This is a genomic window from Sulfurimonas sp. (genome assembly GCF_050296975.1).
Lineage (GTDB): Bacteria > Campylobacterota > Campylobacteria > Campylobacterales > Sulfurimonadaceae > Sulfurimonas.
Window position 1 is genome coordinate 115343 of record NZ_JBNKRX010000031.1, and the last position, 50604, is coordinate 165946.

Consider the following 50604-nt stretch of genomic DNA (forward strand, 5'->3'; position numbering starts at 1 on the left):
ATTTAAAAGTATCCAACAAGATCATACAAAACTTCATACAATTGCAAAAAAACTTAAAATTGCAAATAAAAAACTTGAAAATACATCCTATACAGACTCTTTGACAAATCTTTATAATCGCCGCTATTTTAATCATATCTATGAGCGAGAATTAAAGCGTGCAAAACGGGATAAAACTTATATCACATTTATGATGATCGATATTGATTATTTTAAACAATACAATGATACTTATGGACATATTGAAGGAGATTTTGCTCTAAAAACTGTATCAAAAGTGTTAAAAGATACGCTTAGACGTCCAAGTGATTATATCTTCCGTTTAGGTGGTGAAGAGTTTGGAGTACTTCTTAGTCAAACAAATGAGTCTGATAGTGCTTCACTAGCTAGAAAACTTATAGACGCTGTAAAATCAAGAGGACTCAAACATGAAAAATCTAAAGTAAGCGAGTTTGTTACTATCTCTGTAGGTGTTGTGAGTTGTATAGCTGATGATGCCCTTGAGGATGAGGTGCTCATTTCACGTGCAGATGAGATGTTATACAAAGCAAAAGAGGGTGGACGTAATAGGTATCAAATAACTACTAATGTCACCTATGCAAAAACAATTAATATGTAGGCAAAAATGTACAACTTTATTGAAGCTTTTAGTGGTTTAGGGATGTTCCTTTTTGGGATGACTTATATGGAGTTAGCCCTTAAAGAATTTGCAGGGATTAAGTTTAAGAAGTGGCTCAAACGCTCTACACAAACAAACTTTAAAGCCATAGTTACAGGTGGAGTTGCAACTGCGCTTTTACAAAGTTCCTCTGTTGTAACTTTGATGACACTCTCATTTGTTGGTGCTTCACTTATAACATTTGAAGGTGCTATAGGTGTCATCTTTGGTGCAAATATTGGTACAACTGTAACTGCGTGGCTTGTAGCTATTTTAGGTTTTAAAGTAAAAATAGAACTCTTTGCACTTCCAATGATTGGACTTGGTGGAATTGTTTTGATGTTTATTCAAAACAAAAAAATAAGTGCACTTGCTAAGATATTTGTTGGTTTTGGTTTGTTGTTTATGGGATTAGACATTTTAAAAACTGCTATAGAAGGGTTTGCAACTGGGATTGATCTAGCAAGTTATAAAAACTTTCCTCTTTTTATTTTTTTATTTCTTGGTATAGTTATTACAGCTCTTATTCAATCTAGTTCAGCAGCTACTGCTATTATTTTAAGTGCGCTTAGTTCTCATATCTTGACCTTTGATATGGCAGCTTCAATGGTAATAGGTACAAACATAGGTACAACTGTGACAGCAGTGTTGGGAGCTATTGGTGGGATTTCGTATAAAAAAAGAGTAGCCACTGCACATATTTTATTTAATGTTATTACAGCTATAGTTGCTTTTGTATTTCTATCGCAATTGAGTTATATTATCTTTCATCTACTTGGATTTCAAGATGATCTTGTTACTGCACTCGCAGTTTTTCATACCATTTTTAATGTAATGGGGGTAGTGATTTTAAGTCCATTTATCAAGTATATAGCAAAATTTTTAAGCAAGTTATTTGTTGGGAAAAAAGAGGTACCTACAAAATATATTCACTTAGTTGAACCAAGCCTTGCAGAGGGTTCACTAGTAGCAATTAGAAACGAGATAACCAATCTTTTTACAAACTGTGTTAAGTATGCTATTTTAATAGTGAATTTAAAACCTAGCGAAGTGTTAAAAGGGGAAAAATCCCCACATGATATTGTGCAAAGTTCTACAAATGAGTATGAATTTGATTACAACAAACGATACGAACATCTAAAAGATGTTGAGTTTGAAACAATTCGCTACTTAAACAAAATAGGTGAATTAGAACTCACACAAAAACAAACCGAAGCGCTTGATATTTTATATAGCTCATTACGTGAGTCTGTATATGTTGCGAGGATTGTGAAAGATATAAAACACAATATTGATGAGTTCTCACAAAGTGATGATTCTAAGATTACATACTATTTCAATCTAATTCGAGAAAACTTAGTCAAAGCGATACAAAATGCCCTTTTATTTGGAGATAAAGAGATAGACCGTGAGAGTATTTTGAAAAACCATGAAGATATTCTCAAAGAAAATAGAAACTTCATCCAAAAACTCACGAAAAACTTTGAAAAAGATGCACTTGATGAAAAAACTGTGGTTGCTTTTTTAAACTCTAACCGTTCTATCCTTTTAGCGATTAGTTCATTCATAGATGCTGCAAAAGTTTTAGACGTTGAATTTGAGATTGAAAAGAAAAATGGGGATAGTGAAGTACAAAACTAATGTTTTGGTTTAAAACAAAATCCCTCATCCACTAAAAGAGGTCGGAGTTTCTCTTTGAGTTCCCCTTGAAACTCCATAAAACCATCTTTAAAAGCACCACCACATCCAAGCTTTTTTTTGAGTTTTTTTAAGAGTTCTTCAGCGGAGTTTTTCTCTAAAGAAAACTCTCCAACAAGTGTGACAACTTTGCCACGGCGTTTTTCTTTAGAGAAAAAGAGTTGATGTTTTTGAGGAGTGAGCACCTCTTTTTTTATAGAAGTTTTTCGTGTACTCACTTCATTCCAGCCTTCATCGATTTGTGCACCGATGAAGAGGTCTAACTTTTTGCCTCGTGACATTTGCCTATTCTACACTCTGGGCTAAAATACTCATGATAGTTGAGTCATATGTGCTTTCTTGAACAGCTTTGAGTACTTTTGAAGCTGACGTTTTTGCATTATTGTAAACAACTACGATCACTTCATCACCGCTTTGTAAAAATGTACTTTCACCATATGGTGTATAACGAGTAGCACCAATGCTGATGAGGAGTTTTTCAGGTTTGCCACAAGCATTTATATATTCACTTACAGGTTCAAGTGGACCAAACTCTTTTTGAGAATTTACTTGGTTTTTAATCCATGCAGTGAGTTTTTCATAAAAGTAACTATACCCGCTTAACTCAACATCTTCACCATAAGCATGTACATCCCCGTCACGTCGTAAAAAACTAGCAATGTTGTAGTTATCCATAACACCACCATCGCTAAATTTATCAATTTTAAAAAGTTTTTTACTTACACCTTTAGAGTTTTTTCCCCAATTTTTTTTATCGCTGATTTTTGAAGCACCAGCTACACGGATTGAGCAGTCATTGTATGCTCCAAAGTGTGTAGGTGTAATATGTGCTATATGGTCTCCTGCATATGTGAGTTCACATACAAGTGCTACCTCTGGTTCAGCTTGTACATTTACATCCTCTTGTGGTAGTGTAATTGTATCGCTTGAGAGAGGGTAAGTATAAAGCATCTCTTTAGGTTTATATGTAAGTGAAGATGCACAAGAAGGATCACAAGGAAGATAAAAAGGAAATATCCCTTTAGGTGCTGCCTCATCCTCTGTGATAACATCTTTAAAATCTTCTAACTCACCAGCTTGTGCTAAATGAAGTGCAAAGTTTCCAGCTATCCCTAGCCCTAAAAACTCTTTATAGTCCATTATTTTTGCGCCTCTTTCATAGCTGCAAACTCTTCGTATGAGCCTTCAAAATCTGTATATGTTCCATCCTCATGAAGCTCGATGATACGAGTTGCAAAAGCATCAAGTAACTCACGGTCATGAGATACACAGATAACATTTCCTTTAAACTCATGTAAAGCTTCACCTAAAGCAACAATCGCTTCAAGATCAAGGTGGTTGGTAGGTTCATCTAAAAGTAAGAAGTTTCCACCCTCTAACATCATTTTTGAAAGCATCATACGGTGTTTTTCTCCACCTGAAATTGATACTACAGATTTTTCTTGTTGTTCACCTGAGAATAACATACGCCCAAGACAGTTTCTGATCTCTGCGATCTCACGTTTTGGATCAAATGCACGTAACCAGTCATAAAGAGTTCCATCACCTTTGATGATATCGGCAGTGTCTTGTGGAAAGTAAGAGTTTTCAATTGTAGCACCCCATTGTACTTCTCCGCCACAGCTAGGTTTCATCTCTTCCATAAGAATTTTCATAAGCGTTGTTTTACCAACACCATTTCCACCAATTAGTGCGATCTTCTCATCTGGATTTACTTTGAACGAAATACCTTTAAGAACTTCATTATCTCCATAAGAGTGGCAAATATCTATAACATTAAGTGCTTCATCACCCATTACGCGTTTTGCTTTGAAAACGATCGAAGGATCACGACGTGATGATGGTTTGATATCTTCGATCTCTAATTTGTCAAGTTGTCTTTGTCTTGACGTTGCTTGTTTTGCTTTTGATGCATTAGCAGAGAAACGGCGAACGAAAGCTTCAAGTTGTTCTTTTTCTTTTAGTTTTTTTGCATTGTCCAATTCCATCTGTTTTGCAATAACATTTGCAGCGATGTACCAGTCATCATAGTTACCAGTAAACTCACGAATTTTTTGAAAATCTACGTCTAAAATATTTGTTACAACAGCATTTAAAAAGTGTCTATCGTGTGAGATAACTACCATAGTACCTTCATGGCGCTGAAGCTCATGTTCTAGCCATGTAATAGTCTCAATGTCAAGGTTATTCGTAGGCTCATCGAGGAAAAGTACATCTGGTTTTGGGTAGAGAACTTGTGCAAGAAGCACTTTGAATTTGTCAGCATTGTCTAACGTAGACATAAGCTCATTATGTTGTTCAGCAGGGATACCAACATTCTCTAGGATTTTCGCGATATTTACATCGTATTCATAAGTTGGATCTTCTTCAACACAGATAGTCTCTAACTCTGCAAGACGGTTGTTGACAGCATCATCTTCAAAGTCGCCAGTCATATAAATCTCTTCTTTTTCTTTGATTGCATCGTAAAGTCTTTTGTTACCGTATAAAACAGCGTCCATGATTGTGTAATTTTCAAATGCGTATTGATTTTGACCCAAAACACCAACTTTATTTGCTTTAGGGATGATAACTTCTCCCTCATATTCGTTGATTTGTCCAGATAAAATTTTTAAAAATGTTGTTTTACCAGCACCATTTGCCCCGATAAGCCCATAGCGTTTATTGCGGTCTAGTTTGAGATTGATCTCTTGAAATAGCACTCTATTGCCATATCTCATTGTTAAGTTTTGTACAGTTACCATCGTCGTTTGCCTATTTAATTAAGTTTAGTTTGAATTGTCTTTTGAATTATTAAAAGCGTTGCTGATATCGTTTGTTACACTATCAACACCTTCATTGAACTCTTTTGCTGAACACCCTGTGAGTATAAAGAGTGAAAGAAGTGAAAAAATAAGGTATTTCATAAACCTGCCTTTAATTTTTTTGCAATTATAGCGAAATAGTGTAAAATACTCTAATGCAGATACGAGAACTTACACTAAAAGAATTAGATGTCGCTTGGGAGATTGTGGGTCAGTTTTATACTCACTTAAATTATGATGAGTTTGAAGACTTGATTTATGAGATGCGCGATATCAATTACACTATGATTGGAGTTTTTGAACAAGAAAAATTAGTAGCGTATGCAGGAGTGGCTATCTCTATAAACTTAGTAGATAAACGACACCTTTTTGTTTATGAGATTATTGTAAAACAAAAGATTGATGAGCAAGAGAAGTACAAAAACTTTTTGATTTCGTATTTGGAAGATTATGCAAAGATGGGTGCTTGTGAAAAAGTAGTTTTTTCAAAATAATGTTACAAATTGGTAACACTATTATTCATTTTATGAAAAATTAGTTAGAATAAATTAATGATTTAAAAGGGGTAAGGCATGAAAAGAAAAGCTTTTTATGGGACATTATTCGCTGTAGTTCTGATTTTGTCAGGATGTGGCAGTGATGATACAACATGTAGGATAGATGTCCAAAATGCAATGGACAAAGGTGATTTTGACACAGCAGTCTCAAAACTAGAGGGTGAGTGTGCTTCAACATTTAGTAGTAGTGATAAAAACTATAATCTTGCACTCGCATATATGGGTAAAGCAGGATATAGTGTAACTGATGTACTAGTGAGTTTACTTGATGCAAATAATGATTCAGGTGATGCCTTTGTCTCTTTTGCTTCTAGTATAAGCGCTACAAAACAGGAGAATTCAGCAGCATATCTTCAAACATCTCAAGAACATTTTTTACTCTCTGTAACAACAGATATTAATGATACTTTAGTTCAGTTGTGTGCAACAGCAAATAGTAGTGATAACCTAAGGTTACGGGATGCTTGTTACTATTATGGTTTCAATCAGGCAGTAACAACTGTGGATACTCTTTCGTATTTAACAAGTGATTTAGGAACTGCTTTAGATTCGATCAATAATGATTCAAATGCAACACCAGATGACTTACAAGCTTCACTCGATGCACTTGCATGGGCAGTTGGAGATGCTTCGATCACAAATGTAAGCGATTCTAATATTACAATCAATGGAAATGCTTTTAAACATTTAGATGTTAATGTTAGTGGAAAAAGTTTTTATCGTTTAGCAACTGATAATGCACCAGATTTAAGTGCTTCTACGGTTTTAACTGATGGATATTGTGACGAAAATGGGAGTAAAACAAACTGTGAAGGCATAGAACTAAGTGATGGCGATATAAATACAACGAACCCTTTAGCAACTGGATGTTATGCTTGTCCAGTTGGAGTTGATACAAACAGTTCGATCAATGTAGCATCTGTTCTTATTGATGCGTTAAACAATGGTACAGATACTATCGCAAGTTTAACTGATGATGCCGATACACAAGCAAGTATCGATGATCTAAAACTTGAGATAGATACCAATAGTGATGGAAATATCACTAGTGAAGAACTTATAAATTATCTCAACAAATAAGGGGAAGAGAATGAAAAAGATATTAACACTTTCACTCATAGCATTTAGTTCAGTTTTATATGCAGATTTTTCCCAGCAAGAGTTTGTTTATAAAGATCCAAGAGTGATGGGAATGGGGAGTGCAAACACAGCAGTTGGTGGATACTCAAGTGCTGTATTTTACAATCCAGCAGGACTTATCAATATTAAAAAGAGTCATGGGATAGAAGTAGAACTTTTAGGATTATCAGTTGCAGCATCACAAAAGATGCAAGATTTTGCAAATGATTTGAGTGATGCAGCCGATACGGAAAATTCAGAAGATATTTCTAAAGTACTACAAGATTACTCTGGCGAAGCTTTTAACATTACTGTAGCAAACTACTCTTCAGTCTCATACCATACAGAAGATGATCTTGCATGGTCAGTTGGTCTTTTAGCATCAGGGGATATAAATTTACTACCACATGCAAATAGTGGAAATGCAGGTCTTTTAGAAGCACATGGTCGAGCATATAGCGGCTTACAACTAGGCGTTGCACAAAATTTCGGTGAGGTTTTGCCAGGATTGCCAGGGGAACTTACTATAGGGGTTGGTGCAAAGTTCATTTCACAAAAATCGTACGATGCTAGTTTAGATGTAGCTGAGATAGATGCAAATAGTGATGATTTAGCACAATACCTTCAAGATACATATGAGGTTGATAATTCTGGTTTTGCAGTTGATCTGGGAGTTTTATATGCGCCATTTCCTAGTGATTATTGGAATCCTACCATTGGTTTAAGTGTTATGAATATTGGAACACTCAATTTTGATGATGCTTATGGTGCACAGCCTCTAAGTGTAAACCTGGGAGTATCAGTTTCACCAAAAACAGAGTATGCTGACTTTATAATTGCAGTTGATTATGTAGATGCTCTTGGCTCACAACAAGCATTAGTGTATGACTCACAATCTGCAAAATATATTAGCAGTGATATCTCTTATGAGGTATTACGTCATCTTCGTGCTGGTGTAAGTGCTCAAGTTTTAGATAACTCTTGGGCAACTTTAACACTTAATGGTGGATTGTATCAAGGTGCATATACAATGGGTGTTGATTTTCAATTGACAGTTTTAAAACTACAAGCTGCAACATATCAAGAGCAACTTGGTGGTGAAATGGGTCAACTTGAAGATAGACGTTATGTTGTTGGGCTAGGTATAGGTTGGTAACAACCTCTGCCTAAGCGCAACACTTTTTATATTTTTTCCCACTTCCACAAGGGCAAGTCTCATTACGCTCAATTTTTGAGTTATAAAGTTCTCCGTCTTTATATTTCCAGATTCCATCTTCTTGAACAAAGTTACTTTTTTCATGGAGAACTTGAATCCCGTTTGTATCGCGGTAGTATGCTTTAAACTCTACGGTTGTTTCTTGTACATCTAACACATCAAGTTTGAGCCATTCAACAGAGTTTGAAAACTCTTCGATAAGTGCTATATCTTCTTGGTATTGGTTCTCTTTTACAGAGGAATATACAAGGTACTCAGCATCTGCTTTAACGTAGGCAGAGTATCTGCTTCGCATAAGCTCTTCGGCGTTTTGAGGTTGCTTTTGTTTTGTGATTATCGGCTCACAACATGCACTAAAATCTTTTTCATTGCCACATATACACATAAGTTTCCATTTTTAGATAGAATTATAGTGTAATGTTTGAAAGAGCGTCTTTAAAGTAGTTTTCTTCGAAACTTCTTTAAAGACTTTCGAAACTTTTGTGGGTCGCGTGAGAAAGGATGTCAGGTATGCAAATAAAATCACTCTACATAGCTTCAAATGAAAAAAATGTTGGTTCACTGTTTGTCTCTATGGGGATGATGGAGGTGCTAAAACGAAAGTTGCACCGCGTTGCATTTTTTCGACCTATAACGTACGATAAAAATAAAAGAGACTATAACGTTGAGTTTTTACTTGGGCGCTATAAACTTGACATTAGCTATGATGAGTGTATAGGTTTTGATGTGGCTTATATAGAACAGATGTTATCGCAAAACAAAGAAAAAGAGTTACTCAATCAACTTATACAAAAATTCAAAAATTTAGAAAAAAACTACGATTTTGTTTTATGTGAAGGGATTAGTTTAGATAGTTTGAGTGCTACAATCTCTAAAAATTTTAACTTAGAGATTGCAAAAAACTTTGGTAGTGGGTATATCAATATTATTGGTGCAAAAGATAAAATGCGACAAGATATTTACGAAGATTTTTTGATAGAAAATAAAAAAATTACTTTAGAGGCTTCAAACCATTTTGCAACTTTTATAAATCGTGTAAGTAAAGAGAATTATACAGAGTTAAAAAGATTACTACAAAAGAGTGAATATACTCATTTTATAGTCCAAGAGAATGAAGAGTTGAGTTTTTCTACTATCCAAGATTTGTTTGAGGGATTGGGGGCAAAAGAGGTATATGTGGATGAGCATGATTATGCTCGAACGTTTAAAAATGTCCGTGTAGCTGCACTTACGTTAGATAATTTTTTAGAACATATCCAAGAGGATGACCTTATCATTGTTCCAGCAGATCGCTCAGATATTATTTTAGGACTTTTAGGAGCACTGCACTCTGCGAATTATCCAAATATTAGCGGGATTGTTTTTCCATTTGATATGTCGATACATCCAAATATAGAAAAACTTATAGACGGGCTGCAAAGTTTTAAAATCCCTATACTTTCAGTCACTACAGATACATACAATACAGCTAAAAATATCATGAATATACATCCACGTTTTCGAGTTTCATCTGAGCGTAAAATAGCTCTAGCTCTTGGGGAGTTTTACAATAGCATAGATTTGAGTGTGATTGAGCAAAAAATAGTAGATAACTTTAGTGACATTATGACACCACAAATGTTTGAGTACAAACTTTTTGCGATGGCAAGTAAAGATAAAAAGAAAATAGTCCTGCCTGAGAGTAAAGATGAACGGATTTTACGAGCTGCTGAGATTATACTGCGTCGTGATGTTGCAGACATTATTTTACTTGGAGATGAAAAAAAGATAGAGCAAAACTATCTTCGCTTGGGACTTGATCTCTCACGTGCACAGATTATAAACCCTCAAACTTCACAACTGATGGAGGAGTTTGTAGAAAAATTTTACAACATGAGAAAAGCAAAAGGGCTGACACTCCAAGGTGCACAAGATGCAATGATGCACTCGAACTACTTTGCAACTATGATGGTGGAGTGTGGTTATGCAGATGGGATGGTAAGTGGGGCAATCCACTCAACAGCAGACACGATGCGACCAGCCTTGCAAATCATAAAAACACCGTCAAGTATCTCTGTAGTTTCTTCAGTATTTTTGATGTGTTTTGAGACAAAAGTTTTAGTATATGGCGATTGTGCGATCAACCAAGACCCAGATGCTTCTACATTAGCTGACATTGCTATTGCTTCGGCGAGCACTGCAAAACTTTTCGATATTGAGCCAAAAGTTGCAATGCTTTCATACTCAACAGGGGAGAGTGGAAGCGGAACAGAGGTACAAAAGGTAAAAGAAGCAACTCAAATAGTAAAACAAAAAGCACCTGACTTACTAGTAGAAGGTCCTATACAATATGATGCAGCGATAAATAAAGAAGTAGCTCGTCAAAAACTTTCAGACTCAAAAGTAGCAGGAGAGGCGAGTGTATTTATATTCCCTGATTTAAACACTGGAAACAACACCTATAAAGCAGTACAGCGAAGTAGTGGAGCGGTTGCAATTGGACCTATCATTCAAGGACTTAAAAAACCAGTGAATGATCTTAGTCGTGGATGTTTGGTTGCAGATATTGTCAATACCATCGCTATAACAGCGATACAAGCGGGACAAAATGCAAATATTAGTTGTTAATGCTGGAAGCTCTTCATTAAAAGTTAAAGTGCTTGAACTAGCAAGTCAAAAAGTACTTTATTCAGAGTTGATTGAACATATAGGCGAGAGTGGTTCTATAGTACAAAACCATGAACAAGCACTAAATACTTTAGAGATGGATTTTAATACTATAGACATTGTAGGACACCGCGTTGTTCATGGTGGGGAAAAGTTTAGCAATGCAGTTTTGATAGATGAAGATGTGATGCAAACTATACGCTCACTTATCCCACTTGCAGCACTGCACAACCCCGCAAATTTACAAGGGATAGAGTTGATGCAAAAACTTCTGCCCCATACTCCACAATACGCAGTTTTTGATACTGCCTTTCATACAACTTTGCAAAAAGAAGCATATCTATATGCACTGCCATATGAACTTTATGAAAAGCATCATATAAGACGTTATGGGTTTCATGGAACTTCGCATAAGTATCTTTTACAAGAGGCTGCAAAACATTTAGAAAAAAAGTTAGAAAGTACAAATCTTATAACATTACACCTTGGAAATGGTGAAAGTATTTGTGCTATAAAAAATGGGAAAAGTATAGATATCTCTATGGGATTTACTCCACTTGAAGGGCTGATAATGGGAAGCCGAAGCGGAGATATAGATGCTGAGATAGTACTTTTTATGCAAAATTCATTAGGACTCAGTGCAAATGAGGTTGATATAATTTTAAATAAAAAGTCAGGACTTATCGGCATCTGTGGTGAAAATGATGTGCGTGAAATATTAATAAGAGATGATGAGAGAGCAAAACTTGCTATAGATATAATGGTACGACGTATTCAAAAATATATAGGATCGTATTTGGTTTTACTTGGTGGAAACGTTGATGCTTTAGTGTTTAGTGGTGGCATAGGGGAACATTCACAAATAATACGTGAAAAAATCTTAGATAATGCAATGTTTAAAGATATAAAAACTTTTGTGATTGAAACAGATGAGGAGTTGGAAATTGCAAAAGAGTGTTTTGCACTCATAAAGAGCGCAAAATAAGTTAGATAGCTGTTACGTTTTCAGCTTGAGGACCTTTTTGTCCCTCACCAACTTCAAAAGTAACTTTTTGTCCCTCAGCAAGAGAAACTCTCCCACCATTTGGGTTGTTTACTTGACGAAAGTGAACAAATAAATCTTTGCCACCATTTTCTTGCTGGATAAATCCATAACCTTTTTCATCATTGAACCATTTTACTGATCCGCTTAGGAGTTCTGCCATTGAGTAACCTTGTTGTTTTTGTTTTCGTAAAATATTTGGAGATTCTTTAGAGAGTTTAACACAGATAGAGCAAATTACACTAAAGATGATATATCCTCATCTTTCACTATGAGAAGAAGTATATCTAAAAATTGTAGAATTAAGTGTTAATTTGTCATTTTTAATCGTATACCATAAGTTCTTTCGGTTTCAATCATGTCATCTTTAAGCTCTTTTCGGAGTCTATAGATAAGAGTTCGTAACGAAGATTCACTTGGTGGAGTGTCTGGATAGAGTTCACGTTCTAGTTCATTAAATGGTATGTAGTTTCCATTTGCTTCAATCAATAACTTTAAAAGTTTTAGTTTTTTCCCAGAGATGTTTATATGGTTTGTTCCATAAAAAAGTGTGTTATTTTTCATATCAAATGAAAAATTATTTGGAAGTGTATATAAACAATTTTTAGAGTTATAAGTAAACTCAGCAAGTTTGAGTAGGGCAAGGAGCTCTTTTTCATTGAATGGTTTGACTAAATAACCAAGAGGTTGTGTAGTGACTGCTCTATTTAATGTTTTCTCATCTGTATATGCTGAGATATAGATGAGCATAGGTGAAACAGCTAAGGTTTTATAAAACTCGATGCCATCTATAGTATTGTTGAGATTAATATCCATAATGAGTAGATCGATAGTATTATTTTGAAGAATGAGACTAGCACTGTTTACATCGGTAACATAATCTACAACATTAAAGTTATATTGCCCAATTTTTGTAGCTAATTCTAGAGCGAGTAAACTTTCATCTTCAACTATAAGCACATTTAATTTATGCATAATTATCCCTTTTCTTCCCATTTTAAAGTGACTTTTGTCCCATTGTCAATCTCTTTATTTATTGATGCATGAAGTTGTTTCGTACTTAATGTTTCTATAATTGTTAAACCTAAAGAGTTTTTTGTTTTACTCTCATCATAGCCTGAGCCATTGTCAGCAACTGACATAATGATATGGTTGTTTTCTTTATAGACACTGATGGAAATAGTCCCATTCTTATCAAATGCATATTTAAATGAATTGGTAACAAGCTCATTTAAAATCAAGCCACAATAGATAGAATCTTTTGGAGAGATATTGTATTTTATATCATAAATGGTTTTTACAGTTTTTTTAAAATTCATTTGAATATTTTGAATGATATTTGTAAAGTATACCTCTGTAAATAACTCTTGTGAGTTATCTTTTAAATGAAGTAGTTCGTACAGTTTTGCAAAAGAGTTGATTCTATTTGAAGCTATGATAAGTTCTGTTTTTACTTCACTTTGAGAGATTTGATTAATTTGAAGTTGAAGTAAAGAGATAACCATAGCAAGATTATTTTTCACCCTATGTTGCAACTCTTGATAGAGCAACTCTTTTTCTTCTAAGGATGCTTGGAGGTCTTTAGTTTGTTGTTGTACAAGTTGTTGTAATCTTTGTTGTTCGTTTTTTTGGAGTTCTATCAGTTTTTGGTTGAGGGTATTTTTTTGAGCATTTAAACGTTTTATACGATAAGCGAGAGCTATAGAAAAGGTGAAAGCTTCTAACGTAAAAGCGAGTTCATTGATATGCCGAAAATGTTCAAATACATTGTACCAGCCTAGCGATTGGATAACTGATAAGACTAAAGAGATTATTAAGAATGTCCAACCAATTAAGTAAACTATAGCCTCTTTCGTTCCTGCTTTATATGCATGAAAACCAACATACACCATAACGATTGCTAGAGGAAAAAAGATAGGCATAATGTTGAGTGTAAACAAGAAATTATCAAAACTTAAAAGCGCAATAACAGGAAGAATATAAAGATAAAATTTTAAAAATTTGTGAATTTTTGGAAATCGTATAGTTTTTAAAAACTCTATTGCAAATAAAATCATAGGTATAACAAGTATGATGATGTAAAAAACGGTTGCTTTTGTGACAAATTCAGAAATCTCATTTGTAAAAAGGTATAGTTGTGCTACACCAAGATAGATCGATTCAAATAATATAACCCCCACAAGATATAAAAGATAATAAAGATAAACAACATCTTTAGTAAAAAGTAGAAGCATAAAGTTATAAACTAAAAGAGTAACTAAGATTGTAAAAAAGATGAGTAGATAGATTTTTTCTTGATAATTATGATGAAAAAAATCTGCTTCATTCCATAAAACTAGTTTCATAACAAATGTTGAAATTTTACAATGCCCTTTAATGAAATACGTTTTTTCTTCAAAAGGTTGGAGTGTTATTTTAAAAGCTGGATTGAGTGAATCTCGAGAGGTTCTGTGATGAAACATACCATCTATAATTGTGTTATTGCCATCATAAAATAAGATATCTTCTGTTTCAGAATTTTCATATTCTAAAACTTTTGTAATTTGCTTATTTGTAGTGTTTTTTAAAGTAAACTTTGTCCATAAAGCAGTATCTGGTGCTATTCCTAAATTTATAACTTTTTGTGTGTTTTTTGAAAACTGTTGTGAAAATATCTGCTCTTTTGTAAGCGAGTTTGTATGATCTAAAAAGATTTCACTTTTATCTAACAAATATACATTTGAAGTTGATTGATCTATCTTGTAGGCATGGAGTGAAACACTCAAAAAAAGCATGAAAAAAATTTGAATAGCTACTTTCATAAACAAATTCTAACCTACAAAACTTAATTTTTATAATGTGACGAAATATGTGACGTTATGATAGTAAGATTAAAAAGAGATAAAAAAAGGAGTTCGTATGTTTTCAAAAACATTGGTGGTAATTGTAAGTGTTGTCTTTAGTATATTAATGACAGCATGTGGCGGAGGTGGAAGTAGTGATAGTAGTGGTACTCAAACATCAACAAGTTATTTGACAGGTACAGCAGCTGCAGGTTTACCTATAATTGGGACAGTATATCTCAAGGATGTAAATGGGAATACTGCAAGTGGTTCTATCGCAGCAGATGGAACATATAATATTGATGTTGATGGTCTAACACCTCCAATAAGACTAAAGGCAGAGGGAAAAGTTGCAGGGAAAAATGTAAAATATTATTCTTATGCATCAGCTGATGATATCAACGGAACAATTAATATCACTCCATTTACTGATTTAATTATTGCGAATGTTGCACAAACCTTAGCAGAAGATTTTTTTGATGGTGCTGAAGGTTCTTTAGATGCTACTGAACTTCAAGTGCAAAAAGCTGAATTACAGACAAAATTACAAAATGTTTTCACAGAGTTAGGTGTAGATAGTTCTATCGATCTTCTGACAACATCATTTTCAACAGATCATTCAGGCTTAGATGGTGCACTTGATATTCTTAGATTTGAAACGGATGAAGCAGCAAATACAGTTACAATTAAAAATCTACTTAATAATGATGAGATCACAGATAATTTTTCTGATGATAACAACGACAGTACTGATCCTCTCACAACACCAGAAAATTCAGGGGATAGTTTGACTGATATGCAAAAAATATTTGCTCAGATTGATACACTCAATGGATACAATGGAAGTCCAACCGAAGCTCAGTTAAATGCACTTGTTGATGATGATTTTTTACAAGATGACTATAATAAAGTTCTATTCGTCTCAGAAATAGTAACAAATAATGAATTAAATGGAGTTACAATTCAATTAGAAGTTGAAGATATCAATACAACTTCAGGTTTAGCTAATGCAGTACTTTATCTATATAAAAATTCTCAACTTGCCGATACAATTCCAACAGCCTTTAAAAAGAATGGCACGACATGGCTTCTTTATGGAAACCAACAAATTGTTGAATTACAAGCAGACTTTGTATGTGATAAGACTGAAACAGAAAGTGGTAATTCTTGGGTTAGCTGTGGTGCATGGTTAATAGCTAATGATATTATTACTACAAACAATGATAGTACAGGTGCACTCCATTCTGCAAAAGTATATGTAGAGAGAAATGGAACTATAGTTTCTGATACAACTGTTTACTTACAAGATAATGATTCTGGAGAGCTATGGCCATATGATGCTCAACTTGTTGACAATAGTATCGCGGATGATTATATAGCTTTTGATGATAGATTTTCACTCAACCCTGCTAATTTGCAAGTAGGAGATCAGTTCGTATTTGAACTTTATAACAATGAACTCAATACAACTGATCCAGAAAATCCTACAGTATCGGGTAGTGTTGTGAAAACATATAAAGTTTCTATTACGCAGACTCCTGCTACTGGTCTTAGTTCTACATCAGCTCTTTTCCCTGTTTTTTCAGATGCAACAAAAACACAACTAAACACTTTTATTGGGGGTGCATTAAATATAAATGTTACAAACACGGATGATCTTAGTTATAACGAGGTTCTTTATTATGCAGATGATACGTCAAATCAAATTGAAGAATCAAAATGGGGTGAAGTAAGTGCTACAGAGACTTTTAATATCGATTTAACAAGCTTGGATTTGAATAATGCAAACTTTACTCAATGGATTAGTGCATACTCAAAGGTTAGTGATATGCAAACATACATGAGTACATATCAAGCAGATTTAACTGATGACAACACGACTGCTGTAGAAACTTTAGAGTTTACAAATGAGATGGTATCTGGTAATACTGTTTATGAAGTTTATTATGATGATATAACAGGGTGGACGATCAGTAGTTTATCTTTCAATGCTAATGGTACAGGTACATATGCAGGAATCTCTGGTGAAACACAAGGAATGTCTTTAACTGCCAATTGGGAAATTGTAAGTGGAAATATGATCACATCTGGAACATTTGAAAATGAACCTTTTGTTAATAAACATATTATGACTGCCCAAAGCACAACATATATTACAACAGATTGTTACGAGTCAACTGATGGTATATCATATAGTGAATGTGGTGTAGATTATTATTTTTATTCTCTAGCAGAGGCACAAAACTTTACTCAACAATAATAATCTTAATAGGGTATACTCTAGACTTATCTAGTATTTGCTAGATAAGTCCACCATTATAACTACCAAATCTTCCTGAAATTTCACAAAATTTTGTAACTTTCATGTAATATTCATGTAATCAATATATAATACTATTCTAACAATTTTAAAAAGGTCTTGTTTATGAAAAGAAATGCGTTCTCTTTGATAGAACTGATGATAGTTATCGTTATACTTGGACTCTTAGCAGCGATGGTTATGCCAAGTTTAACAGGTAGAGGTGAAGAAGCAAAGCGTGATCTTGTATGTGTACAGATGAAAAGTATTTATGATGGTGCGTTAGATATGTACAAGATAAAAAATAGTGTATACCCCTCAACTGCTGAGGGTTTAAAGATTCTTACACAAGATGATAAATATTTTAAAGATGGCAAAATGCCAAAAGATTCTTGGGGACAAGAGTTCATCTATATAAACACTGATGGAAAAGTAGAGCTTATTTCACTGGGTGCTGATAAAAAAGAGGGTGGAAAAGATGAGGCTGCTGATATTAAACTAAGTGAGTGTAAATAAGTTTTGAGAAAAGCTTTTTCACTTATAGAGTTGATGATAGTGATTGTTATCATTGGGGTTGTTTATACTCTTGTGATAACAAAACTCCATAGTGTAGGTGATGAGCAAGAAAAACTTAATTTAAAAACACTCAAAAGTTTTATGATTAAGCAGATGCAAGATGGACAAACTGCGAAACTAATCTGTAAAGATGATTGTAGTACATGTAAATTGTATGTAGATGATGAAGAGGTAGCGACTATCGAAGATATCATAGATGATTCTATTGAGGTTTATAGATATAGTTATTCACAAGGTTTAGTGCCACAAGAGTTGTCAGAGTGTTTTGTTTTTAATGTAGGTCGTGACAAAGTATCCGATCAGTATATCGTAGCATTTCAAGAAAAAGTGTATGATTTTACTGAGTACTTTGAGAGTGTAAAAGTGTATGATTCTTTAGAAGAGTGCACAAGTGAAAAAGAGAAGTTAATCCAAGAAGTTAAATAATGATTTTTAAGTATAAAGGTATAGATAAAACTGGTAAAAATGTTTCTGAACGACTTGAAGCTGCAAACCTTGATGAGGTAAAAGCTAAACTCAAAGCAAATGGGATCATTTACAGTTCTATAAAAGAGGATTCACTCCCTTTTTACGAGAAGTTTAAACTTAAAAAACGTTATAAAATCTCTGCAAAAGAGTTAGCACATCTCTCTCGCGAACTCGCTATGTATATACGCTCTGGGATGAGTATAGTATCTGCACTCAAAATTGTACAAACCCATTATGCACAAAACAAAAAACTCAAACTTTTTATCACTACAGTAAATACCCATCTTGATGAGGGTGAAAATTTCTATACAGCCCTTAAATCACAAGATGTAGTTACTCTGCCAGATTTTTATGTAGAATCTATCCGTGTAAGTGAAGATGGTGGAATGCTCGATGAAGTATTGATAGAGTTATCTCGCTTTTTAAAAGAGCAAGAGCGTATAGCAAGAGAGATCAAAGGTGCTTTTGCTTATCCATCTTTTATGATTATTATCTCTTTAGTGATGATTGCATTTATGCTTACTTATGTTGTACCGCAAATCACTGGGATTTTTGAAAGTATGGATCAGGAGTTACCTCGACCTACCAAGATTGTTATAGCACTTGGAGATTTTTTTAGTAATAATTTTCAAGTTATCTTAGCAGCCATTTTTGCATTTGTAGCACTGTTTGTAACACTCAAGAAAAAAGTATATAGTTTTGCTTATTTTGTTGATGCAATGATGCTCAAAGTTCCACTCTTTGGTACAATTATCCTCAAAAGTGAACTTGCACGTTTTTCATACATAGCTTCACTGTTAACACGATCAGGTGTTGTATTTGTACAAACGATCAATATGAGTGCAAATATTTTAACAAACAAAGTGATCAAAAAACTCTTTTTAGATGCAAGTAAAAAGGTGGTAGAAGGGAAACTACTCTCCCATGCACTTTACAATGCAGATACAAAACTTGATGATGCTTTTATCCAAGCAATTGCTCTTGGAGAAGAGACATCGGAAGTTCAAAATGTTTTGAGTAATATATCTGAACTCTATTTTGAAGAAAACAGGGATAAAATCTCTTTACTTTTAACTTTGCTTGAACCAGCTCTTATGTTGTTTGTAGGTGGAAGTATAGGCTTTATAGTCGCAGCGATGCTGTTACCAATTTTTTCAATGAGTATACGTTGATGAAGAGTTCAAGAACAGGTATAGCACTTTTAATCACTGTAATGTTTGTCATTGTCATTACGGTAGCTATCGGCTATGCACTTAAGCAGATAAATAAAGCATCACAGTATGTTGAACAAGAAACGATGCTGTACCAAAACTTTGTGTTTGTAGATGATGTTTTAAATCTTTTAAATGGTGCAACTGAGTTACAAGATTTGATAAAAGATGAAGCACCAGAAGATTTATATACCTTTTTAAGTAGCAGTGGGTTTATCACATTTGAGCATCAAGGGGTGCGTTTGGTTCTACATATTACAAGTGCACGAAGAGAGTTTTGTATCAACCAAATGACAAAAGATCAAGAGGAATATCTTTATGATTATTTAGGTCGTTACAACGTAAGAGGGGAGTATATAGATATTTTAAAAGACTCTATTTCTGGGATCAAAGAGGACAATAGCTATTTTACAAGATTGTTTGAAGAGCAACCAGAGCTGTTTCGTGACTATATCGCCTCAAAAAAGCATTTGAAAAAACTGAATGATTTTTATAAAAAAGAGTATAGAGATGATACGCTTGATGTAATTGACTTTGATAATCTTTTTTCATATGCACATGATGACAATGTATCTATTGATCTAAACTATGCTACTCCACAAGTATGGGAGCTTTTAACTGGAATGGATGTTTCACAAGCAGAAGTTTTTGGTTCTGGAGAAAATATATACAAATCTGTAGATGATTTGCAATTAAATGAAGAACAAATCAAACGGTTAAACAAGTTTAGCTATAGTTTCTTCGAACCTTATTTACAGGTAAAAATGGATATAATAAAAGATAATTTTATTTCACATATAAGTTTTGAGTATAGCATCAAAGACAAAAAGGGGTATAACTTTGTTTACGAAATTTAAAAAGACAAACAGTATTGTTTTTTTAGACCCCCATTCTCAAACGAGACCAAGAGTGGCAGAGGGTGCAAAAATTGACATTATTCTCTCTCCATCATTATACTGGGTAAAAAAGCTCTCATTACCTGTAAAATATATAAGAGATGCAAGAAAGCTTTTGCCCTCAATTTTTGAAGATATTTTGCCCGATGGAAACTATAATTATGCAGTTTTTAAAGAGGGTGAAGAGTTTATAGCTTTTGCCTATGAAGATAAAAAAATATTAGATGAGTTAAATAAAAAAAATATTTCAGCTTCAAGTGTTGAAAATGTTTATTTTGCACAAACAGAGCTCCAAGGTTCAACACCATGTAAGATCAATGATAATGAAGCTTTAGTGGTCGATAATGGGATCATTTTTCTTGCTCCGATTGAGTGGTTAGAGGAAGTAAAATTTCTCTCACTTACTTCAATTCAACGTTCCAATAAAACAATCAAATTACAACAGTTTTCTCACATAATTGACAAAAGTAGTCTCAATAAAGTGGGTATATTACTTGGTGTATTTATCGTTGTTTTAATGATTGAGATGTTTATAACTTCACAAAAAATTAGTGCAGTTGAAGAAGAACAAGAGAAACTACTTTCAGAGTATAAACTTTATTCGACAATGATGCAAAATAAAGCAGTTTTATCAGAGTATGAAACTACATATCAAAAACAAACAAAACTCAGAAATATTTTAGAGGATATATTGAAGTTACAAATTCGACAAAAAATTACAAAAATAGAGTTGAAAAATAAAGTTTTACATATCACTTTACAAGAGATAGATGAAGTGACAAAGAAGCAGATACTTCAAGGTTTAGTTGCATATAAAGCGAACCTAAAATCTACTTTGAAAGATCATCTGCTCGAGATAGAGGTGACTTTATGAATCAAGTAAATCCATTACATATTGGTGCATTACTTTTTACAGTATTGGTATTTTTATTTTTTAAACTAGGTGTTTTAAAAGATGACTTACGTACTGCAAAAGTAGAATACCAAGAGAGTAAACAAGTCGCTACGAAATTGAGTGTTTTAGAACAAGTATATAACGATCAAAAAAAGACAAATAGTGCATTGCAAAGAATTTTAAAACAGCCCTCTTTAAAGTCTGCACAAATTGTTTCAACCCCTTCAAAAGAGTCTATAAAAATAAGTGCTTCATCATTAAATGCAAATGAACTTAACTCTTTAATGGGAAAAATTTTAAATGGAAACTACGATATATCCAAGCTAAACATTTCAAAATTAGATAGTAATAAAGCAAGTTTGGAAATGGAGATAAAATGGTAAAAAAACTTGGTTTATCTCTTGGATATTTTTTAGTGTTTGTACTAGCACTTATCATGTTTACCCCAAAACAAAGTGTATACTATTTTGCTGAAAAAAAATTACAACCATTTGATGTAATAATCTCTCATGAAAGTTTAGAGGATAATTTATTTTCTTTAGGGATTGAACATGCGCAAGTATATGGACAAAATATTGAAGCTGCAAATGTAGAAAAAGCAAATGTTATTATTTTAGGATTGTATAACTCTGTATCTATTGAGAATGTGAAACTAGCATCATTTTTAGAAAGTTTTGTACCACAAGATGTAGAACATATCTCTATAAACTACTCTATAATCAATCCATTGGCAGTCACTATCTCTGCTAATGGAGACTTTGGTGTAGTAGATGGAGAATTGTCTTTACTTGATCAAAATCTATCACTGGTATTGCAACCATCTAAACTGATGCACTCGAAATATCAAACAACACTCAGAGAGTTTAAAAAACAATCTAATGGGGAGTATACATATGCCAAAGCTCTCTAATTCAAAACTTTTAACTGTTGTAACGAAGATTTTAGTCCTTGTACTATTGGCAAAAATTGTGAGTTTAGGACTTTGGTGGTATTTGCCAAGTAATGGTGTTGAAAATGAGATAACAAACTCTTACGCACAAAGCTATAAACGAATTGATTTTAAAAACATGCTTGAGAAATCAAAAGTTGTTGTCGGTCACAAACAGCAAACGTCAACAACAAACATTAGTACAATCATACTCAGTGGGCTTTATGGAAAAGGTAAAAATGGGTTTGCAATTGTCGCAAAGAAAAATGCACCAGATAAAACTTCAGTTATCTCTGTAGGTGAAGTGTATGAGGGGTATACATTAAAATCTATACAAGCTTTTGATGTTATCTTTGAAAAAAATTCTAAAGAGTATGTAGTTTCTTTAAATACAAAAAAAACATTAGATACAAAAAACTATGTTACGCCAGAAAATTCTGATGAAAGTTCTCATGAAGTGCAAAAAAGTGATATTGCTTTTTATAGAAAAAATCCAGTAAAGATTTGGCAAGACATAGCGATCAATGAAGTGTTTGAAGGGGAAAAGATTACAGGGTTTAGAATAGATAAAATCAAAAAAGATTCAAAAATCGCTGAACTTGGACTTCAAAAAGGTGATGTTATCATCAAAGCAAACAATATAGAGATGAATTCATACAAAGCTGCTATGGATTTGTATCAAAATATTGATAAAATAGACACTTTAGAATTAGTAGTCTTACGTAATAATCAAGAAAAGGAAATCATATATGAACTTCATTAAAATTTTTATAATTACACTCTTACTTATTGTAAGTTTGGATGCAAGAGAAAAGGTCAATGTTAACTTTTCAAATCTAAAAATAGATGACTTCATAGAATTGGTTTCTAAGATAACGCATAAAAATATTCTTGTAACCAATAAGATAAATGGTACAGTTGATTTTATCAGTTCTACACCTATTTATGATGATGAGTTGATTGATCTTCTTATTGAAGTACTTGAATCTAAAGGGTATACACTTATTCAAAAAGGTTCAATGTATGAGGTTATTCGTTCAACTGATGCGGCAAACCAAAATGTACCAGTAATTGCAAAAAACAAAAAACTATATGGTTCTACAATGGTTACACAAGCTATTGAAGTTAAAAGTGAAAATGTTGATGTAATTGCAGCAAAAATAAGATATCTCATCTCTAAAACTGCAAAACTCATGACGATGAAAGAAACAAATACACTCCTAATCACTGACTATCCAAAAAATATTGAAACTATCAAACAAGTTATAGGTGATCTTGAGAATAATGTTACAAATATAGTCAAAATAGTTACTCTAAAAAATACAGAAGCACAAAAGATGCAAGGAAAGTTGGCTGAGCTTCAAAAATCTATTTTCAATCAAAAGATAGATGCACAGCAAGTAAACATTGTTGTAGATGAAAATCTCAATGGTTTAATTTTTGTTGGTGAAGAAAAAAATGTTAAAAAACTTACAGATATTATCACTAAACTTGATGTGGAATCAAATATAAATAACACAGTACAAATATTTGAGCTTAAAAACTCTGATTCAGAAGCAGTTTTAAAAACAATTACAGACATCATTGCTAAACAAACATTTAAAGACCCATCAATGAAACCAAATGTATCTTCAAGTGCAGAGATAAACTCTATTGTAGTGATCGGTGATCCATTGATTATTAAAGGGATTAAAAAAATTATTGATGAGCTTGATAAAGAGAAATATCAAGTATATGTACAAGCAAAAATAGTAGAGATCAATAAAAATGAAGCAGAATCTTTAGGAATCAAGTATGGGTTTGATGGGGGTACAGTTTCTAGTGGAGGGCTTTATACATTAGCAACAAATTTTGGTGGGGCATCTATCGCTTTAAGTGATGATATACTTAGTTATGTAGATATTCCTACAGTAAATTTTGCACTTGGAGCGACATTGGACTTTTTAGAGACAAATGGTGCTTCAAAGGCGATAAGTAGTCCATCTATTTTATGTGTAAATAACAAAGAATCATCAATCTATGTTGGTAAAACTATCTCTATCGCAACAGGAAGTGTAACAGGTACAACTACTTCTGGAACTACAACAAGTTATAAACGTGAAGATGTTGGTTTAACACTCAAAATAAAACCTCGTGTATCTTCAATAGATAAAGTTACACTTGATGTTGAAGCAGTTTTGGAAAATGTTACTGATACTGGACTTGATGCAAGTGGTGAGCCAGTAAGACAGCCAACAACATCAAAACAAGAGGTAAAAACACAAGCTATTTTACGTCATGGTGAGAGTATTATTATAGGTGGACTTGTAAAGGTATACGATACAACATCAGTGAACAAAGTGCCTTTACTTGGAGATATCCCTTTTATAGGTGAGTATCTTTTCTCTTCAACAACAACAGAAACTGAAGAGGATAATTTAGTTGTTATGTTAACTCCATATGTAATCAATAAAAGTGAACAGCTCTCTAAACTACAAGAGGAATTAGGAGTATTAGCAAAACTTCAAAGGGAGTATGATATAGAAGTTTTTAAAAGTTTAGAAGAACAAAAAAAACAAAAAGAAGAAGTAGAGAAAAATGCTCAACATTGAACCACTCCATAATCTTCATCTAGAACCTGTAGAAGTTGAAGACCTACAGACAAATATCTCTGTAAAAAACTATCTTCTTTTTAGTCAGTTAGATGATGAAGTGTATGCATTTACTTCCAAACGTTATCTTTCACAAGCAAGTAACTATTACTCAAAACTAGTAAATAAATATCCACTTTATCTTCTTGATGAAGACTCATTTGATAGACTCTATAATCGCTTTTTAGAACTGCGAACCGATAAAGAGATAGAGACTATGAAAGGGGATTCTACAAGTGAAGAATCAACTGAAGAGGAACTCTCTTTAACAGACTTTTTACGAACATCAGCAGATATTTTAACAAGTGAAGAATCAGCTCCAATTATCAAGTTTGTAAATGCTCTTTTTTATCAAGCAGTAAAAAAACGTGCATCAGATATTCACATTGAAGTGCATGAAAACAAAGGGGAAGTCCGTTTTCGTATAGATGGGATGCTTACAAAAAATGCTGATCTTGATAAAAAGATAGTAAACCTTATAGTAAGCCGTATCAAAGTTATCTCAAACTTAGATATTTCAGAAAAACGTATCCCTCAAGATGGACGTACACAGATTAAAATTGCAGGTGAAGTTTTAGATATTCGTGTCTCTATTCTTCCAACATTTTATGGTGAACGTGTTGTTATGAGGCTTTTGATGCAAAGCTCTCAAATCCCAGAGATAACTGAACTAGGATTTAACGATTCACTCATTAATGATGTAAAAAAATTGCTTCGATCATCACATGGAATCATCTTAGTAACAGGGCCTACTGGAAGTGGTAAAACAACTTCACTACACTCATTTTTACGTGAGGTTGAAGAGCCGCATAAAAATCTTATCACTGTTGAAGACCCAGTGGAATACAAAAGTGATAACATCTCACAAATTCAAGTAAATGAAAAAGTGGGGTTAACGTTTGCTTCTGCACTTCGCTCTATTTTACGTCAAGATCCGGATGTTGTTATGATTGGGGAGATTCGTGATGAAGAAACTGCTTCAATTGCAGTTCGTGCAGCACTGACAGGACACCTGGTTTTCTCAACTCTGCATACAAACTCAGCAGCAGCGACAATCTCAAGACTTGCCGATATGCATATTGAGCCGTTTTTGATCTCATCTTCTTTACTTGGAATTTTGGCACAGCGTTTAGTACGTGTACTCTGTGAGCATTGTAAAGAGGAAGATGAACTTGCTGAGAATTTTAGTGAGGATTATAATCTTCCAAGTGATGCAAAAATATATAAAGCGTGTGGGTGTAAAGAGTGTAACTACACAGGTTACGCTGGACGTCGCTCAATTGGTGAGCTTTTAATCATGAATGACCGTGTAAAAGACCTCTTAAAAACAACTACAGATGAACATACGATTAAAACAGAGTTGGAAAAAGATGGACTCAAAACAATTGCAAAACAACTCCACATTATGTTACTTGCAGGGGAGACTTCACTTGATGAAGCTATCCGTATTGGTATAGGACATGCGTAAAAAACGCAACGCTTTTACACTTTTAGAAGTAATGATCGCTGTACTTATAGTAAGTGTAGTGATTGCTGCAATGTTTCAAGTCAAAGGGGATGCAAATACAAAACTTTTTTGGTTGCAAGACTCCATAAATGAAACACAATACAATACTTTTTTACTTGGCAACTCTGCTAAATACGGTTTTGATAAAAGTAATATCTCTTTAAATGAATTGGTAAGTGAATTTGATTTGGAAAATGATCTACGACGTGAATTAAAAGATATAAAAGTAAGTGTAACTTATGAAGAAGAGAATGCGATAGAAACACCAACAGGAAGTGTTTTAGAGATAGGAAAAACAAAAATAGAGTCTAAAAACTTCTCATCTTCAATGCTACGAGTAAAAATCCAATGAGAAAAGCATTTACACTTATAGAGTTGATGATCTCTATTGTCATCCTTTCGATTATGATGGTTTTTTTGTACAAAAGTTATGCTGAGTTAAATATACAAAATAAACAGTATGATAAAGCAACTAATAAAATCAAAAAGATAGAACAGATAAAACAAACACTTTTTTTAGATGTTTCGTTGAGCCTAAGCAATACTACGGTTCTTCTCCCACAAGACAATCAACACGATATATTTTTTATCCAATCAACACACTCGATACATGATCGAATCAATCCATACGTAGGTTATATCATTAGAGATGATAAACTCTATAGAATCGAATCACTCAATCAGTTAAAAATCTATCCAATAGATTTGGGAATAGATTATGATATCGATTATTTGGGTAAGGTAGAAAACTTTCGAGTTTATTTTAGTAAAAGTGTAGCTGATCTTTATTTAGTTGATTTGACACTAAAAGATATGGGACGTATTTTAATTAAGATAAAATCTTTTTCATAGTAGAATAAAAAATAAATTTTAATAATTTGGAGAGTGTTTTGAGCATATATAGAGAGTACGATATTCGCGGTATTTACGAGCAAGAATTAAATGAAAAAAGTGTGACAAGAATTGGATATGCACTTGCTTCAAAAATAGAAGGGGAGTATGTATCTGTTGGATATGATGCAAGAAGTCACTCACCTATTTTATTTGAATACTTAGTTGCTGGACTCAATGCTGGTGGAAAAAAAGTACTAGATATGGGGCTTGTTCCAACACCTGTGAACTATTTTACAAACTATCAAGAGTGGGATGGGGTAACACCATCAGCATCTGTTATGATTACAGGTTCACACAATCCAAGTGAATACAACGGCTTTAAAATTACGATTGATAAAGCACCATTTTTCGGTAAAGATATCTATGCTTTAGGGCGTGAATGTGAAGCGATGGGTGAGATTGTAAAAGTTGATCGTAATGTTACAAAGATAGACGCAAAAAACAGATATATAGACTATATAGTTGAGCAGTTTTCTCACCTAAAAGGGATGAGTCAAAAAATAGTTTATGACTGTGGAAATGGTGTGGCTGGAGTTGTGTTACCTGAAATTTTTGAGCGTTTAGAACTAAGTACTAAAGGGCTTTACATCGATCCAGATGGAATGTTCCCAAACCATCATCCAGACCCCTCAGTTGAACATAACCTTGAAGATGTAAAAGTACTTTTAGAAAAAGAGGGCGACATCGCTTTTGCTTATGATGGCGATGCAGATAGAATAGCAGTCCTTACTCATAAGAACAATATAAAAGGGGATATGATGGCTCTTTTATATGCGATGAAGATGAAAAATCCTACAGTTGTTGGAGAAGTGAAGTGTTCACAAGTGATGTATGATGAACTCACTCGTCGCGGTGCAAATGCTGTAATGTATAAAACAGGACACTCAAATCTTAAAGTAAAAATGAAAGAGATAAATGCTGATCTTGCTTGTGAAGTAAGTGGGCATATCTTTTTCAAAAACAGATATTTTGGTTACGATGATGCAATTTATGCGACATTCAGAATGTTAGAATTAGTGCAAGACGGGATTGATCTAGATGAAGAGTTGGCGAAACTTCCACCTGTATTTTCAACTGAAGAGATTAAAGTAGAAACTACAGAAGAACAAAAATTTAAAATCATGGATAAGGTAAAAGAGCTACTTCAAAATCCTCCAGCATCTTTTCCGACAATCAAAGATATTATAGATGTTGATGGTGTAAGAATAAACTTTGAAAATGGTTGGGGATTAGTACGTGCATCAAATACAACACCAGTACTTGTAACTCGTTTTGAATCTACTTCAAAAGCAGATGCCGAGCTTTATGAGATGCAAGTAAATGCACTTATTCAACAAGCAAAAGACTCACTATAACTCTTTAAAATAATAAACATTATTTAAACCTATTTAGTTACAATTGCGAAAAAATTTCTTTCAGGATGTAACTTTATGGTTTATATACAACTGTTTTTACTCTTTTTCTATTTCAAAGTAGCTCGTGTACATACAAAACAGGAAAAAGTTTCAAAACTATTTTTGGTGCAACATGTTGTAGTTGCACTTAGTGCAATCTCTACAATCTTTTATGGATTTAGTACACAACCTTGGTATGTTTTTCTTCTTGCAATGTGGATATTTTTTATTGTTGCGGCTTTAATAGTAACTGCTGTAATGATAGGGATTTTTGTAAATGGAAAATCTCTTATAGGTTTAAGTACTATCTATAAATATCTCCCCGTTTTAACTTCTCTCATAGGGATTTTTTCAATACTTTTATGGCTTGTTTAATACCCTTTTAGATATAATCTTTGGTATTGAAAAAGGATATATAATATGAAAACTCATACACTTTTAATGCCACTAGATATGCACCTGCATCTTCGCGATGGTGTGATGCTTGAAAATATAGCTCCACTGACTGCTTATAGTTTCAGTGGTGCGATTATTATGCCAAATCTTGTACCTCCAGTAACAACAAGAGAAGATGTGATCGCGTACAAAGAACGCATAATGGCTGCAGTTCCAAACGACTTTTTTGAGCCATATATGACACTTTTTTATCAAAACTACACAAGAGAGTTTTTAGAAGATGTACGAGATCAAATTACAGCTATTAAACTTTATCCTGCTGGAATTACTACAAACTCTGAGGGTGGAGTAAGCTCTTTTGATATTGAGACTATGCGAGAGACATTAGAGAGTATGAGTGCATTAAATATCCCTTTGTGTGTGCATGGTGAAACAGATGGCTTTGTAATGGATCGTGAAGCAGAATTTATGTCAATCTATGAGCTTTTAGCACAAAACTTTCCTGATCTAAAAATCATTATGGAGCATATCACAACCAAAGCTGCAGTTGATATGTTAGAAAAATATCCAAACCTTTATGCAACAATTACAGTACATCATCTTTTAATTACTCTTGATGACGTAGTTGGCGGGATGATGCAGCCACATCTATTTTGTAAACCTATCGCAAAAAGACCAGAAGATTTAGATGCACTTTTAAGTGTAGCGTTAGAGGCACATCCAAAAGTGATGTTTGGAAGCGATTCTGCACCACACCCAAAAGATAAAAAAGAATCATGTGGATGTGCAGCCGGTGTGTTTACAGCTCCAATTGCACTCCAATTGCTTTGTGAAGTCTTTGATCAGTTTGGTAAACTAGATAATCTACAAGCTTTTATAAGTGACAATGCTCAAAGTATTTATGGAATTTGTCCTGAGTTTAAAGAGGTAATTTTAGAAAATAGACCGTTTACTATTCCTGATAGTTACTCTGGCGTTGTGCCAATGTATGCAGGTAAAACAATAGAGTGGGCGATTGAGAATGTTGAATAAAATTTTACTCCTAGAGGATGACCCTCTTTTTGGTGAAACGCTTGTAGATATGCTTGAAGATGAGGAGTTTGAAGTTACTTTATGCCCAAATGGACAAGAAGCACTTGATGCAACATATGCGAACAAGTTTGACTTATATCTTTTAGATATTAATGTTCCTTTAGTTGATGGTATAACACTACTCAAGGAGTTACGCAGTGCAAAAGATGAAACACCAGCTATTTTTGTGACTTCACATAAAGAAAAAGAGAAGATGCAAGAGAGCTTTTTTAGTGGTGGTGATGATTATATCATTAAACCATTTGATAATGATGAACTTTTACTCCGTATGAATGCACTTCTAAGACGTTTTAAGAAAAAAGAGCTGGAGTGTCAATGTGGTTTATGTATTGATGAAGTTCATAAAACAATCTTTTATAAATCAGAACCATTAGAGCTTTCAAAACGTGAATATGAGGTGTTGTCATTACTCATAAAACATGCCAATAGTGTTGTTTCCAAAGAGTTGATTTTAGATGAACTTTATAATGTAAGCGATCATGGTAGCGAGGGTGCCATTCGGGTTTATATTACAAGGATAAAACAATTATTACCTGAATTAACTTTTGATAATATTAGAGGAATAGGGTACAAACTTGTTTGTTAATCTTCGTATTACAATCTTTGTTTTTTACTTTTTAACAGTAATAGCTTTTTTATCTATTGCATACTATTTTTCTGATATCTTACAAGTTACAAATTTCTATATTTTTATCATAGTACTTTTGTGTATTGTTATACTTTCTGGTGTTTTTATCTCAAAACTTGCTATTGATCCTTTGATTGAGTATGTAAAAAATTTACAAAATCTTTCAAAAGAGACACTCCACGAACTTAACCTTCCAATTAGCACGATTACAACAAACACACAGATGATTAAAAAAAATCTTGATGATCCCAAAGCACTTAAACGTGTTGAACGGATAGAATCTGCTTGTGAGATGTTAAAGCAAAGATATAATGAACTAGATTATCTTATTAAAAGACAATCGAAACAAGATATAAAAGAGTCAATAGAGTTAAGTGAACTCATTCGAGAGAGAATAGCTTTTTTGCAAAGGATATATCCAAATAAAAATTTCAATTTGGAATTGGAAAATTTTGTTTTAGAGATAGATAAAGTAGGTCTTAGCAAAGTAATTGACAATTTAATTGATAATGGGGTAAAATACTCCCCTGATGCGCAAGATATAGATATAAAACTGCAAAACAAAACACTAACAATCCAAGATTATGGTATTGGTATGGATGAGGTAGAACTACTTCAAATATATGACAATTTTTACCAGTCCAATACACATATGCAAGGTTTTGGTATAGGGCTTTCAATGGTAAAACGATTTTGTGATGAATATAAGATAGAATTGAATGTCCAATCAAAACCAAAACAGGGTACAAAAGTATCTTTAACATTTTAAATATTTAGGAAAATTATGGAAACAACAAATTTAATATCATATGCAGAAAATGCTATAGATTATGGAGTAATGGGTGCTTTAGTGCTTATGAGTATCGTTACTCTTTGGTTATTTATAGAGCGAATGATGTTTTATAAAACAGTAAGAGTAGAGGATTATAAACATAGAGATGAGTTAGAACTCGATCTTACAAATAACATTAACATTATCAGTGCTATAGGGGCTAATGCACCCTATATTGGACTACTTGGAACTGTACTTGGGATAATGTTGACATTTTACACACTTGGTGATGTTGGTGCTGTTGATGCAAAAAAAATTATGACAGGACTTGCTCTTGCACTTAAAGCTACAGCGATGGGGCTTATCGTAGCAATTCCAGCGATTGTAGCGTATACTATAGCACTTCGTAAAGTGGAAAAAATACTTACAAAATTTGATGTCGCTGCAGAGCAACAAGGTTAAACAATGTCAAAGTGTAAAAAATCGCATAAAAGATTTGATCAGATAAATGTTATCCCATTTATCGACATCATGCTTGTTTTGCTTGTTATGGTTCTTACAACTGCAACATTTATAAAGCAAGGTGTCATTCCAGTTAATCTTCCAGAAGCTTCCTCATCTGATAAAAAAGAGGAGAAAAAAGAGGTTAGCGTATATGTAAATGACAAAGGTGAGATTTTCTTTGAAAAGAAAAAAGTTGATCTTGCAACGTTAGAGGCAAAACTCTCAGAGGTATCAAAAGAGCAAACAGTGATACTTAGAAGCGATAAAGAATCACGCTTTCAAGATTTTGTGAGTGTAATGGATATACTCAAAAAATTAGGGCATGAACAACTTTACATTGTTACAAAAGAGTAACTAGTAGCCTTGTTCTAAGAGTTTAAATTTTGGTTTAAACTCCTCCTCTTTTTCCTCTTTTACTGGCTTGACTTCAGCCGTATTTTTATCTGTCTTAAAAACTTTTTTTTCTATCTCTTTTGGTTCGATAAAAAGCTCACTCGCTATAAAAAACAAGATCATAATAACCAACACACTTACATAAAGAAGCATGTAGTTTTTTATATGACCACTCTCAAAAGGATTGGTTTTAAACTTTATCATTTACAGCTTGTATTGATAATAAATTTTAAATCTACATCTTGCCAAGTTTTTCCTTTGTGAGGCTCATAACATGCTTTTGTAAGTGAATTTAATGCAGGAAGCATTGCAAAATCTGCTAAATTAATAGTTCCATTAAGTGTAATAGCATTCTTATCGTGTACAAGATTCATTGTGATTGTTTTACGAATACCATTCATGAAAATTTCTATATCTACGCTTTTTTTATCTACATGGAGAACTTTTGCATTTATAGTTCTTATTGCTTGAACTTGAAAGAAGTCATTAACAAGTTTTTTATCACGTTCTTGATTTTTTGAGTCAATATGTGCTGTGACAATATTGATAGTCCCTGAAGATAAGAGTTTTGAGAGTGACTCTGAGGACTTAAAATTTACTTTCATATTTTTAAAAGTACCACTTACAGCTACTTTTTCAGGTGTTTTAAATGCTGTCCATATAAGTTTTGTTGTTTCCACTTCGTACTTACATGATGAAGCTAGTACAGTTGTAGAAAATCCTAGCAAAAGTAAGAATAGAGTTTTTTTCATAATGTTATCTCCAATTTTTTGTTATATTGTAGCATAACAATGGCTTAGAATTTAAAATGAAACTTGATTTTTTCCATTTTCTTTAGAATCATATAAGAGTTTATCAACACGTTTATAGAGTGAATCTTCTGTATCGTTTTGCTCTACCTCTGTAAGTCCAATACTTATAGTTATGGTATGTTCTGGGATAACCAATAGTTGTTTTTCAACGATATCTAAAAGATGGAGTGTGAGTTTTTTTGCTTTTTCAAGAGTTGTATTTTCAAGAAGTAAAATAAATTCTTCTCCACCCACTCTAAAGAAAAAATCATTTTTACGAATGTTATTTGATATAAGAGCTGTGAGTTCTTGAAGTACTGCATCTCCAGTTTTATGCCCATATTTATCGTTTATCAATTTAAAATCATCTATATCAAACATCGCTATACTAAAAACACTACCATATCTTTTATATCGATAGAGTAATTCAGATATTTTATCTCTGTAAGATTTTAGATTTCTTATTTTTGTAAGATGGTCAGTTCTTACCATCTTTTCTAACTCTTTTTTAGCAAGTTCCAACTCTTTTGTTCTTGTCTCAACTGCGCGTTTTAACTCTTTTTCATTTTTGTTTATTTCGATAAGTAACTCTTCTTGAATTCTTAGCTTTTCAAGGCTGATAGTTCTGTATTTATTGGCTAGTATAAGTGTAAAAAAGACGATCTCTATAAACGCACCAAATAAAAAGAGATGTCGATTTATCAGTGTATACTCTAAAAGACCATTAAAAGTCAGAATCATCATCCCCATCATGATAGAGTAGATAACTAATGCTATGAGATAGTACTCAACACCAATATAACCGTGCATATAGGCCCTGATAGTTGCATAAAATAGTAATATAAAAAAGATTATAGAGTAAAGATTGAAAAGAAAAGCAGTATAGGTGATGTCGTTAAAGATACAGATTGCAAAAAGTAAAAAGACAATTTTAGAGAGCTGAAAAAACTTATAAATATTTGGTTGATGCTCTTTGATATGTAAGAAGTTTTCAGAAAAGAAAATAAGGCTAATGAGAACAAAAGTACCAATGACATGTAACCCTTCATTCCATCCGTCAAAACCAAGTAAAAGGTAAAAACCACTGTGCATGGCACTAAAAAGAATAAACGTAAAAGTGTAGAACATATAGTAAAGATAGACGACCTCTTTTGTTAAATAATAGCTATAAAAATTGAGGATCAAAATACTAATCAAACTAAATGCAAAGATCATATAGATATTGATTAATTCAAAGTGAGATTCACTGAAATATGATTTTTGTGTACAAATTTCAAATTTTCCCATTTGTCCAGCGACAGTTTTCCCTTGAATGTAAAATGTTTGTTGTGAGTTAGTTGGCATTTCAAACTTGAAAACTGGATGTGTATGTTTGAAAGAACGTTGTGATAAAGGGATATCTAAACCATTGTATTGAACATCCCATTTCCCATCTTTGAGCTGATAAAAATTAAAAGATTTCCAAAGAATTTCACTAAAATCGAGGATAAAATTTTTTTTAGTAGAGTTGTTTTGGATAACTATTTTAAACCAAGTAGTCCCCGATAAATAGCCAAATGTGAAGTTGTTTTTTGTAGTTTTGAATTTTTTATTTTGAATATCTTGAAGTGTTAACTTGCTCGTTTCATCATAGTAGTACTTTATTGTGAAGTTTTTATAACACTCTGCGGAGTCTGTGAGAGTGATTTTTGCTGACAGTGAAACTGACAAAACTATTAACAACAAAAATAAAGTTCGCATAATAAAACATTATAACAGAAATTTAAAGAAAAGGTAGTGAAAGTTGGAAAAATAGGGGTTTGTATTGAAAATTATTTTAAAATGTTTTAAAAAATTTCCAATGGACTTCAATGATAAAAACGTGAAAAATTCACGTAGTGGGTTAGTCCTCGGCGGTTTTTCAGACATCGCCTGTGGTTCCGACGCTAAAAATGACACGCAGGTGTCATTAATGTCCTTCGCGGTTCTGTCTTTCAGACATAGAACCTTGATTCAAAAGCGATAAACGACAAGAAATTGTCGTTTATTTTTCGCTTTTTCACATCATACCTGGCATTCCCATTTGTGGAGGCATACCTCCTGCCATATCAGCTGCGCTTTCCTCTTTTGGAAGTTCGAAGATCGCAGCTTCAGTTGTAAGGAGTAATGAAGCAGCAGAAGTTGCATTTGTAAGTGCTACACGTTCAACTTTAAGTGGATCGATGATACCAGCTTCAAACATATCTACATATTCACCAGTTGCAGCATTGAAACCTAAGTTTTCATTATCTGCATTTTCAATGGTATTTACTACAACACCAGCATCATAACCAGCATTTAAAGCGATTTGTTTCATTGGAGCTTTGATAGCTCTTAGGATGATTTGTGCGCCGATTTGTTGGTCGCCTTCAAGTGCAATCTCTACTTTTGCAGCAGCGCGAACAAGTGCTGCTCCACCACCTATAACGATTCCCTCTTCAACAGCAGCTTTTGTAGCTGAGAGTGCATCATCAACTCTATCTTTTTTCTCTTTCATCTCAGTTTCAGTTGCAGCACCAACTTTGATAACTGCTACTCCACCAGCAAGTTTTGCAAGACGCTCTTGAAGTTTCTCTTTGTCGTATTCGCTTGTTGTATTGCCGATCAGTGTTCTTATCTCTGTTATTCTCGTTTGTACAGCTTCTTGTGCTCCTGCACCATTTACGATCACAGTATTGTCTTTATCGATCACTACACGAGAAGCTTGACCTAACATATCTATCGTAGTACCTTCAAGTGTATGTCCTGTTTCTTCAGAAACAACAGTACCAGCTGTAAGGATTGCGATATCTTGAAGCATAGCTTTTCTTCTATCTCCAAAACCTGGCGCTTTTACTGCCGAGATATTTAAAACACCACGAAGTTTGTTTACAACTAAAGTTGAAAGTGCTTCACCTTCTACATCTTCAGCGATGATAAGTAAAGGACGAGAAGTTTTTTGAACTTGCTCTAACACTGGTAGTAAATCTTTGAGTGAAGTGATCTTACTATCAACAAGTAAAATCCACGGGTTTTCGATCTCAGCTGTCATTTTTTCAGTGTTTGTGATGAAGTAAGGAGAGAGATAACCTCTGTCAAACTGCATACCCTCAACTACATCTAACTCATCTACTATCCCTTTAGCTTCTTCAACCGTGATAACACCATCTTGTCCAACTTTTTCCATAGCTTCTGCGATCATATCTCCGATCTCTTTGTCAGAGTTTGCTGAAATAGTTGCTACTTGAGCGATTTCATTTTTGTCTTTGATAGTTTTTGAGTTTTCTTTGAGTTTTTCTAAAATAGCTTCACATGCTTTGTCCATACCACGCTTAATCTCAACTGGGTTTGCTCCAGCAGTGACGTTTCTAAGCCCCTCTTTAAAGATAGAGTTTGCTAAAACAGTAGCAGTAGTAGTACCATCACCAGCTTCATCAGCAGTGTTACTTGCTACCTCTTTTACAAGTTGTGCACCCATATCTTCTAACTTGTCAGCTAGTTCAATCTCACGTGCTACAGAAACACCATCTTTTGTAATTACTGGGCTTCCGTAAGATTTTTGGATCAAAACATTACGTCCACGTGGACCCATAGTTACTTTTACTGCATCTGTAAGTTTTTCAACACCACGAGCTAAAGCATTACGTGCATTGTCTGAAAAAATTATCTCTTTTGACATTTTCTCTCCTTTTTTAGTCTAGTTTTTAAAAATTATGAAATTACACCAAGAACATCTTTGAGCTCTAGTACAGTATAATCCTGCCCATCAAGAGCTAATGGTGTTCCTGCAAATTTTGCAGATACAACGATATTTCCAACACTCACGTCTTTTACTTCACTACCAACAGCGACAACTTCCGCACGATTTGGTTTCTCTTTTGCATTGTCTGGGATGATAATGCCGCTTGCAGTTGTGTTTGACTCTTCCACACTTTTAACAAGTATTCGCTCACCTAATGGTTTAAAATTCATGTATCCTCCTAAATCATTTTTTAGTATATATTTATGTGCGCAATGGTACAAAAAAAAAGATAATTAGTTGATTAAAAGAGGAAAATAGTTTTGAAAAATTTGAAAAAAGGTTACTTTTATAAAACTCTAAGATGAGCTTGTATATAATTCCAGCCTCTTTAAGAGAATGTCAAGGTAGCTCAGCTGGTTAGAGCGCTGGTCTCATAAGCCGGAGGTCGAGAGTTCAAGTCTCTCTCTTGACACCATTTTTCTTAAAACTTTTTATAGATTCCGGATTAGCTCAGCGGTAGAGTAGGTGACTGTTAATCACTTGGTCACTGGTTCGAATCCAGTATCCGGAGCCACTTCAAACCCCCATAAAACACGAACTTTAAAACACTTTTTTCTTTAAATTTAAGTTTTCAAAAAACAAGATAAGTCCTTGTATAGTCCGTAAGAAAATATATTATTTGATACGATTTGAAATAGATTATAAAGTATTTAATTTTTTTTAGACTCCGTATATCTACAATCATTGTAGGGAAAGTTCGAACAACCCCAAAAATTCCCTTTATCTATCAGATGCCAATCTTTACAGTGTGGACAAAGCTTTATAGTACCATCACAATTTCCATCCTGACAAGTAGCAATATTATAATGATAAGTTTTAATCATATTTTCCTTTCCACATTTTGGGCAGTTAGGTAATTTACTTTCTGTATAATTACAAAACTTAATGTCTACACATTGTCTAAAATTGCCCTTATCAATTAAATATTCATCATTACATTTCGGACATATTGGATTACTACTCATTTGATTCTCATTTAAATTTTTAACAATTTCTTTGTTATCTTCTATTATCTCTTTTATAAAAGGAGATGCTTTATAAGGTTGTGCAACTAAGATAATGTCTTTTTTTACTCTAGTAAGTGCGACATAAAATAACCTTCTTTCTTCTGCATAAGGAAATTTTTCATCATCCATAATAATTGAATCTATAATAGGGTCATTTTCTAATTCAGATGGGAATCCATATTTCCCTTTATCCATACCTAAAACAACAACATAATCTTTCCCTAAACCTTTGGAAGAATGAACAGTTTTAAAGGATATATCTATACCTGGATAACATTTTTTGATTTCATTTAAGGATTCTCTTTTCATTAAAAAAGAATATCTACCTAAAAAAAGTATCTCTTCTAAGTCTGGGTCAATATTCAATAAATGTTTGATGATATCTTTGATATATTCAATGGAATCTTTTTCAAAATTATTATGCCAATATATGTAAAGGTCTGATTTTTTGTGTGCTAATGTATTGATTGTTTTAGAAATTTGTCCTTCTTCATTTTTCATAATAAACTGTTTCGAAATATCTGCTATATTACTTCCAAATCTAAAGGTTTCTTGCAAGTCAACTCTTTTTGCACTTAAGAAGCTCTGTGAAAAATTTTTAATAATCATAACATCACTACCTGCAAATTTATTGATTGCTTGCCAATCATCTCCTACTACTTTTAAACATGAGTTTTGTTTTAGTTTAGTAAGCTCTTTAATCAGTTCATTTCGCAAAATTGATATATCTTGAAATTCATCAACAAAAATATATTTATACTGGGATAATTTTTCATTTTTTAGCAAATCAATAGCTTTTTTAATCATATCGTTATAATCAATACAATTGCTTTTGTGCGCTTCGTAGGCATTATTAATAATATAAAATAATTTTACAAATGTTTTTATTCTACGATTATGATTTGTTTCTAAAATTTGTTCAATTGAATGGTTTCCATTTATAAAGTGTCCTTGATAAATTATTATTAAATCTGTAAATACATCTAATACAGCTTTATCTTCAATAAGTGTTTTCAATGCTAAATTAAAATCAATATCTTTTTTTTCTACATTATACTTATCTAATTTAGACTCTAGTGAGGATAATAATACCCCATCCATATTTTCATAACTATAAGTTTCAACAAGTATAGTCCCCTTTTTTTGATGTATATTACGTTTCCATTCAATACCTTTTAAATATTCATCTTTCTCAACGAAACTAGCAGTATTCCCATTTTTATCTATTCCAAAGTGTTCTATGTAAATTTTATATTCTGGTAAATAAAAGTCTGGATGGTATTGTGCTTTATCTTTTGTAGCAGTGTTATATTCATAACTTTCTTCATATTTATATTCTATATTTTTTAAATATAAATGGTTGGCAATCATCAGTTCTTCATAACTTTTTACATAATCTCCCTTTAGTGTTATGAGGTTTTTTGTTTTTAAATAATTGTAATATTCTTTTTGTGTTTTGAAAGAGAATATACTTTTGTATGGTTTAAAGTCTTCAATAAAATATGTTGTAAACATTGATAAAAAGTTTTGATTGTTTTTTAGTTCGTTTTGAATTAAGTCTCTAAAAAATATTTGTGTCTTTTCTTTAGTATTTTTGCCTTGTAACCAGTCACAAAGTAATTGCTTTTTATCTAGTATATCGGTAATAATAAATTTTCCAAATGAATGAAATGTGCGTGAATTGACATTACTTCGATCTAATCTACTTTCAATTTCGTTTGCTGCATCTTTATTAAATGCTAAGAGTAGAATTTCTTCTTCCTTAGCTAAGTTTGCTTCCAACAAATATTGAACATTGGCTACTAAAACACTTGTTTTACCAGAACCTGCTCCAGCTAAAACTAAATTAGCATTGTCATTTGTCACAATAGCTCTTCTTTGAGATTCTGTCAAAGGCATTTCTTCAACATTATCAAAAAAATCAGAATAAGCTATTAATTCATTTTGGATAAAAATCTCATTGACTTTATTTTGCCACTTTTGATAAGAATTGAAAATTTCTATTATATGAATGAATTCATTATCAGTTTGAAAAAACTCAAAAAAAAGTTCTTTTTTATCAACTAAATGAATAATGTCGTTATACATGATTTTAACGTCATATGTTGTTACATATTTTTTCATTATATTATTGATTTTTTTATTTATCGTTCTTAATTCATGAACAAAAACTTTTGCTTCTTTTTTGATTAACTCTAACAGCTCTTTTTTTTCGATATCAATTTCATTTTTAACAGATTGTAAAAGATTTAATTTTTGAGTTTTTAAGTTCTTTTCTTTTTCTACAATTGAAAGTTCTTTGTCTATAGCTTGAGCTTGTAGTTCTAAATCATGTAATTTATGTTTAAGTTTTTTTTCTTCTTCAGTAAATGCTGTAATTTTTTTTTGAAAAAATAACTTAATTATAAATTTGAAAATCATCCATGAATTTATTTTATCTATTAGTTGATTTTTACTATTTCGAACATCTGTATATTGATTAGAATACATAAGCTGTAATTGATTGATTTTAGCTTTTTCTTTTCTCTTTTTAGGGAAATCATTATCAATTACATTATCTAACTTTTTAATATTATCATCCATCTCGATAATACTTGAATTATTGGTTTTGAATTTAAATTCTATTTTTCGATAGTTTTCGATAAGTGCGTTGATTGGTATAGTCCTTTTATATTTTATATAATAAATATGTAGTTTTTTTAGTAATATATAAAGTATAACATAATGTATAATATAAAATTAGTAAGACTAACACTCAAAACCTCTAAAACACTGGGAAAACTCACAGAAGTAACTCCTTATAATATATATTTTCAATATATATTCTTAAAACATTTACTGTTCCCTATTAGAGAAAAAATTACAAAAAAATAGTAAGTTCGTTATTGAACTTTAGCCACTCAGTAGCAAAGTTATCTTTTATTTCATTGATAGTTTTAAATAGAAAGAGATTGAGATATTTTTGTAATCCCTCTGTTGAGTTCATCTTTTTCATAACTGAGTTCATACAAGCCTCTTGTTCAAATATAAACACTACTCTATTATTTTTACTATGCTTGTATTTTGTTTTTGGGGAACCTAAGTTAATGGCTTTAATGTGTTGCAGACATTGAGCAAAGGCTTTGTTTGAATTATCTCCGTTATGGATTTCTATAAGGTATAGATACTCTTTATCATCAACTTGAAATTTAGTGACAATATCAGGAATCATATATTTATCATCGTCTAAATCTATCCTGTTTAAAGCTCTTGAATATTGTTCTTTGTTTTTAGTTATTTTACTAAAGTAATAATCTAAAAATATGATGTTTGCATTTTCTAGTGATTGTAAGTATAAATCCATAGAAACATGAGTTTGAAGATTAGCTACTCTATGAAAGTAATCCGTGCTAACAAAAGTTTTTTGTGATGGAATATTTATATCCTCTTCTTTAAAACCATTATCAAGTAAAATCTCTTTAGCATATTGTGAAAGATAAATTAATGAATGCAACTGACCTCGTGTTGGATGAACACCAAAGCTTTGAGTGATTATAAGAGGTTTTGAGCGTTCTTTTAATCCTTTTAAACTTCTATAGATGGAGATAGGATTTTTAAATATTTTTAATGTATCTATAAGTGGAACTGTTAAAAATGTATACCTTGCTAAAGCTTCAAGAATTTTCATCTGAGAGTTTGTAATCATTGACATAAAAAACTCCTAATAATCTAAAAGAGTATTATCGTTATTTTGGAGTTCAGATAATAGCTCTTGTGTAGATTCTTTGGAGTATGGTTTTTTATATTCAATTGATTCAAATTCAACTTCGGCATACTCAATATTTGATAAATTGATTTTACGATAATAGTTTTTGATTTGTTCTTTGATTATTTTATTAAACTCATAATCACTATGATATAGCTGTTTGTCAAAGAGTCTATCTGATACTCTGAACTTAAAAGCTTTATTGTTTCCTATCTTTATAAAAAACTCGCCTTTAAGTTTTAAAGTTTCTAAATCATCAATTGAAACACCCATCTCATGACTCATTATGGAGTGGTTTTTATATGAATTTATACCAACAAATTTTATGGCAGTATTTGATAAAACAGACGATAAAATTTTGTGAGGTAGTTGGGAGTTGTTCTGAATAGCAAGTAAAAGATAAAGATGAAATTTTCTAGCCTGTTCAAGAATTATTTCTATACTATCGCCAATAAACATTTTTGCTTCATCTATGAATAAATGACAAGGAACTCTATCTTGTTTTTTAATTTTTCCCCTTTGAAAAGCATAAGCAACTATTTGAGCGATTAAAAATCTACCTATTGGTTCAATTGTTTCAATCATATCAATTGTGTTTAACTTAACAACAATCACTTTACCTTTGGTGTTTATCATCTCTTCTAAATCGATGGTACTTTTGCCTGTTAAGAGGTTACTAAAAATACTATCTTGGAGTAAAATATTTAATTTACTGGCAATTGAAAACTTTGTACTTGAATATCTGCTTTGTGAAAATTGTGTTTGAAAGAATAATCTATGACTAGGGATTAGAGCATTATTTTTTCCAAACTCTATTAGCTCTTTATTCTGCTCATCATTTAAAAAGCGAAGCATATCGTAAAAACTTGTATTTGGAATTTGTAGTAATACTGAAATTATTGGTGTTATGAGCGTATGCATATTATTTGTAAACTCTGAGCCAACTATTTGTTTGAAAGTATTAACAATTAAAGAAGTGTATTTACTAATACTATCAGGGTTAATATCCTGCACATCAAATATATTGATTGTTGGGGAATATTCAGAATTAGCTAAAGGGTCTAAATATACAAGGTTTTCTTTTGGAGTAAGTTTTGCAATTTCTTGAGATAAATCTCCATGAGGTTCAAAGATTACTAAACTACTTTCCCCTTTATCAATAATATTTTTTGCTAACTCTAAAATCAGAGTAGATTTACCTGTATCAGTTTTTGAAACGATAAAGCTATGCGTATGTATATCGTGACTGCTCAATAATACTGGAACCGTACTTGAGATAAGCTCTTTTAATGCTTCTGGAGCGAATCTACTTCTAACAAATTGACCATAAAGCTCTTTAGAAGCTTTATATCCAGCAATTAAAGACTCTCTGTCTTGGTCGTTATTTGCCCAAAAACTTAATTCTGATAAATTTTCATTTCTGTAATTATTTTTATTTTGAAACATCATATTAAAATCTGAATATCTAGGAAAAAAACGTTTCTTAATCGTATTTATTACATCCCTTTTAAAAGCATAATCAAATAGCTCTTTAGAAGTTTCAAACTCTTTTTCAGTAGTTTGTAAAATGTAATTAATATGATTGTAATATCTCTCTGCAATTTCAATAAGCATATCATCATTATCTGCTATCGTAACTTTTCCTATTGAAAAACTACTTTCATCTGTATTTAGATGAAGATAGTTTTTTGCAAGTGCTAATGTATTGTTTTCAATCATTGTAACTCCTTCAACTATTTAAAATTTAACTTTTTAGAGAGATTTTCTAAAAAGTGATTTTGTTGTTTGGCTCTTAAAGCTTCTGTTTCAAGCTTTTTATTCTCGCGTTTTACTTTATCTTCTTCTCTTTCTATAAATTCGTTTCTCTCTACACACGATTGATATTTCCTATAAGTACGTTGTTTGAAATATTTGATTACCTCAAAAGTATATTTGAACAAGTCTACTTGAAGAAAAAATACACTTATTGCAAAATAAAAGAATGGATTGTAGAGGATAGAATCAGATTGTAATATTTCATAAAGATGTAACATGGCATAGAAAACCCAAAACAACATAAAGCCTCGCTTCTTTATATTACTAGTGAGCTTATATGCCAACCATATAAAAAAGCCATTAAATAGTAATCTTTCAGGACTAAAAGAATTTATTTCAAGACTTATAACTGAAATAATATGATTTATATCTAACATAACATTCTCCTTAGTACGCAAAAAGTATGCTTGATAAAAACATACCAAAGATAAATACTCCAAAGGCAATAAATAGCTTTGTTCTAGTTGTATTTAAATAAAAATTTTTATAACTTTTAAAACTGATTGCAATGATATAGCTTATAGCTATTACCAGAGGAAAATCTTGTAAAACAAGGTCTATATAAAGAGTCATCATAGATTCTCCAAAGAGCATCTGAGCAATTGATATAAATACAAAATTCTCAAGGAGTTCAGTATTTTCAGATGCCAGTCTTACAAGAAGAAAAATAAAAAAAAGTGTAGCACTAAGCTTTGCTAAGAAAATTTGTAGAATACTGAGTGATATAGCCTTCATTTCATCCCTTGCTATTTCTACAGTTTGAATTTGCTTTTTAAGCTGAATATATTTATCAGCTACAGCATTTTCATTTCCTAAAAAGCTTATTACTACAGGTGTATGACATTCCTTTATGCGAGAAAGGATATTGTTTTTTTCTTCATCTAGAAAAGCAATTTTTTTATGAATCATCTCTTGCTCTTTCTCTTTCAGCTTTTGAACTTGTTTTTCATGCTCAATTTTATCTTTGAGTTTTTGTTCTTCAAGCTGTTGTTTTCTCTGCTCATGCTCGGCATTTTGTTGTATGAGGTTTTCTCTTAAAATATTGATAGAACTAAACGGTCTCATGGTTACTCTCCTTTAAAGAATATATCTTTGAATCTATAGTGTTAAGTGATTGTTGTAAATCACTTGCTTCTTTAGTGAATTCAATTGAAAAGGTGTTGTGTGACTTTAAAGAATCCATTTCATTTGTCAGTAAATCTAGCTCTTCATCCAAAATTTGAAGTTGTATATTCTTAGCTATCTCCATAGCTATAATTGTGCTAATACAAATCATAGAAAGGACTGTAAATAGGAAGAACAATAGTCCAGCTAAGTCAGACAAAGTTTCCATAGCTTTATCTGACATGCTTAATCCAGCTACTAGAAGTAGCCCTATAAAAATAGATAGATATTTCATAGCTACTCCTAAAAAGTATATTTATCTAGCTCTACAGTCTTTTGAATAGCCTGATAGCCCAATTCTTGTTTTACAGAATCGCTACATGTATCTAAAGCTTTATTAACATCACTGATAATAAAACTTCTATCTGCGATGAGATTAAAAGTTTTTGGAATTTCAGAGTTATCACTGATAAAGACAGCACAAATTTTCACACCTTGTTGTTTTAATCTATTTGCCACTTTAATAGATTCTTCTTCATCATTTGGAAGCCCATCCGTGACAATAGTTAAAAAATTTATATTTTCAGTTTGAACTTTATTAAGGGCTAAACTGAGAGCGGTATCTCCATTAAAGTTTAATTCTCTCTCATGCTTCACAAAGTATGGAGAAGAATTGAAAGCTAAAACCTTTATCGATTTTTTTAAGTATTGATTTACGACAGCTCTGACCTCTTTTTGCTTGTTAGCTAAAGAACCACTTGTGTCAACAATTAACATATCATCTGCAAGTGAAGCACTAGCAGTAAAAGCTAGTGCTACAAAAATTTTAGTTATCTTTTCCATTATTTTCTCCTTTTTTTTCAATTAGAATTTTCATCTTGATGTCCAGTTTTTCAATCAGTGTTGAAATTTCCGAAATTGCCGTAATGAGCATATTCTCAAACTCTTTATCTTCATCACTCAGTTCAATAACTTGTGTCTTTTGAAGTTTGAGATTAAACTCTTTTTGCATCATCTTCAAATCTTGTAAATACAGCTTATTCTCTAATTTTTTGGCACTAAGTTGTTGATGAATAGCTTTAAAAAACTCATTTGAAAAGAGAGTAACTAGAGTTGGATACTTTTTTTGAGTGTCAGCAATTGAATCATCTATCTTAAGTAGTGAGACTTCATTCGCGTAGACAGCCATATTCAGTAATCTTTGTAAGAGTTGGGTATTTAGATTTACAGACATATCACACCCCTTAATACACTGTTTTGATAGTGATAGGAGTGTTAGATACTAACTTACTTCTATAAAATTTAATAACACTTTGTTCTGCTTGAAGCTGTTGTGCAGTGGAAGCACCTTTAATATCTAATCCTGAATTGGCGTAGATGAACAATTCTATTTTTTCATTGAGCTTGATTTTTTCCATAGTAGCTCTTTGGGCTTTTTCAGTCATGCTATCACGAAGATTGCTAAATACCACAATGCCAACTTTTGTATAATCGCTATATGACTGTTCGACAATTTGGTTGATAAAATGAAAGGTGTTGATTACATCTTTAGCTTTATCGCTATTGTCTTCTTTTAATTTCACGAGGATTTCATCAACAATGGCTTGTGATTCTCTGTAAAGTTTAGCTGTTCTTGAGGATTCTATTTTCCCAATTAATGAAACCTGTTCATTAAAGCTAAAATGAGTAATTGATGTACTTCTCATCTTCCTCAAATTTGGTTTAGACATTAGTTGCTTGTACATTTCAATATTTTTTAATCCTAATTGAGGATTACTCTTGAGGTTATTAAGTCCAGCATTATCCCAGAAAACTAAAAGTGCATATTTTCCTGAGAAGCGTTTTGAATCTTTTAGGATTAACTCATTTGCATGTAAACTAGCACTTAGTAATAGTGCGAATAAGATTGTTGGAATCTTTTTCATGATTTTCCTTTTTGTTTTGTTGAATTGAGTATGTAGCAATTCAAGTTTTTGATTAACTTGTTGAAGTGTTTGTGAAAGGTCCACTTGATTCATATTCTCAGGCTTATTCATTGTATAAGCCTTGAGAGTTCGTAGTATGAATGGTGTTTTTAATTATCCAGTCAACAACGGAAGTTATTGGATAAATAATTGAACCATTAATACTCAAATATGAAGGACCAATAGAGTCATATCTATACCTATCTAGTGTTTGAATACTCTTATTTAAGATAATCGCTGTTTGATGACGACTTAGCATATGAGTTTTATAAACATTAAGTATAGAGTTTGTTAAGATTTCTCTGTCTGTGAGTTGCTTAAAGTTTGTATTCATGATAAATGCCTTTTTTTAAAATCGATATAAAATTGTGACATTTAACAAGGTTTGGACTAGCTGAGTTCTCTATGAGTATAGGATTGTGTTTGCTATACAAATAAAGAGTGAAGTTCGTAAATCTAGGGATTTAATGAAACTGAGTTTTTTATGAATAGATTATTTTGCTATTATTAGTTTATGGATACTTATAGTGATTATGACAAGATTGGTTCTCTTATAAGCAAAGGATATTTTACATCTAGAGCAAATGCAGTTAAAAGAATTAAAGTGAGATGTATTGAAAATATAATTTTCAGTTTAGATTTAGATATAAGATTCAATAATATATTTTTAAAGTTAAATCCAAATTTTCCTAATGCTACTCTCGAAGAAGATATACAAGATTGGAAAGATAGTTCAATATTCAAAAATACTACTTTTGATACAGCTTGGGATAGAATGTATGAATATGGACATATTGATAAGTTTGTTCATGAAAAATATGAATCTATTTACAAGAGGTTAAAAAAGTTTTTGGACTTTACTTTAACTGATAATAAAAAAGCTATCAGAACAAATAATTTTATTTACACACCAGACGTAATGTCACATATAAAATTGATTAAACAAGGCATCATTGATTTAACAAAAATCAATGATGAGGCTTTTGATGCTACAACAAAAGAAAGGTTTGAATATTTATTAACAAATAAGAAAAAACGTGAAGTTCCAAATGAATATGAACCATTAAGATTAATTAATAGATTGAACCTATATAAACACTCTTCTAAACATATGGGAATAAAAGACTTTGAAAGATGGGAACGTCCCTGTATAAGAAATATTAATTTATTAGATAAAGAAACACTTTCTAAAGCATTTTTTATCGAAGGAATAAGTGGTTCTGGAAAAACAACATTGGCACATCGTATTTCTTATTCAATTAGTAGAGACAATAGTTTTTACATAGATTTATCTGATGAAAAAAACATCATATTGCTCAAAAATTTAGAAACATGTTATCAATTTATGAATATAGTCCAAGAGTCTAAAGGTACAATTATTTTAGATAATATCAATTCATCTGAAGACTCCATATCCATCTCTAAGAATATGTTTTTTGAGGCAAATGAAAACAATTTACTAATAATTTATATATTTAAAGCTAATGTATACACTTATCTCAAAGATTTTTTTTCTTATTGTGAATTTGATTCTATATCCTTAAATATATTGCATTTACAATTTTTCCCTTTTAATCATTTCACATACGATAGAAAAATGATGATAAAAAGTTTTTTTCAATATTATCTATCTAAAAATAAAATTAATCATATGCCACGTAATCAACAAATCACAAAAATAGAAGAAGAATTTGGAGTACAACTAGAGTATTTAAAATATGCATTTGAGAAAAATTATCAGATTGAAAGTTTAAGTATAGAAAATGCGAAAGAACTAATATTAAAAAAATATAAAGTTTTTTTTAACTCAGAATACTTACAAGAATTTAAATTTTTATTTATATTAGAAACAATATTAGATAATAGCTTCTTTGTCTCGGAAGACTATGTGGAAGATATGACAGAAGAATTTATTTTTTTAGAAGAATTAGTTGATCAAGATATTATTTATAAAGTTGAATTTGATACATACTGTACATTTCATTTTCCAAGTAAATCTATTGCTAAATTTATTATGAAATACATTTTTCAGAACCTACATCAAAATAAAAGAGTATTTATCAAAAAAATTATAGAGTATATTAAATATCGTAAAATTGCAAATATAAAAAGTATGTATTTAATCTATATATACCTTCAGGCAGATTTCTATTCATATAAAGATGCAACTATATTAGCTGAAGAAATTACTGAAAAGTATGATAATGTTGAATATATTAAAAAATTAGTGGACCTCTGCGTTCATCATGCGAATACAACAAGCTGTTATACGACTTTTTTAGATGCTTATGACCGTAGTGTGGAAAGAAGTAATAGGGCAACTTTAATTTATCAAAAAAAATTAAAATAGTTTTTTATTCGCATTATATAAAGATTCTCTTTAAAAATAAACCACTAGCTTAGCTAATGGTTTTATTTAGATATTGATAGAAAGACTCTATAAAGTCAGAGCTTTCTACATCAATATTGTATTTTTTAAATACTCTCATATAATGGGGATTTTGATAATTCCAATCTATACTTTTAGTAGGTATTTCAAGAATCCACATTATATCTTTTTCACTTTTTAAAGATACTGCATTATTTAATATCGAAGTGACAATTGCATCAACTCTAGTTCTTGATAAATATACTTCTGTTCCTTTTTCAAAAACATCAACATCATAACCAACTTTACAGCCAATACAATCATCGAGGGCAACATCTTCATTCAAGTAACCTTTTGCTGGTTCAAGTAATTTTCTAGAAATTAACTCTTGAAAGGCTCGTTGTTTATCAGTCATAATTGTCGAATACCTCATAACTTATCCTTTGTTTTTGTTTTGTGTGGAAAATATAAGTAAAAATTATAAAATGTCAAGGATTTTTTTAGAAGTCTTAGTAATGATTAGTATCCATACATAGTTAATTTGTTTTATCAGGGTTGCATATTATTTTTTATACTTATCTCAATAGAAACCAATTGTCTACTATATTCACTTTTTTGTTTTTGTTTACCTCATATGACTAAAAAAAGCCAAATGATTTTCTAAAGGATAATGAGAAGTTTCACATTAACCTTGTAAACTTTTTTAAAAATATTTCTAGATTTTTTCTTGTAAATTAATGCTAATTTAATATAATTTTTTTATACTTCGCAATTTTTCTGCATCGCAAAAAAATTGACAACTACAACCTTGTATTTTTCGCTATTCTAAGCAAAAAACAAGGTTATTTTTTTTGACAAAATGAAATTAAAATGATGTAATAATTATGTCGCGACACATATTTATTTTATTAATCTTTTATACATATGACACTATTTGAATCATTACTTGAGATAAAAACTGGAAAAAAAGAACTACTTTTAAAAGCAGTTTTTATCCCTAGTGCTACCAGCAATAAAGAATGAGACTATTATATATATTATTACGACCCACCTAAACATACCTTTTACATCAATGGTTTAGACTATGGTTCAACAAATAAAAAAACAACAACTTTAGAATTTATTGAAAGAATCATAGAAAAAGCATTTAAACAGGAAATGAACTCCTATGTAGATGTGTTAAAAAAAATACAAATCACTAAAAAACCTAAAGTTATTTGCTTTTATAAAGATATAGAAACAAATCTTCTAATAATTGACCAGATACCTTTTAAAGTAAGTAGATGACCTCATGAAGAGATTATCCATTTCAAGAAAAAGCACCTATCTAGTTCTTAGTGTTATCCCTTATCCTATAAAATTTTTTAACATAAAATACATATTTATGAATATTAAAGAGTATCAGAAGCAATATAAACAACGTTATAAACACAAGAATAAGATTATTACCTTTCCCTTAGATAATAACGTATATGAAGATTTAACTAAAAGAGCTAACTATTTTAATCTAACAACAAATGCTTTTGCAAAAAAACTCCTTATTGAGTTATTGCAGAAGGCTTCCTATCAAATCTCGTTTAAGAAATAAAAAGTATCTCCATATCTCTAATTCTATTGCAAACGACATTAATAATATAGCTCGTAAAGTCAAGTCAAATGAATAAATTGATACTGCATCACTAATACAAGTATTTCTAGAGTATAAGCAAGAGCTGAAAAAGTATAAATATTTATAAGAGTCACTATATTTTTATAATCTAAGCTATAAATTTATGAATAAAGAGACCTTAACTGAACTTACAACAAATGTATTAGATGCATGATATGGAATGTCCCCAATAAACTAGACAATAAATAATCCAGTAATTTAGATAAAATAATACAGAAGTATTATGAGGATAAATAGGATTAAAAATTGGCAAGAAGAGTATATAGCGAAGAGTTTCGAGTAGAGGCAGTAAAACAA

General features: G+C 31.9%; 52 protein-coding genes and 2 tRNA genes (1 of these 54 running past the window's edge). 30 read left to right on the top strand and 24 right to left on the bottom strand.

Annotation, left to right across the window (positions count from 1 at the left end; translation table 11 throughout):
* Both ACQY56_RS09550 and ACQY56_RS09555 read left to right on the top strand, forming a co-directional pair.
* Positions 1-619 carry the 3' end of a diguanylate cyclase gene (locus ACQY56_RS09550; protein WP_428738024.1) on the top strand. Its footprint begins 623 nt before the window's first position, so only the last 619 of its 1242 coding nucleotides appear in the window; its start codon lies beyond the left edge, outside the window; its stop codon occupies positions 617-619.
* A gap of 6 nt (positions 620-625) precedes the next feature.
* The gene (locus ACQY56_RS09555; RefSeq protein ID WP_428738025.1) at positions 626-2299 is read left to right on the top strand and encodes a Na/Pi cotransporter family protein; all 1674 of its coding nucleotides are present in this window, start codon (positions 626-628) and stop codon (positions 2297-2299) included.
* On the opposite strand, the gene ACQY56_RS09560 is transcribed toward ACQY56_RS09555, so the two are convergent.
* From ACQY56_RS09560 to ACQY56_RS09575, 4 genes are read right to left on the bottom strand one after another with little or no spacing between them, the layout of a single operon-like run.
* Entirely contained in the window at positions 2296-2637 is a 342-nt protein-coding gene (locus ACQY56_RS09560) for a translation initiation factor (protein ID WP_428738026.1), read from the bottom strand. The two genes, ACQY56_RS09555 and ACQY56_RS09560, sit on opposite strands and share 4 nt — an antisense overlap.
* A gap of 4 nt (positions 2638-2641) precedes the next feature.
* Entirely contained in the window at positions 2642-3496 is an 855-nt protein-coding gene (locus ACQY56_RS09565) for a DUF5718 family protein (RefSeq protein ID WP_428738027.1), read from the bottom strand.
* Positions 3496-5100 carry an ABC-F family ATP-binding cassette domain-containing protein gene (locus tag ACQY56_RS09570; protein WP_428738028.1) on the bottom strand — a complete coding sequence of 535 codons (1605 nt, stop codon included), beginning with the start codon at positions 5098-5100 and terminating at the stop codon, positions 3496-3498. The genes ACQY56_RS09565 and ACQY56_RS09570 overlap by 1 nt, the downstream gene beginning before the upstream one ends.
* A 24-nt stretch (positions 5101-5124) precedes the next feature.
* Positions 5125-5262: a hypothetical protein gene (locus tag ACQY56_RS09575; protein ID WP_428738029.1), complete on the bottom strand. Its 138-nt coding sequence runs from the start codon at positions 5260-5262 to the stop codon at positions 5125-5127.
* A gap of 53 nt (positions 5263-5315) precedes the next feature.
* Here ACQY56_RS09575 and ACQY56_RS09580 point away from each other — a divergent pair, with 53 nt between their 5' ends.
* From ACQY56_RS09580 to traF, 3 genes are all read left to right on the top strand, one after another.
* Complete coding sequence (locus tag ACQY56_RS09580; protein ID WP_428738030.1) at positions 5316-5654, top strand: GNAT family N-acetyltransferase; 339 nt, start codon at positions 5316-5318, stop codon at positions 5652-5654.
* A 78-nt stretch (positions 5655-5732) separates the two neighbouring features.
* A complete protein-coding gene (locus ACQY56_RS09585; RefSeq protein WP_428738031.1) occupies positions 5733-6797 on the top strand; it encodes a hypothetical protein in 1065 nt (354 codons plus the stop codon).
* A 10-nt stretch (positions 6798-6807) separates the two neighbouring features.
* A complete protein-coding gene (gene traF, locus ACQY56_RS09590) occupies positions 6808-7992 on the top strand; it encodes a conjugal transfer protein TraF (protein WP_428738032.1) in 1185 nt (394 codons plus the stop codon).
* Between the two features lie 10 nt (positions 7993-8002).
* Here traF and ACQY56_RS09595 read toward each other — a convergent pair whose 3' ends face one another.
* A complete protein-coding gene (locus tag ACQY56_RS09595; RefSeq protein ID WP_428738033.1) occupies positions 8003-8437 on the bottom strand; it encodes a YchJ family protein in 435 nt (144 codons plus the stop codon).
* Between the two features lie 125 nt (positions 8438-8562).
* Between ACQY56_RS09595 and pta the strand changes: the two genes are divergently transcribed.
* Positions 8563-10659, top strand: a complete 2097-nt coding sequence (gene pta / locus ACQY56_RS09600; protein WP_428738034.1) for a phosphate acetyltransferase — start codon at positions 8563-8565, stop codon at positions 10657-10659.
* Positions 10640-11683, top strand: coding sequence for an acetate kinase (locus tag ACQY56_RS09605; RefSeq protein WP_428738035.1), 1044 nt, complete (start codon positions 10640-10642; stop codon positions 11681-11683). Before pta ends, ACQY56_RS09605 begins: the two co-directional genes overlap by 20 nt.
* A gap of 1 nt (position 11684) precedes the next feature.
* On the opposite strand, the gene ACQY56_RS09610 is transcribed toward ACQY56_RS09605, so the two are convergent.
* The 3 genes from ACQY56_RS09610 to ACQY56_RS09620 all read right to left on the bottom strand — a co-directional run bounded on the left by ACQY56_RS09610 (position 11685) and on the right by ACQY56_RS09620 (position 14541).
* Entirely contained in the window at positions 11685-11903 is a 219-nt protein-coding gene (locus ACQY56_RS09610; protein WP_428738036.1) for a cold-shock protein, read from the bottom strand.
* A 146-nt stretch (positions 11904-12049) separates the two neighbouring features.
* On the bottom strand, positions 12050-12715 hold the full coding sequence (locus ACQY56_RS09615) for a response regulator transcription factor (RefSeq protein ID WP_428738037.1): 666 nt from the start codon (positions 12713-12715) through the stop codon (positions 12050-12052).
* A gap of 2 nt (positions 12716-12717) precedes the next feature.
* On the bottom strand, positions 12718-14541 hold the full coding sequence (locus tag ACQY56_RS09620; protein ID WP_428738038.1) for a 7TM diverse intracellular signaling domain-containing protein: 1824 nt from the start codon (positions 14539-14541) through the stop codon (positions 12718-12720).
* A 97-nt stretch (positions 14542-14638) separates the two neighbouring features.
* On the opposite strand from ACQY56_RS09620, the gene ACQY56_RS09625 reads away from it, so the two are divergent.
* The 20 genes from ACQY56_RS09625 to exbD all read left to right on the top strand — a co-directional run bounded on the left by ACQY56_RS09625 (position 14639) and on the right by exbD (position 32006).
* On the top strand, positions 14639-16822 hold the full coding sequence (locus ACQY56_RS09625) for a hypothetical protein (protein ID WP_428738039.1): 2184 nt from the start codon (positions 14639-14641) through the stop codon (positions 16820-16822).
* Between the two features lie 165 nt (positions 16823-16987).
* A complete protein-coding gene (gene gspG, locus ACQY56_RS09630; RefSeq protein WP_428738040.1) occupies positions 16988-17377 on the top strand; it encodes a type II secretion system major pseudopilin GspG in 390 nt (129 codons plus the stop codon).
* Positions 17378-17380: 3 nt separating this feature from the next.
* The gene (locus ACQY56_RS09635) at positions 17381-17863 is read left to right on the top strand and encodes a prepilin-type N-terminal cleavage/methylation domain-containing protein (protein WP_428738041.1); all 483 of its coding nucleotides are present in this window, start codon (positions 17381-17383) and stop codon (positions 17861-17863) included.
* The gene (locus ACQY56_RS09640) at positions 17863-19077 is read left to right on the top strand and encodes a type II secretion system F family protein (protein WP_428738042.1); all 1215 of its coding nucleotides are present in this window, start codon (positions 17863-17865) and stop codon (positions 19075-19077) included. Before ACQY56_RS09635 ends, ACQY56_RS09640 begins: the two co-directional genes overlap by 1 nt.
* A complete protein-coding gene (locus tag ACQY56_RS09645) occupies positions 19077-19973 on the top strand; it encodes a hypothetical protein (protein ID WP_428738043.1) in 897 nt (298 codons plus the stop codon). Before ACQY56_RS09640 ends, ACQY56_RS09645 begins: the two co-directional genes overlap by 1 nt.
* Entirely contained in the window at positions 19957-20886 is a 930-nt protein-coding gene (locus ACQY56_RS09650; protein WP_428738044.1) for a hypothetical protein, read from the top strand. Before ACQY56_RS09645 ends, ACQY56_RS09650 begins: the two co-directional genes overlap by 17 nt.
* Positions 20883-21290 carry a hypothetical protein gene (locus tag ACQY56_RS09655; protein ID WP_428738045.1) on the top strand — a complete coding sequence of 136 codons (408 nt, stop codon included), beginning with the start codon at positions 20883-20885 and terminating at the stop codon, positions 21288-21290. The genes ACQY56_RS09650 and ACQY56_RS09655 overlap by 4 nt, the downstream gene beginning before the upstream one ends.
* Positions 21284-21817, top strand: coding sequence for a hypothetical protein (locus ACQY56_RS09660; protein ID WP_428738046.1), 534 nt, complete (start codon positions 21284-21286; stop codon positions 21815-21817). Before ACQY56_RS09655 ends, ACQY56_RS09660 begins: the two co-directional genes overlap by 7 nt.
* Positions 21801-22598, top strand: coding sequence for a hypothetical protein (locus ACQY56_RS09665; protein ID WP_428738047.1), 798 nt, complete (start codon positions 21801-21803; stop codon positions 22596-22598). The genes ACQY56_RS09660 and ACQY56_RS09665 overlap by 17 nt, the downstream gene beginning before the upstream one ends.
* The gene (locus ACQY56_RS09670; protein ID WP_428738048.1) at positions 22585-24426 is read left to right on the top strand and encodes a secretin N-terminal domain-containing protein; all 1842 of its coding nucleotides are present in this window, start codon (positions 22585-22587) and stop codon (positions 24424-24426) included. Before ACQY56_RS09665 ends, ACQY56_RS09670 begins: the two co-directional genes overlap by 14 nt.
* On the top strand, positions 24413-25933 hold the full coding sequence (locus tag ACQY56_RS09675; protein ID WP_428738049.1) for a GspE/PulE family protein: 1521 nt from the start codon (positions 24413-24415) through the stop codon (positions 25931-25933). Before ACQY56_RS09670 ends, ACQY56_RS09675 begins: the two co-directional genes overlap by 14 nt.
* Complete coding sequence (locus tag ACQY56_RS09680) at positions 25926-26324, top strand: PulJ/GspJ family protein (protein ID WP_428738050.1); 399 nt, start codon at positions 25926-25928, stop codon at positions 26322-26324. Before ACQY56_RS09675 ends, ACQY56_RS09680 begins: the two co-directional genes overlap by 8 nt.
* A complete protein-coding gene (locus tag ACQY56_RS09685) occupies positions 26321-26824 on the top strand; it encodes a type II secretion system protein (RefSeq protein ID WP_428738051.1) in 504 nt (167 codons plus the stop codon). Before ACQY56_RS09680 ends, ACQY56_RS09685 begins: the two co-directional genes overlap by 4 nt.
* 38 nt (positions 26825-26862) lie before the next feature.
* A complete protein-coding gene (locus ACQY56_RS09690) occupies positions 26863-28221 on the top strand; it encodes a phosphomannomutase/phosphoglucomutase (RefSeq protein ID WP_428738052.1) in 1359 nt (452 codons plus the stop codon).
* Positions 28222-28296: 75 nt separating this feature from the next.
* Entirely contained in the window at positions 28297-28635 is a 339-nt protein-coding gene (locus tag ACQY56_RS09695) for a hypothetical protein (protein WP_428738053.1), read from the top strand.
* Positions 28636-28680: 45 nt separating this feature from the next.
* A complete protein-coding gene (gene pyrC, locus ACQY56_RS09700) occupies positions 28681-29688 on the top strand; it encodes a dihydroorotase (RefSeq protein ID WP_428738054.1) in 1008 nt (335 codons plus the stop codon).
* Positions 29678-30334, top strand: a complete 657-nt coding sequence (locus tag ACQY56_RS09705; RefSeq protein ID WP_428738055.1) for a response regulator transcription factor — start codon at positions 29678-29680, stop codon at positions 30332-30334. Before pyrC ends, ACQY56_RS09705 begins: the two co-directional genes overlap by 11 nt.
* A 118-nt stretch (positions 30335-30452) precedes the next feature.
* Positions 30453-31145 (top strand): sensor histidine kinase, encoded by a 693-nt coding sequence (locus tag ACQY56_RS09710; protein ID WP_428743754.1) that lies wholly within the window; start codon positions 30453-30455, stop codon positions 31143-31145.
* Between the two features lie 15 nt (positions 31146-31160).
* Complete coding sequence (gene exbB / locus ACQY56_RS09715; protein WP_428738057.1) at positions 31161-31610, top strand: TonB-system energizer ExbB; 450 nt, start codon at positions 31161-31163, stop codon at positions 31608-31610.
* A gap of 3 nt (positions 31611-31613) precedes the next feature.
* Positions 31614-32006: a TonB system transport protein ExbD gene (gene exbD, locus ACQY56_RS09720; RefSeq protein WP_428738058.1), complete on the top strand. Its 393-nt coding sequence runs from the start codon at positions 31614-31616 to the stop codon at positions 32004-32006.
* Here exbD and ACQY56_RS09725 read toward each other — a convergent pair whose 3' ends face one another.
* The 5 genes from ACQY56_RS09725 to groES form a co-directional block, all read right to left on the bottom strand.
* Entirely contained in the window at positions 32007-32249 is a 243-nt protein-coding gene (locus ACQY56_RS09725; protein ID WP_428738059.1) for a hypothetical protein, read from the bottom strand.
* Positions 32246-32797: a YceI family protein gene (locus ACQY56_RS09730; protein WP_428738060.1), complete on the bottom strand. Its 552-nt coding sequence runs from the start codon at positions 32795-32797 to the stop codon at positions 32246-32248. Before ACQY56_RS09730 ends, ACQY56_RS09725 begins: the two co-directional genes overlap by 4 nt.
* Positions 32798-32848: 51 nt before the next feature.
* Positions 32849-34576, bottom strand: a complete 1728-nt coding sequence (locus ACQY56_RS09735; protein WP_428739820.1) for a sensor domain-containing diguanylate cyclase — start codon at positions 34574-34576, stop codon at positions 32849-32851.
* A gap of 298 nt (positions 34577-34874) precedes the next feature.
* Positions 34875-36512: a chaperonin GroEL gene (gene groL, locus ACQY56_RS09740; protein ID WP_428739390.1), complete on the bottom strand. Its 1638-nt coding sequence runs from the start codon at positions 36510-36512 to the stop codon at positions 34875-34877.
* 32 nt (positions 36513-36544) lie between these two features.
* Complete coding sequence (gene groES / locus ACQY56_RS09745; protein ID WP_428739389.1) at positions 36545-36805, bottom strand: co-chaperone GroES; 261 nt, start codon at positions 36803-36805, stop codon at positions 36545-36547.
* 168 nt (positions 36806-36973) lie between these two features.
* Here groES and ACQY56_RS09750 point away from each other — a divergent pair.
* Positions 36974-37050: transfer RNA gene (locus ACQY56_RS09750), tRNA-Met, on the top strand.
* A 24-nt stretch (positions 37051-37074) separates the two neighbouring features.
* Positions 37075-37149: transfer RNA gene (locus ACQY56_RS09755), tRNA-Asn, on the top strand.
* Positions 37150-37285: 136 nt separating this feature from the next.
* Here the strand turns inward: ACQY56_RS09755 and ACQY56_RS09760 are convergent.
* From ACQY56_RS09760 to ACQY56_RS09805, 10 genes are all read right to left on the bottom strand, one after another.
* On the bottom strand, positions 37286-40225 hold the full coding sequence (locus ACQY56_RS09760; protein WP_428739388.1) for a UvrD-helicase domain-containing protein: 2940 nt from the start codon (positions 40223-40225) through the stop codon (positions 37286-37288).
* Positions 40226-40502: 277 nt separating this feature from the next.
* Positions 40503-41333: a hypothetical protein gene (locus ACQY56_RS09765; RefSeq protein ID WP_428739387.1), complete on the bottom strand. Its 831-nt coding sequence runs from the start codon at positions 41331-41333 to the stop codon at positions 40503-40505.
* A gap of 9 nt (positions 41334-41342) precedes the next feature.
* Complete coding sequence (locus ACQY56_RS09770; protein WP_428739386.1) at positions 41343-43106, bottom strand: type IV secretory system conjugative DNA transfer family protein; 1764 nt, start codon at positions 43104-43106, stop codon at positions 41343-41345.
* Between the two features lie 14 nt (positions 43107-43120).
* Entirely contained in the window at positions 43121-43579 is a 459-nt protein-coding gene (locus ACQY56_RS09775) for a hypothetical protein (RefSeq protein WP_428739385.1), read from the bottom strand.
* A gap of 10 nt (positions 43580-43589) precedes the next feature.
* The gene (locus ACQY56_RS09780; protein ID WP_428739384.1) at positions 43590-44267 is read right to left on the bottom strand and encodes a hypothetical protein; all 678 of its coding nucleotides are present in this window, start codon (positions 44265-44267) and stop codon (positions 43590-43592) included.
* Positions 44254-44601, bottom strand: a complete 348-nt coding sequence (locus tag ACQY56_RS09785; RefSeq protein ID WP_428739383.1) for a hypothetical protein — start codon at positions 44599-44601, stop codon at positions 44254-44256. The genes ACQY56_RS09780 and ACQY56_RS09785 overlap by 14 nt, the downstream gene beginning before the upstream one ends.
* Positions 44602-44609: 8 nt before the next feature.
* Positions 44610-45149: a hypothetical protein gene (locus tag ACQY56_RS09790; RefSeq protein WP_428739382.1), complete on the bottom strand. Its 540-nt coding sequence runs from the start codon at positions 45147-45149 to the stop codon at positions 44610-44612.
* Positions 45133-45540 carry a hypothetical protein gene (locus ACQY56_RS09795; RefSeq protein ID WP_428739381.1) on the bottom strand — a complete coding sequence of 136 codons (408 nt, stop codon included), beginning with the start codon at positions 45538-45540 and terminating at the stop codon, positions 45133-45135. The genes ACQY56_RS09790 and ACQY56_RS09795 overlap by 17 nt, the downstream gene beginning before the upstream one ends.
* 10 nt (positions 45541-45550) lie before the next feature.
* On the bottom strand, positions 45551-46342 hold the full coding sequence (locus tag ACQY56_RS09800) for a hypothetical protein (protein WP_428739380.1): 792 nt from the start codon (positions 46340-46342) through the stop codon (positions 45551-45553).
* Positions 46335-46604 carry a hypothetical protein gene (locus tag ACQY56_RS09805; protein ID WP_428739379.1) on the bottom strand — a complete coding sequence of 90 codons (270 nt, stop codon included), beginning with the start codon at positions 46602-46604 and terminating at the stop codon, positions 46335-46337. Before ACQY56_RS09805 ends, ACQY56_RS09800 begins: the two co-directional genes overlap by 8 nt.
* Before the next feature lie 180 nt (positions 46605-46784).
* Between ACQY56_RS09805 and ACQY56_RS09810 the strand changes: the two genes are divergently transcribed.
* A complete protein-coding gene (locus ACQY56_RS09810) occupies positions 46785-48620 on the top strand; it encodes an AAA family ATPase (protein WP_428739378.1) in 1836 nt (611 codons plus the stop codon).
* A 49-nt stretch (positions 48621-48669) separates the two neighbouring features.
* Here ACQY56_RS09810 and ACQY56_RS09815 read toward each other — a convergent pair whose 3' ends face one another.
* Positions 48670-49053, bottom strand: coding sequence for a hypothetical protein (locus ACQY56_RS09815; RefSeq protein ID WP_428739377.1), 384 nt, complete (start codon positions 49051-49053; stop codon positions 48670-48672).
* Positions 49054-50604: the final 1551 nt, after the last annotated feature.

Bases quoted from the DNA above. Each gene is read 5' to 3' on its own strand.
- ACQY56_RS09570 (WP_428738028.1), bottom strand. From the start codon at position 5,100: ATGGTAACTGTACAAAACTTAACAATGAGATATGGCAATAGAGTGCTA.
- exbB (WP_428738057.1), top strand. From the start codon at position 31,161: ATGGAAACAACAAATTTAATATCATATGCAGAAAATGCTATAGATTAT.
- pyrC (WP_428738054.1), top strand. From the start codon at position 28,681: ATGAAAACTCATACACTTTTAATGCCACTAGATATGCACCTGCATCTT.
- gspG (WP_428738040.1), top strand. From the start codon at position 16,988: ATGAAAAGAAATGCGTTCTCTTTGATAGAACTGATGATAGTTATCGTT.
- pta (WP_428738034.1), top strand. From the start codon at position 8,563: ATGCAAATAAAATCACTCTACATAGCTTCAAATGAAAAAAATGTTGGT.
- ACQY56_RS09685 (WP_428738051.1), top strand. From the start codon at position 26,321: ATGAGAAAAGCATTTACACTTATAGAGTTGATGATCTCTATTGTCATC.
- ACQY56_RS09815 (WP_428739377.1), bottom strand. From the start codon at position 49,053: ATGACTGATAAACAACGAGCCTTTCAAGAGTTAATTTCTAGAAAATTA.
- ACQY56_RS09660 (WP_428738046.1), top strand. From the start codon at position 21,284: ATGGTAAAAAAACTTGGTTTATCTCTTGGATATTTTTTAGTGTTTGTA.
- ACQY56_RS09655 (WP_428738045.1), top strand. From the start codon at position 20,883: ATGAATCAAGTAAATCCATTACATATTGGTGCATTACTTTTTACAGTA.
- ACQY56_RS09805 (WP_428739379.1), bottom strand. From the start codon at position 46,604: ATGAATACAAACTTTAAGCAACTCACAGACAGAGAAATCTTAACAAAC.
- ACQY56_RS09615 (WP_428738037.1), bottom strand. From the start codon at position 12,715: ATGCATAAATTAAATGTGCTTATAGTTGAAGATGAAAGTTTACTCGCT.
- ACQY56_RS09760 (WP_428739388.1), bottom strand. From the start codon at position 40,225: ATGGATGATAATATTAAAAAGTTAGATAATGTAATTGATAATGATTTC.
- ACQY56_RS09790 (WP_428739382.1), bottom strand. From the start codon at position 45,149: ATGGAAAAGATAACTAAAATTTTTGTAGCACTAGCTTTTACTGCTAGT.
- ACQY56_RS09565 (WP_428738027.1), bottom strand. From the start codon at position 3,496: ATGGACTATAAAGAGTTTTTAGGGCTAGGGATAGCTGGAAACTTTGCA.
- ACQY56_RS09560 (WP_428738026.1), bottom strand. From the start codon at position 2,637: ATGTCACGAGGCAAAAAGTTAGACCTCTTCATCGGTGCACAAATCGAT.
- ACQY56_RS09785 (WP_428739383.1), bottom strand. From the start codon at position 44,601: ATGAAATATCTATCTATTTTTATAGGGCTACTTCTAGTAGCTGGATTA.
- ACQY56_RS09725 (WP_428738059.1), bottom strand. From the start codon at position 32,249: ATGATAAAGTTTAAAACCAATCCTTTTGAGAGTGGTCATATAAAAAAC.
- ACQY56_RS09585 (WP_428738031.1), top strand. From the start codon at position 5,733: ATGAAAAGAAAAGCTTTTTATGGGACATTATTCGCTGTAGTTCTGATT.
- ACQY56_RS09645 (WP_428738043.1), top strand. From the start codon at position 19,077: ATGAAGAGTTCAAGAACAGGTATAGCACTTTTAATCACTGTAATGTTT.
- ACQY56_RS09775 (WP_428739385.1), bottom strand. From the start codon at position 43,579: ATGTTAGATATAAATCATATTATTTCAGTTATAAGTCTTGAAATAAAT.
- ACQY56_RS09780 (WP_428739384.1), bottom strand. From the start codon at position 44,267: ATGAGACCGTTTAGTTCTATCAATATTTTAAGAGAAAACCTCATACAA.
- ACQY56_RS09670 (WP_428738048.1), top strand. From the start codon at position 22,585: ATGAACTTCATTAAAATTTTTATAATTACACTCTTACTTATTGTAAGT.
- ACQY56_RS09625 (WP_428738039.1), top strand. From the start codon at position 14,639: ATGTTTTCAAAAACATTGGTGGTAATTGTAAGTGTTGTCTTTAGTATA.
- ACQY56_RS09695 (WP_428738053.1), top strand. From the start codon at position 28,297: ATGGTTTATATACAACTGTTTTTACTCTTTTTCTATTTCAAAGTAGCT.
- ACQY56_RS09770 (WP_428739386.1), bottom strand. From the start codon at position 43,106: ATGATTGAAAACAATACATTAGCACTTGCAAAAAACTATCTTCATCTA.
- traF (WP_428738032.1), top strand. From the start codon at position 6,808: ATGAAAAAGATATTAACACTTTCACTCATAGCATTTAGTTCAGTTTTA.
- ACQY56_RS09595 (WP_428738033.1), bottom strand. From the start codon at position 8,437: ATGTGTATATGTGGCAATGAAAAAGATTTTAGTGCATGTTGTGAGCCG.
- ACQY56_RS09800 (WP_428739380.1), bottom strand. From the start codon at position 46,342: ATGAATAAGCCTGAGAATATGAATCAAGTGGACCTTTCACAAACACTT.
- ACQY56_RS09810 (WP_428739378.1), top strand. From the start codon at position 46,785: ATGGATACTTATAGTGATTATGACAAGATTGGTTCTCTTATAAGCAAA.
- ACQY56_RS09765 (WP_428739387.1), bottom strand. From the start codon at position 41,333: ATGTCAATGATTACAAACTCTCAGATGAAAATTCTTGAAGCTTTAGCA.
- ACQY56_RS09675 (WP_428738049.1), top strand. From the start codon at position 24,413: ATGCTCAACATTGAACCACTCCATAATCTTCATCTAGAACCTGTAGAA.
- ACQY56_RS09795 (WP_428739381.1), bottom strand. From the start codon at position 45,540: ATGTCTGTAAATCTAAATACCCAACTCTTACAAAGATTACTGAATATG.
- ACQY56_RS09665 (WP_428738047.1), top strand. From the start codon at position 21,801: ATGCCAAAGCTCTCTAATTCAAAACTTTTAACTGTTGTAACGAAGATT.
- ACQY56_RS09580 (WP_428738030.1), top strand. From the start codon at position 5,316: ATGCAGATACGAGAACTTACACTAAAAGAATTAGATGTCGCTTGGGAG.
- ACQY56_RS09705 (WP_428738055.1), top strand. From the start codon at position 29,678: ATGTTGAATAAAATTTTACTCCTAGAGGATGACCCTCTTTTTGGTGAA.
- groL (WP_428739390.1), bottom strand. From the start codon at position 36,512: ATGTCAAAAGAGATAATTTTTTCAGACAATGCACGTAATGCTTTAGCT.
- ACQY56_RS09555 (WP_428738025.1), top strand. From the start codon at position 626: ATGTACAACTTTATTGAAGCTTTTAGTGGTTTAGGGATGTTCCTTTTT.
- ACQY56_RS09640 (WP_428738042.1), top strand. From the start codon at position 17,863: ATGATTTTTAAGTATAAAGGTATAGATAAAACTGGTAAAAATGTTTCT.
- ACQY56_RS09575 (WP_428738029.1), bottom strand. From the start codon at position 5,262: ATGAAATACCTTATTTTTTCACTTCTTTCACTCTTTATACTCACAGGG.
- exbD (WP_428738058.1), top strand. From the start codon at position 31,614: ATGTCAAAGTGTAAAAAATCGCATAAAAGATTTGATCAGATAAATGTT.
- ACQY56_RS09620 (WP_428738038.1), bottom strand. From the start codon at position 14,541: ATGAAAGTAGCTATTCAAATTTTTTTCATGCTTTTTTTGAGTGTTTCA.
- ACQY56_RS09730 (WP_428738060.1), bottom strand. From the start codon at position 32,797: ATGAAAAAAACTCTATTCTTACTTTTGCTAGGATTTTCTACAACTGTA.
- ACQY56_RS09605 (WP_428738035.1), top strand. From the start codon at position 10,640: ATGCAAATATTAGTTGTTAATGCTGGAAGCTCTTCATTAAAAGTTAAA.
- groES (WP_428739389.1), bottom strand. From the start codon at position 36,805: ATGAATTTTAAACCATTAGGTGAGCGAATACTTGTTAAAAGTGTGGAA.
- ACQY56_RS09680 (WP_428738050.1), top strand. From the start codon at position 25,926: ATGCGTAAAAAACGCAACGCTTTTACACTTTTAGAAGTAATGATCGCT.
- ACQY56_RS09735 (WP_428739820.1), bottom strand. From the start codon at position 34,576: ATGCGAACTTTATTTTTGTTGTTAATAGTTTTGTCAGTTTCACTGTCA.
- ACQY56_RS09610 (WP_428738036.1), bottom strand. From the start codon at position 11,903: ATGGCAGAACTCCTAAGCGGATCAGTAAAATGGTTCAATGATGAAAAA.